This is a genomic window from Lunatimonas sp. (genome assembly GCF_020832325.1).
GTDB lineage: Bacteria > Bacteroidota > Bacteroidia > Cytophagales > Cyclobacteriaceae > Lunatimonas.
On the sequence record NZ_JAFIEU010000051.1, the window covers coordinates 173,014 to 230,684 of the forward strand.

Consider the following 57,671-nt stretch of genomic DNA (forward strand, 5'->3'; position numbering starts at 1 on the left):
TTTTTCCCTTGCCAAACCTTGCCAGTAAGGGTCCCAAGATCATCACAGATCCTCGAAGTGCAGATGCTTTGGCTAGGAAATCTCCCGTCTCCAGGTAATCCAAGTTGATGGATTCTGCATTAAATGTGTAGGATTCTGGGCCATTTTTGGTGATTTTCACTCCCATGTCCCCCAGCAGTTCGATCAATTTGTTGACATCCCTGATGTTGGGGATTTTTTCGATGGTAATATCCTCAGGACTAAGCAAAACCGCACATAATACCTGTAAGGCTTCGTTTTTTGCACCCTGTGGTATGATTTCTCCTCTAAGTTTTTGTCCCCCCGTTACGCGGAATGAAGCCATTAATTTCGTCTCTTTTTAGGGTTCGGGATGTTGTTTCGTCTTTTGTTGTTGCCGGGGTAGGTTTTTCTGCCGGGCACGTTGTTGTTGTCGCTGTCGTTTACGGATGGCGGTTTGAAATCCCGGCGCGTCGCAGTTTCAAAAAGACCGTTTTCTTTCACCTTTTCCAGGTCAATGTGCAGCTTTCCTTTCGATAGGACCTTGATATCATCGATGATGATGCCGTCGTCAAAATTCTCCCTATTCCAGGTGGAATGAAAACTTCTCATCAACTTACCAATATAAATAATTGCCGCTTCCTGTTCTTCATCGTCTTCGATTTGGATGGCGTTTTCAATTAGTTTTTCGATGTTTCTGCCGTAATGCTTAAACTTGACCTCTCCTTCTGGATAGCCAACTATCTGAGGACGTTTGCCAAGAAGCTCCTTTGGAGGCATGGGGAAAGGAGCGTCAATATCTAGCTCAAAATCTGACATAATGTACAGGTCGTCCCATAGTTTTTGGTCGCTCTCTGTTTTTAGCTGGGGATTGAGTTGTTTCATCAATTCCACCAATGCGTACGAATATTCCGTACGTTTCTCTTTGCTGGAAACGGTTTTAATAAAGTCTACCAGCTTTTGGATGTTTTTTCCGTATTCTTTCAAAATAACTGTGTTTTGCGTATTGTCTGAAAGTTGCATGGCCTGCTTAGTTTTGGGTTCCTGAGGAAATCAAATTATAAAAAATTTCTGTTTCAGGAAACCGGAGCCACTGCCACTCAAAATCTTATCCGAATGTTACTCTACGATCCGGAGCTTTGCAAAGCTAAGTAATAAAGTCTTATCACCAAAATTATCGAAATGGATTGACGCTTTTCGGTTGGCCCCTTCGGTTTCTACTTTCAGCACCTTGCCAAAGCCAAACTTGGGGTGCTCGACCTGCATGCCCTCTGCCAAATTGTTGGTGTTTGAGGGCTTGAAATCAGGGCTCGGGGTATGCACTTTGGCGGTTATTCCTTCCCGGATGGCAGGTCGTTTTAGTCCAACAAAGCCGTTATTGCCTTCTCGCCCCGGAAATTGAAAACTCGCCGCCGAACTGCCCAATTTTTTGTTCACCTTGATGTAGGTAGGATCCAGCTCTTCGAGGAAACGGCTAGGCTCGCAGCTTAGAAGTCTGCCATACCGGTATCGCGTCATGGCGTGACTGAGGTAAAGCCTATCCATAGCCCTGGTGGTTGCCACATAAAACAAGCGTCGCTCTTCTTCTAGGTCTTCCCTGCTTTGCATCATCATCTGGGACGGAAAAAGATCCTCCTCCAGACCCACCACGAAGACGTATTTGAATTCCAGTCCTTTTGAGGCATGGATGGTCATGAGGGTAACTACATCCTGATTGTTTTTATTTTGGTCTTCGTCCGTTAGCAGCGCAATTTCCTGAAGGAAGGCACCCAGGGTTTTGATTTCATTCTCAGGACTGTCCACATACTCTTTGATGGCATTGAGCAGTTCCTGCACGTTTTCGTACCGGTTTAGCCCTTCAATAGTTTTGTCTTCGTAAAGTTCACGGAGGATGCCAGACTGCTTGGCCACGGTGGAGGCCACCTCATAGGCATCCTTGCGTTCCATGTCCATGGCAAAACTTCGGATCATCACCGAGAAGTCATCCAATGAGGAGGCTGACCGGCCGCTCAAAAAGCTTGAGGCATGAGTGATCACTTCCCAGATCGAGATATCATGCTCGTAGGCCGCAACCAGTATTTTCTCTACGGAAGTATCGCCTATGCCTCGTTTGGGGTAGTTTACAATACGTTTGAACGCCTCCTCATCAGAGGGATTAACCACAAAGCGCAGGTAAGCCATCAGATCTTTGATTTCCTTGCGCTGGTAAAAGGAAAGTCCACCTACGATGCGGTAAGCGATGTTCATTTTGCGCAGTGCCTCCTCCATGGCCCTGGATTGGGAGTTGGTTCGGTATAGAATGGCAAAGTCGCTGTTTTGCAGTTGAAGGCTATTTTTCTCCTCAAAGATTGTGGTTGCTACGATTCTTCCTTCCTCGTTGTCCGAGGTGGCCTTGATCAGTTCAATCGGAGCTCCGTGATCGTTTGCGGTCCAGATGTTTTTTTTGAGCTGGGCTTTGTTTTTGGCGATGATAGAATTGGCCGTATGGACGATGTTTTTGGTAGAGCGGTAGTTCTGTTCCAGCTTGACGGTTCGAAGGTCTGGGTAATCTTTCTCAAAATTCAGGATATTCTGAATATCTGCCCCCCGGAAGGCATAAATACTTTGAGCATCGTCGCCTACCACGCAGATGTTTTGATGTACGGCTGCCAGCTTTTTGGTTATCAGGTATTGGGACAGGTTAGTATCTTGAAATTCGTCCACCATCACGTATCGAAAGCGTTGCTGGTATTTGTTTAGGATATCCGGATGGTCACGAAAGAGCACATTGGTATTGAATAGAAGGTCGTCAAAATCCATCGCAGATGACTTGAAGAGTCGCTCTTGATAGGTTTTGTAGATTTCACCCATTTTTGGCTTTAGCGCAGCCTCGTCGTCAGCCCGCACGTAGGGGTCGTTTAGGTAGGTTTGCCAGGAGATCAGGCGGTTTTTGGCGCCGGATATACGGGAAAGAACGGTGTTTGGCTTGTAGACCTTATCGTCCAACTTTTTCTCTTTTACGATGGATCGGATCAGGGACTTGCTGTCTTCGGTGTCGTAGATCGTGAAGTTCGAGGGATAGCCCAGCTTGCCAGCTTCTACCCGGAGTATTTTAGCAAACACGGAGTGGAAGGTACCCATCCACGTATTTCGGGCTTCCAACCCGATGAGTTTTTCAATACGCTGCTTCATTTCACTAGCAGCCTTATTGGTAAATGTCAACGAGAGTATCTGAAAAGGATCCACCCCTTTCTGATGTATGAGGTGAGCAATCCGGATAGTCAATACGCGTGTTTTGCCTGAACCTGCACCCGCAATGATCATCAAGGGGCCTTCGGTACACTCCACGGCCTCCCGCTGCTGGGGGTTTAGACTAGACAAATAATCCATAGTTTTTTTGGTTAGCTCTTGCCGACTCGGCTGCCGGCTTTATTCCTATTTTGATTCAAAGGTACTATTTCCGCTGGATTTTTTCTCTTTCCATCGGTTGTGTGACCACAGGTAAAGGGAAGGTTCCTTTCGGATGTTGTCTTCCACCGCAGCCACATAGGCATCGGTGATGCTGTGCGGAGCGTGATTGTCGTAGGGTGGTGCGGAGAGTAACCGGTAGGTATAGGTGTAATGGCCCCGTTTGATTTTTTGTACTTCTCCGTATATCACGGGTAGGTTAAATTTTTTAGCCATTTTTTCTCCGCCTTCAAAGAAAGCCGCCTCCCGGTTCATAAAGGTGGTCCAGTATCGGATTTCCGAAAACTGTGGGCGCTGGTCTGCTGCCAGTCCGATCATCCGAGGGGTGTTTTTATTGGCGATTAGGTGTTTTACAAATGAGTTTCTTTCAACCAAAGTACCTCCGTACCTGCCCCGTATTGTCTGCATGAGGCGTTCAAAAAGGGGGGTGTTTATTTTAAGGTAAACGGTCTCGCAGGCACTGTTTACCACGCGACTAAAGGCAACCACGTGTCCTTCCCAATTAAAAAAGTGAGCCTGCATCCCAATGACTACCTGTTGATTTTCTAACCTGTTGACGACGATCTCCGGGTTCACTAGTCGGTATCTTTTGATAACCTCTTCTTCAGAGATGCTCAGCAACTTGATGGTTTCGGCGAAAGAATCGGTCAAATTCCTAAAAAAAATCTTTTCTATTGCCTTTCTTTGTGTTTCGGATTTTTCCGGAAAGGCAAAGGCCAGATTTTCGCGGACTACCTTTTTTCGATACCCTACCACATAGTAGGCGAAGAGAAAGAAGCAGTCGCTAAAAAGATATAATACGCCGATGGGCAGTAGAGAGAGGGCTTTGAAAAAGAGCATGATGGTAAGTAACGCATGGACAGCGGACCTTCGCCACCGCCTAAACGGCAAAATAACGAAAATCGTCCGACTTTCTTTCTAAATATTAGTTATAAATTACGTCAATTCGTAATTTTAATCCCTATGTCAGAGGTACAACGAAAAAAATATTCCGATAAAGATAAAAACAGCATTTTTGACCAGGAGTTTATGCCCCACATAGACTCCATGTATAACTTTGCCTATAGGCTTACCTTTGATGAGGATGATGCCAAAGACCTGGTGCAGGATACTTATCTGAAAGCCTACAGGTTTATCAATTCCTTTGAACGGGGAACCAACGCAAAAGCATGGCTGTTCCGAATTCTTAAAAACAGTTTTATCAACGAATACCGCAAGAAAAGTAAGCAACCCGCCAAGGTAGATTATCAGGAAGTTGAAACTTATTATAACTCGGATAACGTTGATTACAATATGACATCTGATTTGCGGGTGGATGCCGTCAAGGACATGCTCGGGGACGAGATATCCAATGCGCTAAACAGTTTGGCAGTTGATTTTAGAACCGTCATCATCCTATGTGACCTCGAAGGGTTCACCTACGAAGAGATGGCGAAAATCCTAGATATACCGATAGGTACCGTGCGGTCCAGATTGCACAGGGCGAGAAACCTACTCAAAGATAAGCTGAAAGATTATGCACAGCATATGGGGTATGACACTGAAGGAGAGGAAGAACAATAGATGTTAAGAACCTAAATTTACCAATGGATAATTTCAACCCGTCTAATCAACGTAAACTTAATTGCAGCGACGCCAGTAAGTGTTTTAAGCTTTTGGAGAGCATCTTGGATGGAGAAGCAGAGCTGGAGGACAAGCATATTTTGGATGAGAAATTGGCGAAATGTCAGCCTTGTTTCGAACACTTTCATCTAGAAAAGGCCATCAGGGATGTTCTCAAAACAAAATGCACCAAACATGTGGTCCCCACAGAACTAGTTGATAGCATACGCCAGAAAATCCAAGAGATAAAATAAACGTTAGCGACGCATGTCAACAGGCAAAGCCATTATTTTCTCAGCTCCCTCAGGGTCTGGCAAGACCACTATTGTAAGACACCTCATTGAAAAATTTCCCAATCTGGGCTTTTCCATTTCTGCTTGCACACGGGACAAACGCGGAAGGTCGGAACAAAACGGAAAAGATTATTACTTTTTGACCCCTGAGGACTTCAAACAGAAAATTGATCAGAATGAATTTATCGAATGGGAGGAAGTATATGAAGGCAACTTTTACGGAACACTCAAAGAAGAAATCCATCGAATTTGGGACTCTGGCAAACACGTGATTTTTGATGTTGATGTAAAAGGTGGACTCAATCTGAAAAAATACTTCGGTGACAGCGGGCTTGCCATATTTGTGAAAGTGCCCCATATCGAAGATTTGGCCGATAGGCTCCGGGATAGGGGCACCGAAACGGAAGAGAGTCTTTCCAGACGGTTATACAAAGCCAAATTTGAAATGGGTTTCCAGGATAAGTTTGATGTTATTTTGGTAAACGAGGAACTGGACCGTTCCTTTGCAGAAGCCGAGAAATTAGTAGGTGATTTTATCAACCAAAAGTAGTTTTGAAAATAGGGTTGTTTTTTGGCTCTTTTAACCCCATCCACATTGGGCACCTGATCATCGCAGATATCATGCAGGATCAGACTGATTTGGAGGAGGTATGGTTTGTGGTGAGCCCTCAAAACCCCATGAAATCAAGCAAGTCGCTGCTTCATGAATTCGACCGCCTGCGAATGGTTGAGTTGGCGACAGCGGATAATTTTAAATTCAAAGTACTGGACGTGGAGTTTCACATGCCTAGGCCCAGTTATACCATCGATACCCTTGCGGTACTTTCGGACAAATATCCCCAACACGAATTTAAGCTAGTCGTGGGGAGTGATAACCTGACCCATTTTCACAAGTGGAAAAATAGCGAGCAGCTATTGGATTTTTTTGGCCTTTATGTGTATCCCCGACCAGGCAAGGTGAAAAGCATGGAGCATCCCCGTATTCATTTTATTGATTCGCCCTTAATCGATATTTCTGCTACCTTTATCCGAGATACTTTGCGGAAGGGAGGTAGTGTACGGTACCTGTTGCATCCCCATGTATCGGATTATATTCGCGATAAAAAGTTATATTATTAGTCCGTTAGGCCGATGTTTTTGGTTAGGCGGGTACTGACTTTTTGTGCGATGTACACAGCTACCATCTCGCCTTGTTTTACACCTTCTTCAATAGCCGGTATGTAGTGAATGCCCCCATAAAATCTACTGATGGCAGCCTCTTCGGCAGCTTGGTTGAAGGACTGAAACTCCCTAGTACCCAAGCCGTAATTTACTTCTGTGGTGTCTACGAAACGAAAGGGTTCTCCTAGCAAGCCCGTCAATGCCCGGGAGGCTGCGGTCGAGATGACACTGTGTCCACTGGTATATTCTGGAAAAGGAGGCGTCTGGAGTAGGGGTACCCAGTCTTCATCCATGTACCGGTTGATGTAGGTCTCCGGCCGAATGAGTACGCTCCGGTACTTTTCGTCCCAGCAGGAGATAAATCCGTCAAAGACGTAAATAGCGGTCACTGCCAGTGCCTCAGCGGTACCTATCCATCCTAATTCTGCATTTTTAGATGCAATGCCGGCGATGCCTATCCAATGCCCGCCTGGTGTGATCTTCTTTTCAGCATACATCACGTGCCCCTTCACGTTCATTTTATAGGGATTGCAGTCCCAAAAATAAGCGATTTCCCGCTGTTCGGGCGTGAGGGAGTTACCTGCATCCATGACCTCTTTGGCCTCTATATAGAACTGGCTATCGGGCACATTGCCAAATTCGGTGGCCGGTCTGGGGATAAACTGGTCTGCCGAGTCCAATACAAATGGGCGTATTTTATTCCAATTTGGCTCTATGCCTTCTATATATGCAGGAGGGGTAGGCTTCCACGAGTAGTCTTCATCCCGGCTGGTGTATTTTTCGAATGAACGGCTTTGGTGATAGTTGTCTTTGGAAGCATAGTCCAATACGTGGTTGGCCATCGATTCACCCAAAGTTTTGGACTCCTGTAGAATTGCTTGAGATGCTCCCAAATTCTTTACTTTCTCCAGCAGCTGTTCTTTTTTGGAGGAAATCAGGTGTTCCGAAAATACCAGCCTTGAGGCCACATCGTAATAGGCAATCAGCGCAGCTAGGGGCAAAGAGACATTTTCTGTGACTTGAAAACTTTTTGGTTCAAAGTCATTTAGCTGCCCCATTAAAGATCGATAGGTGCTCGGATCTGCCAGTACACCGATTTCATAGGCTGCAATAGACGGGTAGGCATAGATTCGGCTGGCCACCGGGGGAGAAAAAATATCGTGTACCATCGCATCGGTCAGTGTTCCTCCGGCTTCAATCAACCGCCGGTTGGATTCCAAATAATCAATGTAATCCAGCTTCTCGCCGCATCCCAAAATCAACGTGCCCAGCAGAAGGATCCAGCCAAGTGTGCGTATCATATTTCCTAAACCCATGGTCGATTCAAATCTAATACTTTATTTGCGGGGTTTTGCTGACAAAGGTCATGGGGACAGTGGTTTGGCTATATTTTTCTGTCCGAGTGTCGCGATGACCCATTCACCGACTTTCTTACCCTGTTCTTGCCCCACTTCAATGGCATCGATGTAGTGGATACCTCCGTAAAGCCTAGAGATGCTGGCCTCATTGGCAGCCTCATAGAATGAATTAAAATCCCTGCTTCCCAAGTGGTATTTTTCTTCCACCGTATCCGTATAGGCAAATCCATCTCCAAAGAAGTGTGTAAGTATCTCTGCGGAGGTGGTAGAAATGGTGGAATGCCCACTCAAATATTCCGGAAAGGGAGGTGTTTGCAGAAGGGGAGTATACGTCGGGTCAAGGTACTTCCGGATGGCAGTTTCAGGTCGAATTCGGTTGCTGCGGTACTTTTCATCCCAGCAACTTAAAAAGCCATCCATAAGCCCTATAGAAACGACGGTGGTTATTTCCATCGCCTTGTGAAAGTCTACACCGGCCTGTCGGCAGGCGATATCCGTTATTCCTATCCAATGTCCACCGGGTGATATTTGCTTTAAGCCCACCATTAGGTGCCCGGTTTCTTCCAACGCAAAGGGATTGCAATCCCAAAAGGCGGCGATGGATCTGGTTTCTGGCGTTAAATCCACCTCGTAAACCTGCCGGAGCAGACGGAAAAATTCCGAATCGGTACTTTCCGAGAAGGACACCGGAGGAATCGGCTGAAACTGATCAGGTCGCAAGAGGGTAAAGGGACGGATGGTGTTGAAATAAGGTTCTACGGGAGCAAAATACCCGGGAGGAGTGGGATACCAGGATCCGGGTACTTCACTGGGTGTGTATCTGGGGTAGTTGCTGATTTCTTTGTAGCGGTCTGACTGTGCATAGGCAAGAATTTCCTGGCCTATGCTTTTGGCAAATGCTTCGGAATCCAACAGTGTTTTGCTGTCGATTCCCAACGTCCGGCAGGAGTCTAGAAATACCTGTCTTAGTTTCAGCAGTTCTGGTCCTGATGGCTGCATGGCCGACGCCACTTCAATCATCGCGAGTAACGCACTTACCTGGGTGTGTTGGTTAAGAAAGTCGTTTAGGGTGTGTATTTCCGGATAGTCATTCAATGCCCCAGCCATGGAGTGGTAGGCAGGATCCGCTTGGCTGATCACCTCGTATCCTGCGAGGCTCGCATAGGCATAAAACCTGGCGGCCAATGGGGGGTTGGTAATGTCGTGGACCATCAAGTCCGTCATCGTTTCAGTTATCCATCCGATCATACCGGCATCCAACGAGATTGGCTGATCGTCCCTCGACCCAGCGCATGCGAAGGAGAAATACAGCAAGCTGGTTACTACAAGAATGCGCGCCAACGGGAACGAACCCAAGGCAGGCTGCTGTCTAAGAAAATATTTACAGAGACAAATACGTCTAAAAAGGCGTTTCATGACTTACTTATTTGATCTTTAATTGACGTGGTTGCGTTTGCCGTTGAGTTGAAGATTTGGCATCGGCACAATTTAGTGCTTTGTTATTCGTTTGCCTGCTGCGTAATCTCATAAGCTGTGATGCCTTTTTGATTAATAGCAATTAAGAGTAAATCGTTCAATAATAACATGCTCCGGACATCTCCGATGAGTTGAAGGCCACTTTTAAGTTGTGGGACGTAGCTGAACTCTCCTTTGCCGTTGCCTTTTAGCAAGGTGCCGAAGTTTGCATCGTATTTGCCAAATCTCAGTCTTGCCCGTTCGATATTGCCACCTAGTAGGATATCCTGATGGCCATCCCGGTCGAAATCATCCACTAAAATGGAGAATACGGGAGCAAACTGCGCCTCAATGGGTAGTGGTTGAATTGCCAGTTTGCCGTCAGGCTGGGACAAAAACAGTGAGGTTTTTAGTTGTGTGGCCTTTTCATATCCTGCCCCCTTGAGTTCTTCTTTCGAAAAAATATCCGTCAAGGTGGCATCTGCATAGTCGGCGTAGTTTGTAAATCGAGTCCTCATCATGGATAGCTGGTCCAGCAGTTCATCCCGGGTGAGGTAGGGGTAACTTTTACCTTGGATGTAGAAGGAAAGAATGGGATCGACAGCACCGTTATTGTCAAAATCCTTGTAATGAAGCTCTGCGGGCTCTTCCGTGGAAGCCTGGACTTGGCTGTTAAGGCCTTGGTTACCAACTAAGAGGTCCGGCTTGCCATCCCCATTGATATCTCCCACCCAAAGAGTATTCCACCATCCCTCATGCGCTTCATCCAGAAATTCCTTTCCGACTTCAACCATAGTGTCTTCGGATTTCTTAAATATGCGAATGGGCATCCATTCTCCGACCACGATGAGTTCATCGAGTCCGTCTCCATTCAAATCAGCCCAGGCAGCATCGGTAACCAATCCGGCTTTTTGTAAGTCAGGGGCCCATTGGGCGGTTTGGATCGAATAATTGCCTTGGCCGTCGTTGATCAGGAGGTAGGAGTCTGGCGTTTCAGGGTATCTACCTGGAATTACTCTACTGCCTACGAACAGGTCTGGAAGCCCATTTCCCGTTAGATCTGTAGCCGCCACAGTACCCGTACTGGTAAACATTTCAGGCAATAAGCCACTTGCCTTTTCGAAATTTCCCTTGCCATCGTTTAGGTAGATTCTATCTTGTAATTTTGGATCTTTGGGTAGGAAATTGCCGTATCCGCCACTTCCCACGTACAAATCGATGAAACCATCCCCATTTACGTCCAGAAAGAGGGCATGCGAGTCGGTCTGTGCTGTATCTTCGTCAAATACCGAACTATTGCCTTCACGGAAGTTACCACCCGAAGTTTGAAGGTAAATTTTAGCGGCAGATCCTGCATCGGCGCCTACAAAAACGTCCTCTAGACCGTCTCCGTTAATATCTGCTTTTGCCATCACGGGCCCCACAAACGATAAGGGGTTAATCAGCAGTGGCTGGCGTTTGAAGTCGTTTAGTGTATGTTTGGGCTGCACGTTTTGGAAGGGTGCTTTGCTGGGTTTGAAGACAGGCTCCGGAACGTTGCGGGCCAAGGCGGTTTTTTTGGCTTCGGCTTCCACTAGGACCAAGGTTTGATTAGCGGGTATTTCGGTGAATGATTGAGACTTTCCGCTGGGCCAGTAGATATGGAGGGAGTCTACCATGTCTATACTTCCCAATCCTACATGAAGGACTGGAGACACGCTGGACTGGTATCCTCGGGTAGGCATTTGTTCCAAAAACTGTTTTGTTCCTTTGTGGTAAACAGTCACTTTGGCCCCCAGTCCGTGAGAGTTTTTGTTTTCGCCTTCCAGCTTGAATTTCAAATAATGGTTAGCTGTCCGTTTTTCAGAATCATTGCGGTAAATAAATGCTGGGAGAGAGACATTGTTTACGATCAGGTCCAAATCGCCGTCGTTGTCTAAGTCGGCATAGGCAGCCCCGTTGCTATTGGCTACTTGATCGAGTCCCCAAGAGGAAGTTTGGTTTTCAAACCGAATTCCACCAGTATTTTGAAACATGTAATTGATCACATTGGACGAAGGCATGGAGTAAACCAGCTCAAGCACATTTTCCCGTTTTAGGCCTTGATATTTTTTAATGTAGTCAGCCATGTATTTCAGGAAGTCCTGATTGGTATAGTCTCTGTGATAGCCATTGGTGACGTAAAGGTCTTTCCATCCATCATTGTCAAAATCTGCAAAAAGAGCTGCCCAGCTCCAATCGGTATTGGAGATGCCAGCAAGTTGCCCGATTTCGCTGAACGTACCATTGCCATGGTTCAGGTGAAGCATATTGCGCATGTATTGGTGGTGAAAGCCCACCCGCAAGTTAAACTCAAACTTTTCGTAATTGTCCGGTGCCATGAGTAGCTTCTGTCGGCGGTTGTCTTCGGGTAGCATGTCCAGTGTGAAGATATCTACCAAGCCGTCGTTGTTGATGTCGGCAATATCGCTGCCCATCGAAAAATTGGAAATATGTCCCATGCTTTCTCCTATCAGGTCGGTGAAGGTGCCGTCACCGTTGTTGATGTACAAGTAGTCGGGTACCGTATAGTCGTTGCTGACATAAATATCCAAGTAGCCGTTGCCGTTTATATCCGAAACACCGGCCCCCAATCCATAGGACAGGGCGGAGTTAAATATGCCGGCCTTTTCCGTGACGTCTGTGAATTTCCCGTTGTCGTTTCGAAATAGCTGTGGCCCGGCCAGGTCGGGATGCTTCAATATTTCAGCGGTATTTGACTCGTCCAGAATGGGGAGTGATTTAGGGTTATGGTTTAGCAGGAACAGATCCAAATCCCCATCGTTGTCCATATCAAAAAAGACTGCTTGGGTAGAGGTGGCTTCGCTGTCTAATCCGAAATGTTCTGCCTCTTCCGAAAAAATCGGGATCCCGTCTTCGTCGGGTCCTTGGTTAATAAAAAGCTGGTTTCGTCGCTTATCGGGTGGGAGGCTGCCCGAATAGCAAACATATATATCTAGAAGGCCATCTCCGTTTACATCAGCCATGGTAACCCCTGTAGCCCACGGCCCAGGCCTGCCGGCTACGTTTGCTTTGAGTGTTACGTCTTCGAATTGCATGGATCCTTTGTTTAGATAGAGCTTGTTTGGGACCATGTTTCCGGTGAAGTAAATATCATCTAGGCCGTCACCGTTTAGGTCACCTACTGCTACTCCCCCGCCGTTGTAGAAATATTCATACATCAGTATGTTTGTGTTCAAGCCTTCGGTCAGGGTGTTTTCGAAGCTGATCCCGGTGCTTTCTGCAGGTAAGAGGGTAAATAGGGGAGGGCTGGCAGGCTCCTCTTTTTTGTCCACTTCTTTTGGCGAATCACAGGACGCAACAAGCACTAGCGCAAAAAGGAGGAGGGGATTTCGGCAATTTAATAAGGTCATTTTCATTCATTTGAAACCCAAATATACGTAAATTCGATTAGTAGCCGCATGGTTGATCGCGGAGATGGGGTTTCAGGTGGCGACACTTGGTTTTTGGTACGTACCCCTAACAAAAAAAATGCCCCCGCAGGCTGAACGCAGGGGCATTGGGCGTAATCGTTACCATTGTATGCTAGGTTGATCAACCTAGGTTCCAGCCATTCCGGTATTCTCTCGAAACAAACTGGTTGGCATTGTCGTAATTGGTCACTTTCATGTTGGCAGAGTCCCACAGTAATTTTTTGCGGCCCAGGTAGCGTTCGTCACTTCGGCGTGCCTCTGGATTATCCCGCAGCATCCAGCTTCGAATGGCCACATTGCCGATCAGGATACTTTCGGTAAATGGTCCCGCGTATTCGAACGGGGAGCTCGTTTCTGCATTTCCGTATCCTGCTAGGCAGGCATTTACCCAGTTTAGGTAATGGTCCTGATCCGGTACCCGCTGTATGGTTTCGGGAATATTGAGGATCTCATTGTCTTTTAAAGGTAGTAATCTAGGATTGGCACCGTAGCAATCAGCCATGAGTTTTCCTTTGGATCCAATAAAGAGTACCCCGCCATCCGAGTTGCCAAAGGCCTCGCCTGGCAACAGTTCTTCTGGTTTTTCGGGAAGGATTCCCCCGTCGTACCAACTAACCTTAATATCTCCTTTGGCGTCTTTGCGGGGGTAGTTTAGGTGTATGGAGGTCGAAAATGGGGTCCAATCCGGGTTATGGTCTTGTTCGCGCAGGGTAAACATCCATGTGCCTGAGACGCTACATTCTACCGAGTTCGGGAAATCGATGGGCAAAATCCGGAAGACCGGATCCATGATATGGCAAGCCATATCGCCTAGTGCGCCTGTGCCATAGGGCCACCAACCTCGCCAGTTCCATGGTAAGTAGGCTTCGTTGTAAGGGACCTTTGGAGCAGGTCCCAACCATAGGTCGTAGTCCAGTTCCTTGGGGATTTTAAAGGTTTTATCCGTGGGGACTGCTTGAGGCCAAACTGGACGGTTTGTCCAGCATTGTACTTTTTCCACAGTTCCGATAATTCCGGAGTCGTAGATTTCTTTCATACGGCGCACACCATCGCCCGATCCTCCCTGATTACCCATTTGGGTAACAACTTTGTATTTTTTAGCGGCTTCTGCTAAAACCCTTGCCTCCTGGATATTGTGAGTCAACGGTTTTTGGGTGTATACATGCTTCCCCAATTGCATGGCCGCAATGGTGGCTACGGCATGGGTATGGTCAGGTGTAGAAATCGAGCATGCGTCGATGGTGTCTTTTTCTTTTGATAGCATTTCCCGAAAATCCTTATAAAAAGTTGCCTTCGGAAAATTCTTTTTGGATTCAGCAGTCATCCTGTCGTCCACGTCGCAGAGCGAGACAATATTTACGTGTGGGCTTTTTGCAAAGGAGGAAAGGTCGCTCCGGCCCTTACCGCCAACACCAATCCCGGCAATATTTAGCTTATCGCTAGGCGCGATATAGCCTGCACCCAACACGTGTCTGGGAACGATAAAAAAGGAAGAAGCTGCGGCGAGAGATGTTTTTTTTAAGAAATCTCTCCTAGAGTCTGTGTTTTTTGGGTTGTTGTCCTTCATCGGTTTATTGGTTGTTTTAAAGAGCTCATACCTTTTACCTCACCGGTCTTTCTACAGGCAGGAGGAAACCAGCTATCCCTCGGCTTGAGGCAACCTACCTGATCGCTTTTTTGGGAAATTCCCTTACTGGATAGCTGTCGATATAGAATACTGCTTTTGTACCGAATACGACCATTTACAAGCTGAAAAATATATGAAAATTACAGTTGCTTCTGAATTCTCTCCTTGATAAAGGCGATCAGGAGATCTTGCACAATGGGCTTGGTCAGGTAGTCGTTCATGCCAGCTTCGAGACAGCGTTCCTTTTCTCCCATGACCGTTCCAGCCGTGAGGGCCAATATCGGAATGGAAACGCCGTTTTCAAGGTTTCGGATCGCACGTGAAGTCTCATATCCGTTCATGATGGGCATCTGAACGTCCATCAGTATCAAATCTGGAGTATGTTCTGTGACGTACTCATACGCTTCCAAGCCATTTACTTTTTCGACCACCTCGATGGATGGGCTGATTCGCTGGAGGATTGCCTTGGTCAGCTTCATGTTAACCGGGTTGTCTTCCGCTACCAGCACAGAGAAGGGTTTCTCTTCAAGGTTTTCGGGTTGTTCGATTATCGGTACGGGCGCCTGATGAATTGATTCTCCACGTATTTTTCGGATGGCATCGTCGATTTGGTCGAGTTTGACAGGTTTAACTAGTTTTTGACGGACATTTAGCTCGTTCAGCTTTGCACTATCCAGGTCTTCTTCACTGGAACTTGACAATAACACAATGGGCAATTCCCTATCGGCAAAGGATTTATTTTGCCGGATTTTTTCGGCAGTTTCTATACCGTTGAGGAAGGGCATGCGATAGTCCATCAAAATAAGGTCGATATCCTTTTCCTTCTCAAGAAGTTGCAGGCAGGTTAGTCCGTTGTCGGCCAGACTTACCTGTATCCCTCTTTCCTGTAGCATTTCGCTCATTAAAGACCGATTGGTGGCGTTATCGTCAACGACTAAGATATGCTTTGTCGCTGAGAACTCGTGAGAGACGGCCTTTTCTCCTTCTTCTACGCGGACCAATAAGTCAAAGTAAAAAAGGCTTCCCTTACCTAGGTTGCTTTCCAGGGCCAACTCAGAACCCATCAGCCCCAACAGCTTGTTTGAAATAGCCAATCCCAATCCGGTACCGCCGAATTTCCTAGTCGTACTGGCGTCTTCTTGAGAAAAGGCTTCGAAAATTTTATCCCGTTTATCTTTGGCGATGCCAATGCCAGTATCCCTAACGGAAAACCGATACCTCCGAGTATTTTCATCCAAGGCATCGCATTCACTCACTTTCAATTCTACTTCACCTTTCTGTGTAAACTTCACCGCATTTGTCAGTAGGTTTACTAGGATTTGTCGAAGACGCACATCGTCAACAAAAATGAACCTGGGAAGGCTTCTAGGGATGTTGACCAATAGTTCCAATCCTTTGGCATGGGCTTGGTACTTGGTGATTTCGGCTACCTGTTCACCCAAGTGGAACAAGTCTGTTCGCTCCATCGAGAGCTCCATTTTACCGGCTTCTATCTTGGAAAAATCTAAGATGTCGTTGATGAGGTCAAGCAGTGAATGGGCAGACTGGTGCACGGTTTTCATGTATTGCAGCTGAGTATCCGACAGGGGTGTTTTCATTAACAAGTCGGTGAATCCAATCACACCGTTGAGGGGTGTTCGGATTTCATGGCTCATATTGGCAAGAAATGCAGACTTCGCCTGGTTGGCATTTTCGGCCAACTCCTTTGCTTCTTTAAGCAATGCTTCCTGTCTTTTCTGTTCGGAAATGTCCTGGATCACAGAAAGTACCACCCACCTGTTTTGGTCGTTTTGGTATCGGATTCCCTTCATCAAAACAGGAATACGTGTTCCGTTTTCACTCAAGAAGCCATCTTCAAAAGGTCCGTAAACTCCGTTGTCTCTCAGGCTTTTTCGCCATATCTCGTAAATCTGATCGGAGCCACCTAGACCAATTTGTCTAAAATTCAGTGTCAAAAATGCCGTTTTTTCGTAGCCTGTGGCAGCAAGCAACGCATGGTTTACTTCGAGGAATTGACCTGTTTCAAAATCGGATAATGCGATACCCACAGGAGAAAGATCAAACAGGCGCTTGAATTTTTCTAGGTTTGACTTTAGTCCGTGTTCCAGTTGTTTGCGGTCTGTGATCTCCTGATGGGTGCCGAACATAAGCAAGGGCTTCCCTGTGTTTGTCCAAGAACTGATTTTCCCACGGTCCATCACCCACACCCAATGACCGCTTCGGTGCTTTAGCCTTATTTCACACTGGTAATAATCAGAGATGCCCTGGAAGTGTTCATCAAGCTGTTGTTTGCATTTTAAATGGTCTTCAGGATGGCAAAGTTGGTCAAATGAGGGGATCTTTCCGTTTTCAAGCTCCTGGTTGGAATATCCAATTATCCTAGCCCAACGCTCGTTGTATACTCTTTCTCCTGTCTGTATATTCCATTCCCATGTACCCGCATGGGTTCCCTTGATTATGGAATCCAATCTTTGCGTTTTTTCGGAAAGAAGTAGTTCGGTTTCCTTGCGCGGAGTAATATCGTTGGTAATGCCTACCAGCCCCTCTATTTGCCCAGAGGTATTTATCAACGGAATTTTTGAGATCAGGCAGTATCGTGTGGTACCGTCAGCCTTCACTAACTTGGCTTCTTTGTTGATTATTTTCCCGCCATCTTCCATGACCCACCGGTCTTCTTCCATAGCAGTGTGTGCGATTTCCGCTGGATAGAGTTCATGGTCGGTTTTTCCAACTACGTTACTGTTTTCCGAAAACCCAAGGAATTCGAGTTCGGCCCGGTTAACCAGAACCTTTTGATGGTGGAGGTTTTTGGTATAGATACTGATTGGGATGTTATCAATGATGGTTCGAAGCAGGTTTCTTTCCTTAGAATAATGGGTTTCGCTTTGAAGTATTTCGGTGCTTTCAATCCCATGAATCCGTCCTTTTAGTAGGCCTTTCGCTTCTTCCGTCAATAACTCAAACATTCTTTGTTGGCTAGCATCCAATACCCTGGGTTTATCGTCCAGTAGACATATTGTGCCTATCGGTATATCCTTGTCTCCCGTAATAAGTGCGGTTTGTGAAATAACAGTAGTGACTTCGCCTGTGAGGTGTTGCAGTTGATCAAATTCAGCATCCAGCCATGTTTCCAATACAGCATTCGCTCCATACTTTATAATCATTTGTTGGCAAAACGCACCAACACAGTGGAAATCCACCTGGGACCTTTCTTGCCTTGAATAAGCAAAGACCTCATCTTCATCTACCGATGTGATTATCGCTGCATATGCATCAAAGGCAAGCGTCATTATTTCCGCTAAGCGATGCAAGGATTGGTCCCCTGTAGCATTAGTACGTGTTGGTTTTGACAATGGCACATCGGACCCTGCTTCAAGCAGAGGCTGATGAAAGGCAGAAAATTGGATCATTTTTGGTGATATGAGTATAGACTATCCCGGCCTAATTTTAGGAGAAATAAAAAAATTATCCTAATAATTTGAAGGTTTATTTCGATAATATAAATTTTAATTTTAAAATAATTTTAAATACCGTTTTTTATTGTTTCAGATTCAAAAAGCTGTATTCAAAAATTACTCTTAGACCTTCGACTTCTGCTGGAGGAACGCAGCTTTGCTTGGTTGTACAGATTTGATTGTCAGATATTAGCTGTCTTATGGCAAGAATAGGAAAAAAGCCAATCAGTTTATACCTTTGGGCAGAATTTGAGGAAGTGGGATCGCGTAATAAATTTGACAACATCATGATATTCAGTTTCATCACCCGCATGTCGATTTTGTTTACGGTGGGGTTAGTGGTTTTTTTATGGGTGTTAGGTGGTTCCCCGTTATTTGCGCAGGAAATATCCGTATTGTCCTACAACATACACCACTGTAATCCGCCGTCTAAGCCAGGGTTTATTGATGTGGAGGCTATCGCGAAAGTGATCCGTGAAAGCGGGGCCGACCTGGTCGCCCTACAGGAGGTGGATGTGTATACCGAGAGGTCTGGCAAATCGTTACATCAGGCAGAGAAGTTGGGGGAATTGACTGGGATGTATTGGTATTTTTATAAATCCATCGACCATGCCGGAGGAGAATATGGAAATGCATTATTGTCTAAGTTTCCGATCAGTGCCAAAGGTGGATTTTCACTGCCAAATGATCCCGACACCGAACCTCGGACAGCCGTTTTCATAGATATTGAACTTCCGGGAGGTAAAGAGATTACATTTGCAGGGACTCATTTGGAGTTTAAGCGAGAGGAAGTTACCCTAAGGCAAGCAAAGGCGATCGTTGCTTTTTTTGAAGATAGATCACCGAAGCCAATAATCCTAGCGGGTGATTTTAACGCAGAGGTTACAATGTCGCCGATGGTCTATTTGGACAGCCACTTTCAAAGGCCCTGCACTGAAAACTGTGCCCCGACGATACCTCAGGTTAACCCGCAAAAGGAAATTGATTTTGTCATGGTAAAGCCGAAGGAGGCTTTTGTGGTGACTTCCCATGAGGTGATAAATGAATCCTATGCGTCGGATCATTTACCTGTTTTGGTTAATTTTCAGGTAAATAAGTAAGGGATTTTGTTTTGTTTTCGTGTTTCAACGAGCATATTTGTGTAATGATATTTTCTTTATTTAGGTATTAATAGCTTTATTTTATGTTGGTAGATCTGATAGCGGGTGCGCGTCCTAATTTTATGAAGATTTCTCCTATCATCGATGCAATCGTGGCGGCAAAGGAAGATGGGAAGGATATTGATTTTCGCTTGATCCATACGGGTCAGCATTATGACAAAAATATGTCGGATAGTTTTTTTGAGCAGCTTGGCATTCCGCAGCCTGATGTGAATTTGGGTGCCGGTGGAGGCACGCAGGCCGAACAAACCGCTGCTATCATGGTGGGCTACGAAAAATTACTGCTGGAAAGTGGTAAACCGGATATTTGTCTGGTAGTAGGCGATGTGACCTCTACCATGGCCTGCGCCATCACGGCGCAAAAGCTTCACGTCAAGGTCGCCCACGTGGAGGCTGGAATCCGATCCGGAGATTGGACCATGCCGGAGGAGATCAATCGGCTGGTGACGGATAGTATCACGAATTATTTCTTTACCACTTCTGAGGTGGCAAATACCAACCTTAGAAATTCAGGAGTTGGCGATGAACGCATATTTTTTGTGGGCAACACCATGATCGATACCCTATTGAAGCACAGGCCTAGGTTTCAGAAACCGAAGGTTTGGGATTCTTTATCTCTGACGGAGAAAGGGTACTTGGTGATGACGCTACACCGGCCGGCCAATGTGGACCAAGAAGAAAAATTAAAGTTCCTGATAGATGAAATTGTAGCCCACACACAGGGATTGCCGTTGATCTTTCCGGTACATCCGCGTACAAAGGCCATGCTCAATCGTATTGGAATTTCTCAAGAGCGACTTCATATGGTAGAGCCACTGGGTTACCTAGAGTTTAACTACTTGGTTGAACGCTCTAAGGCCGTCGTTACCGATTCGGGAGGAATTACCGAAGAAACTACCGTGATGGGGGTGCCTTGCATGACGCTTCGGGATAATACCGAACGACCTGAAACAATCACTCAGGGTACCAATGAGCTGCTTGGTACCGACCCTCAGGCAATTGCTCCGGCGATGCAGAAACTCTTTGGTGGCAATTGGAAGGAGGGTAGTACCCCTGAGCTTTGGGATGGTCAGACGGCCAAGCGAATCATTGAGATACTCTTACAAAAAGGCTAATCCTAGAAGAATCCTTCCTGGGTATATACATGCTGGAGAGGAAAATCGGTGGAACGTTTTTTAGAATTCAATTATCACCTGAATACTATGTTTCTTTGTTTTTAAAATAAAATTATGAGTGCACCATTAAAATCATTTTCTGATTCTACAATTGCTGTCATTGGACTGGGCTATGTAGGACTTCCTTTGGCAGTAGAGTTTGCCAAGAAATTCCCGGTTATCGGATTCGATATTTCCTCCAAGCGGGTGAAGGAGCTGAATGAAGGCAAGGACTTCACCTTAGAGGTGGAGGATGAGGACCTGAAGCAGGTGATTGTCTCGGATCGGAGCGAAAAAAATGGACTCTTTTGCACGGATAAAAGCGAGCATTTGAAGGAGGCCAATATTTTTGTGGTTACGGTTCCCACGCCCACAGATAGGTATAATCGACCTGTACTTACTCCCATGATCAAGGCTTCTGAGACCGTAGCAAAGGCTCTCAAAAAGGGAGATGTCGTGATTTATGAATCTACCGTGTACCCCGGTGTGACCGAAGACGAGTGTGTTCCAGTGCTTGAGAAAATATCGGGCATGAAGTATAACACTGATTTTTACGTGGGATATTCCCCAGAACGAATCAATCCCGGTGATAAGGAACATACCGTTGCGAAGATTTTAAAAGTAACCTCAGGAAGTACTCCCGAGGCGGCCGAATACGTCGATTCGCTGTACAAAGCTGTAATAACTGCAGGTACCCACCTGGCACCTTCCATCAAAGTCGCCGAGGCAGCAAAGGTAATTGAGAACTCCCAACGGGATATCAATATTGCATTTGTGAATGAGTTGTCCAAAATATTTAGCCTGATGGGCATAGACACCCAAGAGGTGCTGATCGCTGCGGGCACTAAGTGGAATTTCCTACCATTCCGTCCGGGCTTGGTCGGGGGACATTGTATCGGTGTGGATCCCTACTACTTGGCTCAAAAGGCACAGGAGGTGGGCTATCATCCAGAGATCATTCTGGCTGGCAGAAGACTTAACGATAGCATGGGTAAGCATGTAGCCACGGAAGTGATCAAACTGATGATGCGTAAGGACCTAAAGGTAATCGACTCCAAAGTCCTGATCCTCGGGTTTACCTTTAAGGAGGATTGCCCAGACGTACGAAACACCCGTGTCATAGATATTTACCAAGAGCTAAAGACCTTTGATATGGAAGTGGATGTATACGACCCTTGGGCTAATAAGGACGAAGTGGAGCACGAATACGGAATATCGATCCTGAACGGGGGTGATACCCCTAACTTGGCGGATTATTCTGCCATCGTATTGGCAGTTGCCCATAAGGAATTTAAAGGTTGGCCCATCGCCAAGTCCGATACGCAGGTGGTATTTGACGTGAAGTCCGTTTTGGCGAAGGAATTGGTAGACGCCCGTCTGTAAATCAGTACTATTCACAGGGGTTATTGTTTGGGGCATGGAAGTAATCTTGTCTGAGTTTCAGGCAATGATTACTTCGATGCCCTTTTCTTCCATTTTTTTTATGTAGTGAGAGGATAAACCATTGTCGGAAATGATCACATCCACGTCCTCCAAGGAGGCGATCTTGCCAAACCCCTTTTTTCCAAACTTACTGGAATCGGCCAGCACAATGGTCTTTTGTACGGCTCGGATCATTTGCATGTTTAGGTGGGCTTCCATCATATTCGTAGTCGTCAAACCAAACTCCAAATCCACACCGTCTACACTTAAAAACAAGGTGCTGCACGCAAAATGCCGGATCATTTCCTCGGCATAATGCCCTACCACGGAACTGCTGCTCTTTCGGACTACTCCTCCCAATTGGACTAGTTCCACGTTGGGATTGTCCAGCAGCGCCATGGTGACATTCATGGCACCTGTAAGTATGGTTAGGTTTAGGCCTTTCGGGATCGCTTGGGCAAAGGAAACCACGGTCGTCCCTGACCCGATGATAATGGCATCGTTGTTCTGGAGATATTCTATTGCTTTTTTAGCAATGATCAGTTTTTGGTTAACGTGGACCAGCTTTTTCTCGTCGAGAGGTCGGTCGTTTACATAGGGGGCCACAGGGGTTGCGCTGCCGTGGGTACGAAAGAGCAGCCCTTTGTCTTCCAAGATTTTAAGGTCCTTCCGAACGGTCACCATCGTGACGTTTAATGTTTTGCTAAGTTCAGCAACGCTCACATAGCCTGCTTTTTGCAGATTTTCCAATATGAACTTATGTCTTTCCGCTATTGTCATGCCAAGGTTGAGAATGGTTTGATCGGATGAATACTTCCCCAAATCGGGTTGAAAAGAATTACTGATCCCTAATATTAGCTAAATACATGCCAAAAAGAAAGTGATTTGGTTTAAAAGAGTTTCCTTTTCTTTCTCTTTGTTTCTTTTTGTATTACTTTTGAGTAAATCAAATGAGTAATGGATAGAAATACAAATTTATCAAAGCTGGAGGAAAAGGAAAGGGTCTGGGATCTGGTCATCATAGGAGGAGGCGCCTCGGGGTTGGGGGTTGCTTTGGATGCTCTTTCGCGGGGGCTGAGTGTGGTGCTCTGTGAAAAAGCGGATTTTGCACAGGGGACCTCAAGTCGTAGTACAAAGCTGGTTCATGGAGGCGTCAGGTACTTGGCCCAGGGGGAGATCGGTTTGGTATTTGAGGCATTGAAAGAGCGTGGTAGGCTATTGAATAATGCCCCTCACCTGACCGAAAACCAGCCCTTTATCATTCCTATCTATTCTTTTTTTGATCGGTGGAAGTATTCAATTGGACTCAAGATCTACGATTGGATGGCGGGGCGCTTGCGACTCGGGAAAAGCAGGTTTATCTCCCGCAAGGTGACCATAAACCGATTACCCCAGATCAAGACGGAGGGTCTACGGGGAGGAATCGTCTATCACGACGGGCAATTTGACGATGCCCGACTGGCACTCGCCATTGCCCAGACCTGCGATGCCATGGGCGGCTGTATACTCAACCATGTGCCTGTTTCGGATGTGACAAAAAACAGTCAAGGTAAGGTAGACGGCGTCTCTGTAAAGGATAGCGTGAGCGGTAAGAAGTACCGGATTAAGGCAAAGGCAGTGGTGAATGCCACGGGCGTATTTGCGGATAAGATCCTGCGAATGGATCAGCCGGGTATTGGCAAGACCATTCAGCCAAGTCAAGGAATTCACCTGGTGATGGATCGGTCTTTTTTGGGTGGACAAGACGCTTTGATGATTCCAGCCACCTCAGACGGGAGGGTGTTGTTTGCCGTACCATGGCAGGATAAGCTGGTCGTTGGAACCACTGACACCCTACGGGAAAAGGCCAAAATGGAGCCTCGGCCTTTGGCAAAGGAAATCTCGTTTATCCTAGATACGGCTCGTCTTTACTTGAAAGAGGCCCCTACCCGCGAGGACGTGCTCTCGGTTTTTGCCGGATTGCGTCCATTGGCAGCCCCTAAAGAAGGTAGCATGAAAACCAAGGAGATTTCCCGAAGCCATAAGATTATCGTGTCTGATTCCGGGCTGATTACGCTTACCGGCGGTAAATGGACGACATTTCGGAAAATGGGCGAAGACACAGTGGAAGCAGTTGGAAAAGTAATTGGGGTCAAGTTAAACCCCAGCACGTCGATGGACATACGCTTGCATGGATATAGTGAGTCATTGGAGCTAAGTCACTGGAGAAGTTATGGTTCGGAGGCTGAGAGGTTGCGGGAAATGGTGAAGGAAAATCCCTCCCTAAACAAACGGCTACATGAAAAATACCCCTATACGGAAGCTGAAGTGGTATGGGCGGTGCGTGAAGAGATGGCCATGAAAGTGGAGGATGTATTGTCCCGCAGAATGAGAGTTTTGATACTGGATGCGAAAGCTGCCATCTCTATGGCACCAAGAGTTGCAGAGTTGATGGCAGGGGAATTGGGAAAAGACACCGCTTGGACTGCCGCGGAATTGGAAGATTTTAATAAATTAGCAAATAAATATGTAATCGATAGCCTGTAATTCATGACAAACCAAACCCAATTTATCCTCGCTTTGGACCAAGGCACCACTAGTTCCAGAGCCATACTTTTCGATCATGCCGGACGTTCCGTAGCGGTTGCTCAGAAGGATTTCGAACAGCATTTCCCCAAGCCTGGCTGGGTCGAGCATGATCCCGCCGAAATTTGGACCTCTCAGGCAAGTGTGGCCACAGAAGCCATTACCAAGGCGGGCATTACGGCGGCACAACTAGCGGGAATCGGGATTACCAATCAACGGGAAACTACCATCTTGTGGGACAGAAAGTCGGGTAAGCCACTTTATAATGCCATCGTCTGGCAAGACCGACGGACTTCAGCCTATTGCAACCAATTGAAAGACCAAGGCTACGCGGATCTCATCAGCCGAAAAACCGGACTGATCATTGATGCTTATTTTTCTGCCACGAAGATCAAGTGGATTTTGGACAACGTATCAGGTGCTCGGGAAAAAGCCGAGCGGGGAGAGGTTTGTTTTGGTACAGTGGATACTTGGCTGATTTGGAAACTGACCAGTGGAAAAGAGCACCTGACGGATTTCACAAACGCCAGTAGAACGATGATTTTTAACATCCACGAATTGAAGTGGGATGTGGAGCTGTTGGAGCTGTTTGATATTCCGGCTTCTATTTTACCGGAGGTTCGGCCGAGCAGTGAGCAGTTCTGTACCACGGCGGGTGATGTGTTTTCAGCCAAGATTCCGATCGCAGGAATTGCAGGCGATCAGCAGGCTGCCCTGTTCGGGCAGCTGTGTCTAAAGCCGGGGATGGCTAAAACGACCTACGGGACAGGCTGCTTTTTGGTCATGAATACCGGGGAAAAGCCGGTTGAGTCAAAAAATAAGTTGCTCACAACCATCGCTTGGGGCCTGAATGGGAAAGTGACCTATGCATTGGAGGGGAGTGTCTTTATAGGAGGTGCTGCCATTCAGTGGCTTAGGGATGGAGTGGAGATTATTCGTCAAGCAGGCGATAGCCAAGCACTTGCGGAACGTTTGGACGATAATGACGGAGTATACTTTGTGCCTGCCTTGACAGGATTGGGGGCACCTTACTGGGATCAGGACGCCCGAGGGGCGTTTTTTGGGATAACCCGAGGAACTACCCGGGCACATATGGCCCGGGCTGCACTGGAGGCCATTGCGTATCAGGTATATGATGTGCTAAAGGCTATGGAAAAAGATGCGGGAGAGGAGACGAAGGAAATGCGGGTGGATGGTGGAGCTACGGCAAACGATTTTTTGATGCAATTTCAAGCTGACCTGATTCGGTGTCAGATAAAGCGTCCACAGATGTTGGAAACTACGGCGCTCGGGGCTGCCTATTTGGCAGGACTGGCCGTGGGGTATTGGAAGAGTGTGGAGGATCTTCGGGAATTGTGGGAGACCGATGCGAGTTTTGAACCGAAGATGGATCAAGAGAAGGTTGCGAAAAACCTCCATTTTTGGCATAAAGCCATTGATAGAACTTTAAACTGGATGGAGGAGTAGGCTATGACGACATTTGTTGCTGAGTTTGTAGGTACCTCCCTGTTGATCGCCATGGGATCCGGGGTAGTTGCCAATGTGGTCTTGAACAAGACCAAGGGATTTGACTCCGGCTGGATCGTGATCACCACGGCTTGGGCGTTGGGAGTTTTTATCGGAGTCGTGGTAGCGGGTCCATACAGTGGGGCTCACCTCAACCCTGCCGTAAGTGTGGGACTTGCTTTGACGGGTGATTTTGCTTGGAGTATGGTTCCTCATTACGTGCTGGCGCAGGTACTTGGGGCCATGTTTGGTTCGGGGATTGCGTGGTTGGTATATAAGGACCATTTCGATGCCACACCTGATCCGGGTTTAAAGTTTGCTCCCTTTGGTACGGTACCGGCGATCAGGAATTACGGTTCAAATCTGATTTCTGAAATGGTTGGTACATCGGTGCTGATTATTGTGATTTTATATTCTACGGATCCCGTTATTAACGATGGGAATAATACGCCTATAGGACTTGGGTCTTTGGGTGCGCTGCCTGTGGCCTTTTTGGTTTGGGTGATAGGACTTTCATTGGGAGGCACCACCGGCTATGCCATCAATCCTGCCCGTGACCTGGGGCCGCGGATTATGCATGCCATTTTGCCCATCAAAGGCAAGGGGACAAGCGATTGGGCGTATAGTTGGGTTCCTATTGTAGGACCGATCTTGGGGGCTTCGATAGCGGCTGGGATTTATATGTTGTTGGGTCTTTGGGGGATGGTTTGAGCAACAAGCCAGTTTGTGATCTTTTTTGAGCCTTACCTACCTATTAAAGCTACCATTTTATGAATAACGTATCCAGCTCGTTTGGCAGCTATTCGCTGCTCGTCTTTTCGCTCTATATTTTTTTGTTCATTTTTCCTTTTCCAGCCCAACATATTCCGTTTGGACAAGAATTAACCAATGCCTCCTATGGATGGCTAATCAAATCATTTTCCGATTGGGTGGCCTATAGCCTTCTGAGACTGGATGAGGTAAACTATGAGGGTGGGTATGGAAGTGGGGATACTACCTATGACTATGTGCAGTTGCTGGCCAAATCACTGCTATCCCTGGTAGGTGCGATGGGTCTATTGGCTCTTAGCAAGCGAATTTCTTGGTTAGGCAACCCCTTTGCCCTGGTTCGTGTTTACGCTAGGTATTTTGTTGGGATTACGTTAATTGTGTATGGCGTTGCTAAGTTTTGGGGAGGGCAGTTTCCGGCTGCCAGTCTAGGGTCATTGGAACAGGTACATGGGGACTTTTCACCGATGGGATTAGCATGGCGCTTTTTTGGATACTCCGACCTATACAAGGTATTTATGGGAGTGTCGGAGATTGCGGCGGGTGCGCTATTGCTTTTTCGTCGCACGGTTGTCATTGGAGCCTTGCTATCCGTAGCCGTCACGTTTAATATTTTCATGGTGAATATGTCTTTTGATGTGCCGGTAAAAATCCTTTCCGGTCATCTTTTGCTTTTTTCTATCGTGATTTTATGGCCTTATTTGCGGCAGTTAGTAGTTATCCTGGTGTGTCGTCGGGAGGGACAGATCAAGTACGAGCCAAGGCGGTTTACCTCGAAAAGGCAGAAATGGGTCTACCGAGCGGCAAAGTATTACCTCGTATTCATAATCCCTTTTAGTCTGTTCGTGGGGCAATACCTCAGGCAGGGTAGAGATGGACCCGACAACCCTTGGGACGGAGCCTATAGGGTCACGGGATTTGAGGTAACAGGGGAATCGATAGAGGATCCGGTTGAAATGCTGGTTTTGGAAAAGAATTCACTTTTAGTTCGGCATGTATCTGGAAGCATGCTATATTTAACTACCGGCGAGCTTGGGGATGATGGCTTTATGCTGGTGAATGGGTACGATCAGGATGAAGAACTGGGAAGCTTGCGAATCACACAAGATGGCGGGCTGCATCATATCAGGTGGGAGGCAGGAGAAAGCCAGCTTTCAATGACAGCAACTCGAAAGATAAAATCAGATTATTTTTTGAATAAAAGAGGATTCAATTGGATAAATGAATATCCAGTTAACAGATAGGAGCTATATGGGAAAGAAATTTACATCGCTGAATGCTGACACAAGGGATTTTATCGAAGCACAGAAAATCTTTTTTGTTGGTACTGCAGCCGCAGAGGGTAGAGTTAATGTTTCTCCCAAAGGGATGGACACCCTTCGTGTTTTGGACGATAACCTGCTCGTTTGGCTCAACCTAACCGGAAGTGGCAACGAGACAGCGGCACACCTGCGCCTGCTTCCCCGGATGACAATCCTATTTTGTGCCTTTGAAGGGAAGCCGATGATATTGAGGCTGTATGGCACAGCCAAGATCTTCCATCCCAGGGATGTGTCGTTTGGTGAGTATTTGGGCCTTTTTCCGAATATCTCAGGTGCCAGGCAGGTCGTGGAGTTGTCGATTGACCTCGTACAGACATCCTGTGGGTTTGCTGTGCCACTGATGGAGTTCAAAGAAGAACGACCTACGCTTTCGGCTTGGGCTGATAGAAAGGGAGCAGAGGGAATAGAAGCCTATTGGCTGGAAAAAAACACAAAAAGTATAGACGGTTTAGAGACGGGTATTTTGGAGGACAACGCCTAGGCCTTGGGGGAAATCGTGCTACATGTAAAAAGGGCTGCTCGTCAATGAGCAGCCCTTTTAGGTAATGAGTAGAAAATAAAGGAGTTATACCAGTACTTTCTCTGCCAATACGATGATTTTATTGTCGTTTACTTCAACCACTCCTCCATCAACCTGGACCGTGCGTTTCCCATCAGCCGTAGAAAAGGAAACAGATCCTTTGGCCAGGGCCGACACGATAGGCGCGTGGTTTTTTAATACCTGAAACGATCCATCGGCTCCAGGAAACGAAGCTTCAGAAACTTCTCCTTCGAATATTTTCTTATCGGGAGTAATGATTTCTAGGTGCATAGTTTATCGTTATAATGGGGTGTCGAAAAGGCACCCCACATGGGCATATCAATTTATTTTACTTCAGCCATCATCTTTTCACCTTTGGCAATGGCATCTTCGATGCTGCCCACTAGGTTAAAAGCTGCTTCAGGGAGGTGATCCAATTCCCCGTCCATGATCATATTAAAGCCTCTGATGGTATCCTTGATATCGACCAATACGCCTTTAAGACCGGTGAACTGCTCAGCTACGTGGAAAGGTTGTGAAAGGAAACGCTGCACCCTTCTAGCTCTGTGAACAACGAGCTTGTCATCTTCGGACAATTCTTCCATACCCAAGATGGCAATGATGTCCTGAAGTTCTTTGTAGCGTTGAAGGATTTCCTTCACGCGGGTTGCACAGTTATAGTGTTCATCTCCCAAGATACCTGGCTCCAAGATTCGGGACGTAGAATCCAACGGATCTACCGCTGGATAGATTCCCAGCTCGGCGATCTTTCGGGATAGTACCGTGGTAGCGTCCAAGTGGGCAAAGGTTGTAGCCGGTGCCGGATCAGTCAAGTCATCTGCAGGTACGTATACGGCCTGTACGGAGGTGATGGAACCGTTTTTGGTAGAGGTAATCCGCTCTTGCATGGCACCCATTTCGGTTGCCAGGGTAGGCTGATACCCCACGGCTGATGGCATCCTTCCCAATAGGGCAGATACTTCAGAACCTGCCTGAGTGAATCGGAAGATGTTGTCGATAAAGAAAAGGATGTCTTTTCCAGCACCTTCTCCTTCGCCGTCACGATAGTACTCCGCTAGGGTCAATCCGGTAAGGGCTACCCTTGCACGGGCCCCTGGAGGCTCGTTCATTTGACCGAATACGAAGGTGGCTTTGGAGTCTTCGAGCTTTTTTACGTCTACTTTGGAAAGATCCCATCCACCATGTTCTTCCAGGGAGTGAATAAAGTCATCTCCGTAAGTAACGATGCCGGACTCGATCATTTCCCTAAGAAGGTCATTTCCTTCCCTGGTTCTCTCACCCACACCCGCAAATACGGAAAGGCCTGAATAGGCTTTCGCAATATTGTTAATCAATTCCTGAATCAATACGGTTTTGCCTACACCGGCACCACCGAAAAGTCCGATTTTTCCACCTTTGGCGTATGGTTCGATGAGGTCGATTACTTTGATACCGGTGTAAAGAACCTCTGTAGAAGTAGAAAGATCCTCAAATTTTGGAGCTGACCGGTGGATAGGAAGCCGTTTGCCGCTTTCAGGTTGAGGCAAACCATCGATCGCCTCTCCGATCACATTAAACAACCGACCCTTGATGCCTTCACCGGTAGGGACGGAAATGGGGGCACCTAGATCGGTTACAACCATGCCTCTAACCATTCCTTCCGTAGAGTCCATGGAGATAGTCCTCACACGGTCCTGACCGAGATGCTGCTGTACTTCCAAAACAACTCTTACACCGTTTTCTTTAGTAATCTCAAGTGCGTCTAGGATGTTTGGCAAACTGCCTCCCTCAAAGGAAACATCCACCACAGGCCCAATGACTTGAGTTATCTTACCAGTATTCGCCATTTTTATATATTAAGATGAAAAGGATCTGAACTTTTTTATTCGGATGCAAAATTAGTTAATAAAGATTAATACCAAAGGATGTTTTAAAAATTAATCCACTTTACCTCAATTTTTTATAAGTAATTCCAAAAGGAGGATTTAGTCGTTGAATTCCTTCGTATGGGGCCCCACACGAGGGGTTTAGAAAATTCTCCTGGCCCGAATAAACCTGCCCGACCAATAGTTTGAAAAGACATTGTCCTCGGTAACACCCAACGAGGTGGAAGCATGGATAAACTGTACGTTGCCACGGCCTGTTTGCGTGACTATGCCGGCATGGGTGACTTTTCTTCGCCGGTTGCCTGTAGCGAAGAATACCACATCGCCCTTGGCCAGTTTTCCTTTGGGTACATTCTTGCCAATTTTGCTTTGGTCTTCCGTGGTCCGTGGTAAGGTGACCCCCACACTTCGAAAGGAAAGGTATACCAGTGCGGAGCAGTCCATCCCAGACCGGGTGGTGCCGCCGTAGCGGTAGGGAGTACCCCTGTAAGATTTGGCCGTATCAATCACCTGCTGTATATTCTGGGATCTAATTTTTTTGGAAGGAGAACAAGAGGACAATCCCAGCAAGTAGCCGATTGTCAGAAGTTGGAGAAAAATGGGTACAAAGCGGTGTGATCGTTGCAGCATACGGGTCATCGGTAATTTTAGGCCAATTATAGTGGATAGCCTTTGGTAAAAAAAATCCCCAGCGTTTTTTAGCGTATAAATATTCTGGTTGTGCCAGCTGGTTTTCAGATCAAAGGATGGCTAGGAAGAGTTTGAAAAAAATGGTTAATTTAGCAACACAAAGGCAAGCAAAATTCCGGTTTCATCGTTATCTCCCCGGAGGAATGAGGTGAAATTGGAAACCCAGCAAAGACGGGAATAAACCGCTGAGGCGATTACCATGAGCAAAGAGGACTTCAGAAAACTTTCATTGAATAAAAAGATTCAAAAACTCTATACGGAGGGAACCTTCGTGGTGGCCATTCGCTATTATGCCTACAAGGTAAATCTCTACCTCCTGGGGCAGGAGTATGTGGAGGTGTTTTACAACCACAAGCACGACCGCATCGATAAGATTGAATTTCTAAACCACCGGCATTCACGGATGAAGTTTTACTTAGATCAGATTTCCCTGGAAAAGATTGCCTAATAGGCTTAGCGTTTCGGACCGATTAGTTGCTGATGGATTTTCAATACCTGTGGGATCACCATTTTTTGCTCTGAATTATCGATCACAAAAGCAGACGCTTGCTTTTTTTTGTCATCCGCCCACTGCCGATCGATGATCGCTTTCACCTCCTCTTTGGTTCGCTGTGGATCCCGAAGTAAGACTCTGAAGATCCGTAAGCTTTCCGGAGCGGTAACGGTGATGATACGGTCCAGTTCCTGATAGGATCCGGTTTCGAACAGTAAGGCAGCCTCCTTCAGTACATAGGGTGTATCCTGTCTGTGAGACCAAGTTCGGAAGTCCTCTCCCACAAAGGGGTGTACCAGTCCATTGATAAGCTCGGTATTGTGTTTTTCGGCAAATACTTTTGAGGCTAGATAACTTCTGTTAAGGCTGCCGTCGGATTGGTAGGATTCCCGACCAAATGCCTTTACGATTGCTTCTCGCAGGGGGGCGTGGTTCGTCATGAGCCATTTGGCTCTGTCGTCGGCGTAGTAAATAGGGACTCCGAGGAGGTTGAAGATTTTAGCGACTAGCGTTTTTCCAGCACCTATTCCACCGGTGATACCCACCAGTAATTTTTTGGGCTCACTCATAGATCAATTTGAAGGTGGCGGGTTCAAAGCCAATGACTTCCAGGTAGGAAGGGTCTGCGCTCAAATTCACGGAAACGGTGCTGTCTTCCCGGTTGCGGTTGTTGTAGCTGAGAATTGCTTTCAAATCCAACTTTTCGAAGTCTGCTACTTTTCGCTCGTCAAGAAGGTAGAACATGTTCACGGCTGAAACGTCTGGTTCAATCTTTACATTTGAGGGGAGAAATGTTTTTTGAATCTCCAGTGTTTTTTTGCCCTCGACAAACTCCACTACCTCAAAGGAGACCAATACCGATTCCTCATCCAATGTCAGGTAATCTCTTAGGTTTCTTGGTACGGAGAGGGGCAGGAGTTTGACAAAATCCTGATTGATGTTCTGCTCTCCCAGATCGACTTTCCATTTGCCGTCTAGATCTTGGATTTTGGTAATGGGGCCTCGGACGGTTACCTGACCGGGATCTACGGATATAGGTGAGCCAAAACGAAAATTTTTCGAAAGAAGGTTTTCGGATGTGTCGGGTTCAATGGTGATTTTTCTCGAGATAATTTTGTCAATCCTGAACGAAATGGTGTCTTGAACGATCGTTACCAGTTGTGTAGGGGTAAGTGTTTCGGCAAGCTCACGCTGAAGGCTTCGGGTCAGGACAAAACTGTTTCGGGAGGGATCGTCGAGCTCGATGATAAAGGGGGTTGATTGGAACTTGAAATATTTCCGCAGCAGGTCCCATCCGTTGCCGTTGATCTCAATGGAAATTTGATCAGGAAGTGGTTCTACGGGCATGAACTCCGACTGATCGTAGGAAAAAGCAATGGGCTGTCTCACCACGGTGGTGTAGTCGTCCTTATTCAGGGCGTTCAAAAGCCAAAAAGTGGTAGCCGTGACAACGCACAAAACCACCACTTTTAAGTTTGAAGACGCCTTCGGTTTGAGTTTGTCGAAGAATTGTCGAATGTTGCCCAACGTAGGTCCTTTATTTAGACTCCTTGATCTTTTTGGTATAGTCCAGCGAAAGCGCTGATTTTTCCACTTTTATTTTTAATCCTTTATCCAGTTCAATCAGCACGGTATCCCCCTCTACGGCATAAACCTTTCCATGAATCCCACCTACTGTTACCACCTGATCTCCTTTTTTTACTTCATTGATAAAGAGATTGGTATCTTTTTGCTTCTTTTGCTGGGGTCTGATCATAAAGAAATACATGATCAGGATGATACTTCCGAACAGGAACACTTGCCCCATGATTCCGCCTCCGGCACCGCCGGCCTGCAATAAAATAACGTTTAGCATGTTTATCGTTTAACGGGTCCCAAACTTGGTTTCTCGGCAGAAGCAGTCCGCTGATTAACAGTGCCTTTTAGTCTAAGGCGTGTGACATTCGGAGTAGTATTGGCCTGAATTGTCACTGTAGGGCTTTGAACGCCGGCTTTGCCTGCCGAGTTGAATACCACTTTGACGAAGCCTTCATCTCCAGGCTTAATGGGACTTTTGGTCCAATCAGGGCTGGTGCAGCCACAAGACGCCTGGATATTGGAAATCACCAGCGGGGCTTGACCATTGTTTTTGAATGAAAATACGTGCTCGATTACCTCTCCCTCGGCGATCGTGCCGAAATCATATTCCATGCTCTCGAATTCGAAGGCTCCCACCGTGCTCGGGTCGGCAGGCTGCACGTTTTGTGCATTGGTGGGGGTGACCACCGTGCTTTGCTCCAGTTGGGAGATTTTGTCTTCCAAGGCCTTTATTCGATCGGTTTCTTCCGTGCTCTTGCTATTGCATCCGGCTACTGCCAACGCGCCTGCTAGCAAAATAGCAGATAGATACGTGTTTCTAGTCATGATATAGTTAATTGTTGTTTTCCTGATTTATCTGATCGATCAATTTATTGACGTCGTTTAGGAGGTTTTCTGCCTTGGTCTTGGCTTCCGAAATCACTTTATTTCCCTCCGACTTGGCTTCGCTAGAGGCCAAGGTCTTGCCTTCTACCAATTCGGTGATGAGCTTTTCCAATTCATCCTTGTACTTGGCCAATTGATAGGTCAGCTTGTCTCTCGTGTTATTGCCAGCATCCGGTGCAAACAATACTCCCAATGTTGCGCCTATTCCCGCTCCTAAAAAGAATGCGAAAAATGAATTTCCTTTATTGCTCATGTGTAAGTTATTTATTGTCTAATAAGCCCCTACCACTTTTACGTATTTTTCCCGTGTCGGTTAGTTCTTTTGCCAGCACATCCAAGAGTCCGTTCACAAACTGTTTACTTTTCGGCGTGCTATATGTTTTGGAGATATCAATGAACTCATTGATCGTTACTTTTACCGGTATGCTGGGAAAGTTCACCATTTCGGTGAGGGCCATGGTAATAATTATTTTATCTGTAAGCGCTATTCGGTCTATATCCCAGTTTTTCGCCTTTTGGGCGATCATCTCACTGTAGTCTTTTTCCGATTCCACAGTCAAGTTAAAGATATTCTGAAAGAATTCCTTATCCTCGTCCCAATTAATCGCCAAGTCAGGCAATATCTCGGTAGAATCTTTCTGGTCTATGTCTACATTTTTCAGCACTTTTAGTGCCAAACTTCTCACCACTGCCTTATTCTCCGTCCAGTTTAGATCCAGTTCTTGAAACTGACTAAGGATCGCGTCGTTTTTTAAGATCACTTTTTTGAGCAGGTTTTCTGCGATGGCACGGTCATCCTCTAGGGTGGGATCGGTGAGGTTCATGTAGGCTACATATTCCTCCTGAACCTTTACGTAATCCCGAAACCATTGCTTGATCTCCTCTTTCCAGTCCTCGAGGTTGACATGGTGCCGGATAAACTCACTCTTGATTGGCGAATCTTGTTCCAAATACAGCAGTATCCGGTTTTTCGCCAAATTGTCTTCGCCTGGAGCGATTACCGAAACGCGTTCTTGGGAGAGTTTTCTACGTTTATCTACCTCTTTTTCCACGTGTTTTCGGAAACCCAGCAATATTCCGATCGCATAGAGGTATAAGCCAGGGATGCGTTCGGCCGATGTCACCATGTTATTCCTCAAAAACGATAGGTCTGCCTCGCAAAGCTTGTGGTATTGTTTGAGGGCATGCAGCGCTACGTTTTTTATTTTTATACTCAGGTTGCCATCAGCTACGAGTGTACGCGCGTCCTGGCTGCGGGTGAAAAGGTCAATACAGGTTTCTGCATCCTTTTTAAGCTGCGCCTTATCCTGTACCTCCATGCTGTTGAGGTCAGGCTGGAAGGATTCCCGGATAAAGTCTACCGACAAGTTGAAGTTGGAGGCTTTGCACTGATGATAGGCGTACAAAGATTGAAAAGCCTTTACTCTGAGAATTCTTCTGTTTAGCATTACCGGATGTTAAAGAACGCAAATTTAAACTATTTTCGGATAGAAATCCTCCAAATAGGAATTATTCCCAAAGTTAGGGATTTCGGATATAGAGTCAAACGATCGGCGTGTGGGGTGTTTTTGATCCACTGCGGGCTCGTTTGATGTTCATTGTGTCTGCTGTTGTCAATAGGACAGCTTTACGCCGGCAATTTGGTCAATCCGCTTACGGGCGATTTCATTGGCCACATCTTGGATGGGTAAGGCCTTCTCCTGCGCCTCTAGAAGAACCGAAGTGGTGGTATCGTAGATTGCTTCCGTCTGTTTCATGGCGATCTCCCGTTTGTAGTTGCCAAGGTATTCGGTGTACACGTTGATTAACCCACCAGCATTAATCAAGAAATCAGGAGCATAGAGAATTCCGCGATCTTTGAGCAAATGACCATGCCGGCCTTCCTCCTCCAATTGATTGTTGGCCGCACCAGCGACTATATCACAGGTCAAGTGGGGTATGGTTTGATCGTTAAGCGTGGCCCCTAGGGCACATGGAGCGTAGATGTCCATCGGAAATTCATATACATCTGAGGGCTGAATGACCTGAGCGCCGGTGGTTTTGGCAGCGGACAGCAGTTTGTCTTCAAAGATATCCGTCAAAAAAACGACCGCTCCTTCTCTGTTCAGGTGCGAAACCAAGTGGGTGCCTACTTGGCCGGCGCCTTGAACCAAGATTCGTTTGCCCTGCAAGGAATCCTTTCCGTAGGCGAATTTGGCAGCCGCCTTCATACCCAAATAGGTTCCATAGGCAGTCACTGGAGAGGGATCTCCTCCTCCACCTTTGATTTCCGGCTTACCGGTGACAAAGGGAGTCTCCATCGCGATGTATTCAATGTCTGAGGTGGTGAAATTAACATCTTCTGCGGTAATGTACCGGCCGCCTAGGCTATGGATAAATCTCCCAAAACGCCGAAGAAAGGCTTCTGTTTTCATTTTTGGGTTACCGATAATCACCGCTTTGCCGCCGCCAATGTTCAGTCCCGAGATCGCAGCCTTGAAGGTCATTCCCCTGGACAGACGCAACACGTCGGTGACAGCAGCAGCTTCGTCGGAATAGTGCCACAGACGAGTGCCCCCCAAGGCAGGACCCAAGACGGTGTTGTGAATGGCGATTAGGGCCTTTAGCCCCGTAGGTTCATCGTGGCAAAACACCAATTGTTCGTGTCCCATCTGCATGATTTGACCATAAACGCTGCCGTCTTTCACCTGCTCTATTGTTTTAATTTCCGACATCTGAACTTTGGTTTTGTGATTGTGTTATATTTGGGTCTGCATATGCATAAACCAGTTACAAAATTAAATATTTTTTAGCTGCTTATGAAGCATTGCAATTGATATATTGTGAAAGAATGTGTCTGATTTCTAGATTTTTGTTTTGTGGAGCCTCTTTGGAGATTAAATAAGTATCTGATCAAGTACAAGTGGTACCTCCTGTTGGGAGTTATTTTCACGGTGATATCCAATGTTTTTGTGATTATCCCCGCACAGCTTGTGCGTATTGCGATCGATTATGTGGTTGAAAGCTTTAGTTATTACCAGCTTTTTGACCAGAGCCCCTTATCGGCTGAATCGAGAGGGGTATTTTTAAAATTTATCGTTGTTTTTGGAAGTTTAATCCTGGGAATGGCGCTGTTGCGTGGATTTTTCCTGTTCCTGATTCGACAGACCATCATCGCGATGTCCCGGCTGGTAGAATACGATCTCAAAAACGAGATTTACGAGAAGTATCAAACCCTCCCATTGGCATTTTACCGCATGAACAGCACGGGAGACCTGATGGCGCGCATCACAGAAGATGTCAGCCGGGTAAGAATGTATGTTGGCCCGGCCCTGATGTACGGCATCAACTTAATCGTTCTCTTTCCCATGGTGATTGCTTACATGCTTACCGTGAATGTGCCGCTGACCATTTATTCTTTGCTGCCGCTACCGGTGTTATCCATCAGTATCTACGTGGTCAACAACATGATTAATGAGCGCTCGGAAAAGATACAGCGCAGCCTCTCCAATCTGAGCACCTTTGTGCAGGAGGCTTTTTCCGGTATTCGTGTGATCAAGGCCTTCGTACGGGAAGCAGACAGCGCCAACGACTTTCAGAAGGCGAGCGAAGATTACAAAGAAAAATCCATTCGACTTACCAAGGTGGAGTCTTTGTTTTATCCCCTTATTTTGGGCTTGATTGGGCTGAGTACGATCATCACGGTGTATGTAGGCGGAAAGCAGGTAATCGCAGGAGCCATTGGGTACGGCGTCATTGCAGAGTTTATTTTGTACGTCAACATGCTCACCTGGCCGGTGACTTCTTTGGGATGGGTCACCAGCATCGTGCAGCGGGCGGCAGCCTCTCAGACCCGAATCAATGAATTTTTAGATGAACAAAACCCCATTGTAAGTACCGAACACCTGGATAGGGAGATTGTCGGAACGATCGAGCTGGAAAACGTGTCCTTTGAATACCCGGACTCAGGGATCAAAGCATTGGAAAATGTCAGTTTTCAGATAAAGGAGGGCCAGTCATTGGCGATCATCGGGACTACAGGTTCTGGAAAGTCCACCATAGCAAACCTGCTGATGCGGATGTACGACGCAAGTTCCGGGCAAATTCGGATAGATGGTATGGATATTCGCGCCTACGACATTTCTGCTCTTAGGAGGCAAATCGGGTATGTGCCGCAGGACGTATTTTTGTTTAGCGATACTATCTCTAATAATATTGGTTTTGGACTGGAGCAGCAGCTGGTGACGCCGGAATTGGTCGAAAAGGCAGCAAGGGATGCGGATGTATATCAAAACATTGTAGATTTTCCGCAAGGATTCAATACCCGCCTCGGTGAGCGGGGAATCACGCTTTCCGGGGGACAAAAGCAAAGGGTTAGCATCGCCCGAGCGATCGCCAAGGAGCCGAAGATACTACTACTGGACGATTGTCTCTCCGCAGTGGACACGAAGACCGAAAACGCGATCTTAAACTCCCTGAGTACCATCATGAAGGGAAGGACCTCGATCATCATATCGCACCGGGTGTCTTCGGCCAAGCTGGCCGATGCGATCGTCGTGTTGGATGACGGGCATATGCTGGAAATGGGGACGCACGAGGAGTTGCTGCTGAAAAAGGGGGTGTACGCAGAGCTTTACGAAAAACAGACCCAGTCCGTGCAGGAGGGGGAGGAATAAAAAAATTGTGGAGTGGCGAATGCCATGCAAAAGGATCCCATCTGAATATTCAGGTTTCAACCATCCACTACGATTTTCCAAAGTTTCTGCCCTGAATCTTCTGCATTTAAATTCCTTTTTCTTCTGCAGCTCGATAAAGCAAACTTCAAAATCGCTGGGGAGGATTTTACGATGATAGCCAAGGACTGAGATACCTTCCGCCTGAACTGTTTATAAAGCTCAGAGACTACAAAGGCGGACTGAGATACCTGCGGTGGTTTGGCCGGACATTTCCCGATGATATCGGATACCCGGTATTCCTTTTCGAGTGGACAATTATCCTTTTCAAAACGGGGAATTTAAAAGAAGCGGAAAGGAAAGCCTTGGAGACCTTTTTGGGAAACAGCTACCTTTTTGACAAATTTTGGGGAAAGGAGTTGATAATAGTAGAAAAACATGAAAGCTTAAATTGGGAATCAGCTGACTTGGCTGAGGTGTTAAAGTATTCAACGGGTGACCCCGAATAACGCGGCCGGACCGAAGTTTCGATTTCTCTGCTTTGAATGGACATTTGGAGCGGTTTTATGGTGACTAAAAAGACAGGGGGATTCCTTTCGAAAGAAGATGTAGTCCTAGGACTTCTAATAATTTTTTGAAATCAGGAAGTAGAGAAAAAAAAAGGGGGCTGCCAGTTAACGACAGCCCCGTAGGAAAAGTAGTTCAAAAAATGTCAGCGTACTCGTCAATGGACTCCGGCAGCCCGACGCCATGTGGGGTGGCTATCTGGAGCGGTTTCGGAATTGCCTTTTTTGGGGCTCCGTGTTTTTGTCCTCGGTTTTTTCTTTTTCATCTTATTGATCCAAATCAATGTACCGGTTATGGGCAGGCTGGTCGCGATCAGGCAGGAGATAAAATAGATGATCTTGCTGAATCCTCCATAGACGTCACCCATATGCAGTGCTTTGATGGATGCGGATACCCGTTCGTTAAACGGCTTGTCTGAGAAAAGATCCAGGGATTTTAGGCCAGCATCGCTGGTCTGAAGCGTAATCCGGTCTGCGGCAGCGGGGGCGAAGAATCCCACTTTGGACTTGGTCAGACTGATTTCTGCAGCTCCGGGTCGCGGAAAATTGATGCGGTAGTCTCCCGGATAAGGGAGGTGTTTGTCTGCTTCGGCGAGGTAGGCATTTAGCGATAGCAGGGGTGCCTGTGGGCTGTCGTTGGAGCTTTTCTCGCTTCTTCCGCCCGGGCGTCCGCCGGCAGGGGCTTCCTGATAGGTGCCGAGGGATTTTTGCAGACCCTCCCGGTACCAGGGAAACGACCAAAAGGGTCCGGTGACGCCCATAATAAATAGAACGATTGCGCTGTAGAAGGCGAGGGTATTGTGCAGGTCGTGATTGGTCCGCTTCCAGCTACCGCCAAATTTAACCTTAAGTCCCTGTTTCCAGTTTTTCACCTTTCGGGGCACCCAAATGACGATTCCTGTCAATACACCGAGCGTGAACAGAATAGTCGCCGCACCGGTGATATAGCTTCCCAGGGTCCGGTTGGGGAGTTCGCCAATGATCGGATTTTCGATCCGATCCAGCATCAGCCAACGATGCAGGCTAAACATCGTACGCAGCCACTCATTAGCCCGGTTTGGGTCCTTGGATGTTCCTAGGACCTCCGCCGTATAGGGGTTGACAAAGTAGGTGGTTCCACCCCGGCTATTGTCGTTTTGTTCCCGTATGGAAAGTTGCAGTGTTCGTTTGGGATCGTGGGGAACCTGAACAGCCGTGAGGTCGCCTGGGATTTTCGACTTGAGGGTTTCCAACACCTCGTCTATAGTTAGTCTGGCTTTACCAGGAAGGGCTTTTACGTTATATAGATGAGGAGCACCCATTTCCCGTATTTCGTTGTGGTACACATAGATGGTGCCCGTGAAGCAAACGACTAACAGTATCAAGCCGCTTATCAGTCCCAGCCACAAATGGACGTCGTTGAAAAATTTCCGGGTTTTTGCCCAACTACCCTGATTGGTTTGTTTCGAATTCATCGGTTTGTAATTTTTATCAGTGGTCTTTTATATTTCTTCTACTTTAGGGTTACGCCGAGTTAGGGCGTCCACCAAACCTTGTCTCTGAGGGTGAAATCACTGCCTTGAGCGAGTACCTGATCATAGTTGGTGCCCCGTTCTGTCTCTGGGTACATCAGTCGTAGCGGACGTCCATCCACACCTGAAGCAATGGTTGCCGGAAAATTGGGAAGCCCTAGCCTGCGGTGGTCGTTCCAGGCTTCCACGCTACTGATACTGTTGAGCGAAAGCCATTTTTGAAGGATCAGGTACTCCAGTTTGTTTTCGGCACTGTCAAAGCGTGCTGCTTCTTGGAGCAGGTAGGCTGATTTTTCGACGGCCCCTACCTTCATGTAATCGAGGGATGATGCAGTGGCTGCTTGCAATAGTCCGGGGAGATCACCACTCAACCAACCTCTCAGTACTGCTTCTGCCTGAAGGAATAAACTTTCCGAGTCGGATAGGAGCACGCTGCTTTGGTTGAAGCTATGAAATATTCCCGTGGGGCTACCGCCGTTTTCTGCGGGGCCGCGGAATGCTGACGTGTTGATTCGTGAATAGTCAGGATTCCCCGCATCGGGATTTCCAAACAAGACGCCTCGGTACTCCCCATTCACATCCATGTATAGCCGTTGCAGCCGTGGGTCATTCAGGCCTTTGTATTGGGTAATCAGGTACGTTGTCGGTCGGATATGCTGGTGGTTACTGGTAAAGGCGCCTTGTGCATCTCGGTAATAGCTGACCCAAAAAGGATTCAGTTTACCCGGCGTATTCAGGTAGCCAGGGTTTACGCTGGCCGATTCGCCGGATTGGAGAAACCCGCTGCCCTCCTGCTGAATGGCCTGCAATGCAGCGTTGATGTAATTGGGGTCTCCTTTTTCGCTTTGCCGGATCAGCGCCCGAAGCTTCACCGTGTTGCCAAACTTTGCCCAGAGGTTTTTTTGTCCTCCAAACAGCACGTCGCCATGGGTTTGGGAAGGGATTACGCTCGAGCTTTTTACATCCTGTATGCCCTCAGAGATCAACTGGACAGCCTTTCTATATACCTGCTCCCCCGGTTCGTAGGTAGGGTTGAGGTAGGTATTCCCTCTTCCGGCTTCGTCAAAAGGTATATTGTTGTAAAAGTCTACCAGTCTCAGGAACAGCCATCCCTGCATGATTTTGGAGGAGCCTACGTAGAAAAGATCTCCTTCTGCTTCGGCCTCCTCTTGGATGAGTTTGAAGTAAAGGATGTTGTTGTACCCGTTTTCCCAAATGGGAATCCCATCCCGTTGGTCGCGGATATCTAGGCCATTGTAGGTTTTTAGGTCGAAAAATAGGTTGGCACCCTCGTTGTTCGTGCCCCAGTAACCTCCCCAAAATCCACCGATTTGATTGATTGGGCCTACTTCCTGATTCACAGTTGCGACTAGGGCAGCTGGGAGTTTGGCGCTAAGGGGTAGGTTTTCAGAAATGGGTGCGTTGGGATTTTCGTTTACGTCCAAAAATGAATCGCAGCCCATGTTAAGTACGATAAGGAAAAGGAATACGTATATTTTAGCGTTTATTCGGATAGTTTTCATTATTGACCGGAATTAGAATGTAACATTTGCCGTGAAACCGTAATTTCTCATAGGGGGTATCTGCCGAAAGCTGTAGTAGCCGTCGGTGGCATTGTAGAGGTATTCGGGATCCCCGATGTTGTTGCTGGCATGGGTGATGATAAATAGGTTGGTGGCCACTAGCCCCACCGAAGCGGAGCGGATAAAGGATCCCCTCGAAAACCATCCGGTAGGCAGCTGATAGCTGATGTTCAATTCCCGAAGTTTGAAGAAATCGGCTTTGGCGGCCGTATTGCTTTGCACCGCTCCTTGAGCGGTCCAGAATTCCTTTCCGCCTCCAGAAGTCAACAGGCTCTCATTGGGAATGTAGGTGCCCTGATCGGTTTCGATGACGGAATTGGGCCAGACTAAAGGCTCTCGCCCGTAGGCAGCAGTAATCGGATGTGTGCCAGCGGTGTACATGGGCGGAATCGTTTCCGAGTAGAAGTATGCACCCATTCGCCAGTCAAATTGCAATCCCACAGAAAATCCCCGGTACTCGAACATAGAGTTGATTCCGAACATATGGGGAGGTACCATGGGGCCAAGGAGGACATTTTCTTCTGCTATTTTGGGATCTCCTGTCTGCGCATCTACGATTACGCGGCCTTGCTCATCCCGGGCGTAGTCACTGACCCAGAGGGATGGGAATTGCTCTCCTACGAAGGCATAGGACTGCCGGAAGTTCTGCCGAAATTCCGCTCCACCGTAGAGTTCCCTAACTACATTGTTCGTATAGGTATAGTTAAATCCCAGGTTCCATTTGGTTTCCAAGGTTCGCACCAAGTCGCCGTTTATGCTGAGCTCAATGATGTTGTTGGTCATCCGACCGGCGTTTACGAGCATGGCATTATAGCCGGTAGCTCGGGATACATTGGCGTTTGAGATTTGCCCGTCTGAATCTGAGTACACGTAAGCGGCCTCTAGGTAAACCCGGTGGTTGAAGAGCCCCAGCTGCATGCCCGCCTCGTATGAGGTGACAAACTCAGGCCGAATGGCTGGATTGGGGTTTGTCAGGCTGGGGAGAAACCCGATGGTGCTGCCAAAGGGAAATCCATTTGCCTGGGAATAGGGGTTGTTGAGTTGATAGGGGTTTAGGGTTACGTTGCCGGTTTTGTTCCAAGAGGCATACAGCTTGGCATACGACACTTGCCGGGCCTGCCTCAGGAAGGGTAGTGCTTCGGAGGCGATAAAGGAGCTGCTGATACCGGGGTAGAAGTAGGAGCGGTTTTCCCGACTTAGTGTGGAGTTCCAGTCGTTTCTGCCAGTGATCGTTACAAAAAGGTAGTCGCGGTAACCCGTCATCCATTCAGCATAGACCGCTAGTGAACGTTGTTCCATGATTGTAGTACCGCCAGATAGCTCTCCCGCTCGACTGCCGGGGTTGATGATATCCCGGTAGAGCAGGTTATTGGAGGAGATATTCTGCACCTTGCTGTGATCCATCCGGATGTTTTGACCCAGTAGCAAGCGGCTTTTTACGTCTCCTAGATCTTTTTTCATGCTAAGGATAAAGTCTCCGTTAAATCGCTGAAAATTCACGCTTTGATCGTTTACAGATCCGGGGGTGTTTCTAGTGCCCGGGGCTTCGAATTTGTTGGTGAAATTCCGATTGCTTTCGGTATTTCCGTAATAGCCCGCACGGTACATTACGTCGATCCAGTCCGCTAGGCGGTAGTTTAGTTCGATCTTTCCGTTTAGGATCTGTTGGTTGCTTTGGTTACGCAGGTTGTCTATTAGGAAATAAGGACTTCGAAGCCAGCTACCGTTGGGGATAAAATAGTTCAGGGGATTGCCGGGACTGTTTGGTTGTTCCCAGTTGCGGACCAAGTCGTAGTTGTAGTTGGCTGGCATCCTATAGCTGGCTATCCATGGACCGTCCGGCGTGACATCGCTTTTATTTTGAATAAAGTTGATGTTATAGGATGTGCTCAGTTTCGAAAATTGCCGACTACCGTTGAAGCGCAGATTCATGCGGTTATTTTCGTCCTTTGGAATGATCCCTTTTTGGTTCACGAGCTGTGCGGATAGGAAATACGTACTTACCTCGTCCCCACCGGAAAAAGAAATGTCATGCTGTACATTCACACCGGTTTGAAACAGGTCTAATCGGTTGTCGCGCGATGGAGCGGAGTAGTCAACCATTGGCTGGGTACCATCCGGTAAGGGAAGGCCAAAAGGTTGTTGACTGCCGTCAAACCTCGGTCCCCAGGATTCGTACTCCGTTGGACTGTAAACTCCGTTTTGTCCCTGTCCGTAAAGGGTTTGTGCTTCGGGCAGGAAGTACACGTTGGAAAATGTCGTGGTATTGGATATGCTCACTTCTCCTTGTCCTGCTTTTCCTTGCTTGGTCGTAATCATAATGGCCCCATTGACCCCTTCTGAGCCGTAGAGTGCCGCTGCATTGGCGCCTTTCAGGACGGTGATACTTTCAATGTCGTTCGGATTGAGGCGGTTGATGTTGGGGATGGGTACGCCATCCACCACGTAGATCGGCTCGTTGTTTGAGCGTCCGTCGATGCCTGAACCACGCTGCAAGGAACGCGTGCCCCGCAATACGATCATGGCTGCAGGATCTACTTTGCTATCGTATTGATTTATCCGTAACCCCGCTACTTTGGAAGCCAATCCAAATAGTGGATTTACCGTACGGCCCTGATTGAGGTTCTCCGAGTCTATTACCTGTGCGGAGGAACCCAATTCCTTGGAAGACCTGGAAAATCCCAACGCTCCGGTTACCTGAACTTCGGCGAGTTGGTTGATATCTTCTTCCAAACGGAGCTGTATGAGTTGCTCGTCTGCGGGGGCAGTGAAGTAGGTTTCTTTATACCCCAAGAATCGGACGATCAGCGTATCGCCGGCATGTGCATACATGCGAAAGTATCCATCAGAATCCGTAACCGAAGTGGTAGGGTTGGATTTCAATTGGATGGTTGCCCCTGGCAATGCCTCCCGAGAATAGGCGTCTTTTACTTGACCATTGACGTGCACCCGTTGTGCCTCAGCCGGATCTGCCGTTGCGAAAAGCAAGGTGGCGCATAGGCAGGAAAAAAGGAAGTATGTTTTTGTCATAACAGTAGGTGGATAAAATAACCCGGTGTAGATTATTATTATTTAGATTTAATCTAAAAACGATTAACTTTACGGCTGCAAATCTAGCGAGAGGGAGAAATTGAAAATGACGAGGTGGGATATGAAAATGACGAAAAAGGAAATTTATCTAAACGAGTGAACCGAGCGAATAGAGAAAATAGGCTTCAATTGGTATACGAAGGACACTTTATTGGGGATCAAATAAAAAGCCCAGCGGGAAAGGGACAATTCTCTCTTCATACGGTGTATTGTTCTGAGGGAGTATCTTACGTTTATTTTACGGGTGAATCGGGAAAGTTCCAGCAGATGGATATCCTGATCGGACCGGGATGTTACCAGTTGTGGGTGGTACTTAAAGGAGGGATTTCGCTTCATTTTTCGAAATCCGATCATGCGCTAGAGGTAGTGGAAGATCGCTGTTTATTGGTACGGGCAGGATCGGAGTTTTCGGTAGGTTCGTTGCCGGGAAGTTCGGTAGACGCCATGTTGATTTCCCTTTCTCCAGAGTTGGTCGATAAAGTCTCGAAAGGCTTGGATGATTTTCAAGGCTGGGAATCGCTTCTCAGGCATCAGCAGGGTTACCAGATCTATATAGAGTCCAAGCCAGGAGAGGTGATGCTTCAGATCGTGCGTAACTTGGCATTTAACGAGTACGAAGGATGCTTCAAGCGGCACCTGGTAGAGATGAAAGTACTGGAATTCCTTCTTTTGATGTTGATGCAGCAAAAGGAACGGGGATTGGATATCACCGGGCATCCTCAGGCAATGGAGGACAAGGTGCTACAACAGATGCACCAGGCCAGGGAAATCCTGATGCATCGGCTTTCGGATCCACCTAGCCTAAGAAAGCTGGCCCTGGAAGTGGGTACCAACGAATCACACCTGAAGCGTCATTTTAAAGAAGCTTTTCACCAGACGGTTTATGGTTTTGTCATAGACAAGCGCATGGAAAAGGCGTTGGAGTTGCTGAAAGATAAAGACTTAAAAATTGTAGAAATTGCCGAGCGGCTTGGGTACAAACACGCCACCCATTTTTCGGCGGCATTCAAAAAGTACTTTGGGGGCCATCCGAAGGATTATCGATGATGGTAATCCGGCTGGAAATGGTTTCGTCCATTTCTTTGCATAGGGTGATCAGGCGTTGGATATTGGTGTCGTCGATGTCTTCGAAGTGTGCATACTGAAATTCGAACAAGTGGAAAGGAATACAACAAAAAACAAATCAGTATCAACTTTAAACCATAAACTATTTCATCAACTGCCCAACTTTATTAACCACTCTGTATTCCAGATCTTCAAATTCCTCGAAGTGTGCTTTGCCGCACTTGATTTTAAGTTGCTCATCTGAGGTAAGCTTGTAAAGATCGACATAGGGTGTGCCGGTGTCTTTGGTCTCGGCAACGAATTAAACTTTCTCATTTCCTTCAAATACCAGTGCCCAGTAGGGATAGTAATTCCCTATAGGAGTTGGAATTTTAAACCAGTTGGGCAGCTTGAAATAGAATTTCACCTGTTCGCTGCTTTCACAGTCCTGCGCAAATCGGCTCTCCACACCGGAATCTAGCGGGATATATTCTTCATAGATGGTCTTGCTGGTATCTTTTACCTTGTAGGAGAAGTCGTTCAGGTAGATCTCCAACTACTGTGCCTCAAACAGGGATATTTTATATTCCGTACTACCGATCTTCCGGTATTTAATTCCGTCAATAATCAGTCCATGCAGCACCCGGTTGATGGCCTGAACGGATAAGTCAAGAAATAGTTGGGGATTGACTATAATGTCACTGATCCTATTGGATTGGGTTATAATCTGTTCAATGGTGGACCTAGTCAGTTCAGTTTTGCTTTGGATATAGCTCAATACATCTGGGATTTTCCAGGAATATCCTCCATAGGACTCCAGCTTGTCTCCCTTGTATAGCAGGTTACCATTGGAAAGGGAGATGCATTGGTTTACAGCATCAATTTCCTCAATGATGTAGCCGTCGGAATAGACCTCCTGCTCATTGCAGAGCTTATAAAGGTCATCGCCTACCTTTACGGCGAAGCTTTTCTTTTTTACCCCGTCTTTTTCATTGCTGTTGATGGTAACCTTGGCCGTTACCTTGGTCTAGGTGGCTTGGATGGAATCCAAAGAGGCGAATGCGTCATTGAAGGCATTTTTCTCCATGACGGAATCCACCTCTATTTGATTTACCAAACCTAAATCGTAGGCCTTCACGGGATTGAGGCTATAGGAAAGGTTGTATTGTTTTCGATGAGTAGCAGAATAGCACAGGGTGCAAAGTCCGTTGAGGCAAAACCCCTCAATGTGGAAACCTTGGTGCTATCATAGACCTGGAAATTGATCGAGACGTTGTCGTATAGGTTCTGAAAGTACTCATGGGTGATTTCCAGATTTTTCAACACCCCTTCGCGAATGGAAACGGATGGGACCACGATGACAAATTTCTTGAACCCGTAAAGCTTATTTATTTCGTAGATGGTTCGTAGATACACATAGGTTTTACTTGTTCCGGTTTCCATCTCGATCGAGAAGTGCATTCCATCCAATTTCTTAGAAGCAGGCAACTCATTGTCCAATTGTTTCCCATTGATCCAATAGGCACCGGATTTCATTTCGATCCGACTATTCAGGTCCTTTCCGGTTTTGGACGTAGCTTTTGAACATATTGTAACTCTTTCCAAGATTTTCGGCGAGCCAGGTCTGTTTGATCCCCTTTTCCTCTAATACTTCCTTTATTCGATTCATTCCTAAACTATCCTAAATTCTAAAAATAGGTTTAATATTCTACTATCTCATTTTTCAAGACAAAAAAGGTGCAAAAAATACCATATTTGTTTGTTCTGTTTCCTTCCACCAATTGCTACAACATGTGAAAAAGTTAATCGCTAAGTCCGAGGCCAAGCAATCGACTAAATAGTAACTTTAATTTTACCTCGCAGCTTCTGCACTGAATCGTTTATATGATTACCTTTCGAGGAAAACGTCCGTAATTCTGTTTGTCCCGATGCGATTTCTATGCGGTTATTTGGTTGTTCCTTTCTTTTTGCTAGCCGGGTGCGGCAAGGAGACTCCTTTTGAAAAGGTATCCTCTGCCCACTCAGGTGTTTTTTTCCAAAATACCTTGCTGGAAAGCAGCGATCTCAACGTGTTGACCTTCGAGTATTTTTATAACGGGGCAGGCGTTGGCGCGGGTGACCTCAATAACGATGGATTGGATGATTTGGTGTTTACGTCGAATATGGGGCAGAGTAGCGTATACCTGAATAAGGGTAATTTTCGATTTGAAGATATCACAGGTCAATCGGGAATTGATACCAAAGGGAAGTGGGCCAATGGGGTGTCGATCATTGATATTAATCAGGATGGATTTCAGGACATTTACATCTGTTTCGCCGGGCCCTATGCAGGTGATCGCCGGGCCAACGAGTTATATATTAATAACGGAGATAATACGTTTACGGAGATGGCCGTCGCCTATGGGTTGGCGGATACGGCCCACAGTGTTCAGGCGGCATTTTTTGATTTCGATCGGGATGGGTTGTTGGATATGTACCTGCTGAACAATATTACCGACGAGACTGGACCCAATGTAATCCGAAGGAAGCGGAACGACGGAGAGATGGTCAATACGGATAAGTTGTACCGAAACAATGGTGACAATACCTTCACAGATGTGTCCGCAGCTGCGGGGATTACCATCGAGGGGTATGGTTTGGGGGTCTCTATAGGTGACTTTAACCTAGATGGTTGGCCTGATATCTATGTATCCAATGACTACCTGTCCAATGATCTGTTTTACATCAATCAGCAGGATGGTACCTTCCGAAATCATGCTTCCGACGTGTTTGGGCACACAAGTTATTCGGCGATGGGTAACGATGTGGGAGATTTTGATAACGATGGGCTTTTGGATATTGTGACTTTGGACATGCTCCCGCCGGATAATTTCCGTCAAAAAATGATGTTTGGTATGACACTGCACGAGCGTTTTCGCTCAGAGACGCTGTATGGTTACGAGCCTCAGTTTATGAGAAACACACTCCAATGGAACCGGGGGATTGCTTCTGATGGATTGCCTCGATATAGCGATGTAGGTCAGCTAGCCGGAATTAGCGCGACAGACTGGAGTTGGAGTGCGTTATGGGCAGATCTGGATAACGATGGTTGGAAGGATTTGCTTATCACCAACGGTTACCCAAGAGACATTACCAACCGGGACTTTGTGGACTACAAGTCCAGTGTTTTTGGCGCCGGTTCGGGTGAAAGGGAACGGGATCGCCTGCTATTTGAGGCCATACAGGCGTTGGACGGGGCACATGTCTCCAATTTCCTGTTTAAAAATCAGAGAGATTTAACATTTCAAGATGTAAGCACCACATGGGGCCTTGCAGAAAGCTCGTTTTCCAGCGGGGCAGTATATTCCGATTTGAACAACGATGGATTCTTGGACCTGGTGATTTCTACTACTGGCAAGCCAGCTTTTTTATATAAAAATAACCTTGCAGCGTCGGGACAGTCGAATTACCTCGGCATTCGTTTGCGTGGCCCTAAAAATAACCGAGACGGTATAGGAGCAAAAATTTACTTAGTAACCGGCGACCAACATCAAGTTCATGAGCATTACCTGAGTAGAGGGTACCAGTCTTCCGTTACGGGTAAGATTCACTTCGGCCTTGGAGCGCATTCTATGGTCGATACGTTGATGGTGGTTTGGCCGGACCAACGCAAGCAACTGCTGACGCAGGTCAGCGCAAACCGGGTAGTGGAGATAGCCTATGAACCGGAGGCAGACGATAGCTTACATGTGGGGCAGACCCAGGCTGGTTTTACCTTTGAAATGCTGACGGATAGTTCGTTGGGCATCGGATTTGAACATCGGGAAACCTATTTTTCCGATTTCAACATTCAGCCCCTTTTGCCGCATAAGCTGTCCCAGCTGGGACCGGGTATCTCGGTGGCAGATATCCAGGGAGATGGATTGGAGGATTTTTTTATTGGAGGTGCGTTTAAGCAATCCGGTGAACTATATACACAGCAATTGGACGGGACCTTTCGGCGGATGGTTTTGGATTCGGGAAACGCCTTTGAAGAAGATATGGGGTCCTTGTTTTTCGATGCAGACGGAGATGGAGATTTGGACTTGTACGTGGTGTCCGGCGGCAATGAGTTTGAGTCCGGTTCGCGATACTACCAAGACCGATTGTATATCAATCGGGATGGGGTCTTTTTGCTCGATACTGTGGCGCTTCCCCACCGTCCCGTTAGTGGGTCCTGTGTGATCGCCGCGGATTTTGACCGGGATGGGGATCTGGATTTGTTTGTGGGAGGGAGGCTTTCCCCACAGCGTTATCCGGAACCTGGGGTGAGCATGATTTTGGAAAACCAAGACGGGAAATTTGTCGATGTGACGGAGCAGAAGGCTCCTGGGCTGACGAATATCGGCATGGTTACATCGGCTATTTGGTCCGATTTTGATCGGGACGGTTGGGTGGATCTGATCGTAGTTGGGGAATGGATGCCGGTGACAGTGTATAAGAACGATGAGGGTACACTAAGAAATGTCACCGATGAATGGGGTCTTTCCAACACGCGCGGTTGGTGGAATAGCATCGTGGGTGCAGACCTTGATAGGGATGGATATGTGGACTACGTGTTGGGGAATCTGGGACTGAACAGCCGCTACAAGACTGCCCCGGATGGGCCCCTACAGATTCATGTGGCAGATATTGATGGAAACGGGACCAGGGAAGCCGTAATTTCGCACATGGTCGAGGGGACTCGGTACCCGATTCATCCGCGCGACGATTTATTTGCGCAGATCCCTTCGCTCAAGCGCCGGTTTCCAAGCTACGCGACTTATGCCGAAAGCTCCGTCGAGGATTTGTTTGCTGGTATTGATGCCAAGGAGGTTACCACACTTTCGGTGGATACGTTTTATTCGGGCATTTTGTTGAATCGTACAGGCACGGATTTTTCGTTTCAGGCATTGCCAAACCAAGCGCAGATTTCGCCTGTTTTCGGTACGTTGACCGAGGATTTTGATGGGGACGGTAATTTGGATTTGCTCCTGTCGGGTAATTTCCATGGAGTAGAGGTGCTTACGGGTAGATACGATGCATCGTACGGCTTGGTGCTGACCGGGAATGGATTGGGAGGATTTGAGCCTGTCAGATCAAACCTGTTTTTGGAGGGGGATACGAAAGCTGTGCATTCGCTGTATCATGCCAAAAGTAGCCGGTACATCTACCTGTTTGGCAGTACAGATGGGAAATTGGCGATTCGTGCGGATAGCATGCCTAGCGAGACTCCTACAAGGCCACCCTCCGGTGCTTCGTTTATCAAGCTCCACCACGCAGATGGGAGCATAGCCATTAAAGAGCTCTACGCAGGGTCAGGGTATTTAGGGCAATCATCCAAGTATGTCAGGTGGTCCGGTCAAGTGGTAAAAATGGAAATCTTCGATGCATTTGGCAATGTGCTGATGTCCTCGCAGTGATTTTTTCCCCTTAAGGGACCCGTGAGAAATAGCGGATTTCATACCTAGATTGCTGGTTTCCGGCAAATAGCGGAGTGTTATCCACTTGCAGGACCAACGATTCTCTGTTTAGTTTCAGAATGGAGTAGATCTCTTCTGTTTCCCCGAGCGGATTCAGGTGGTGGATTTCCTTTTTGGATACGATAATGGGTATCCTCATATAAGCATTTACCGCACTGACGACAAGCTCGTCAGTGGGTAAATACTCATAGGTTTCTTCTTGGTACCAGCCGGTACTGCTGTGGGAAAAGTTGTTATAGTAATACTGCACGGAATCCAGTCGCCACTTTCCGATAAGGTTTTCGGTATTTGTCCCGTTACAGGTGACGATCATTCCTAGCATTATCCATGTAACAATCCACCTTTCCATACGCGATTAATATCCCGGATTTTGGGTTAGAACGCCGTTACTCAAATCAATCTCTCGCTGTGGTATGGCGAAGAGGTAGTGTTTGGGTCGTTGAAAGGTACGTCCGGGCTTTAAGGGGCCGAGGTCTTTAGCATACAGGGCGACAATGTCTACAATCCCGGCCCTGTCCCAACGCATCAAGTCTTGGTGACGTTGGTTTTCGCCTGCGAGTTCCATCCTTCGTTCCTTGATCAGGTCTTGCATCGTTGCGTTGGTGAGCGGGGCTCTACCGGCACGCGCCCTCACAGCGTTGATTTCCGCATCCCCGTTTTGTCCCGACCGGATTTTTGCTTCTGCTACCAAGAGGTACACGTCGGCTGTACGTAAGATCGGATTATGGTGGCCTTCATTCAATCCTCCGGTAGGTCGCCAGGAGGAATACTTTCGGAAATGGAAACCGGAGGCAGATAGGTTAGCAGTATACTCGGTTGGTCCTCTGCTGCCACCTAGATCGACCACATCGCCTACCTTGTAGACGGTATAGTCCAATCGGGGATCGTTTTCATCGAAGGTATCTACCAGATCGTCTATAGGCTGGTGAAAATCCCAGCCGCCCCAGGGCCTTGGTGTGGTATAAATGACGTGGTTGTTACCTCTCCATCCATCCAATGCCTGAACAGCAAAGAGCATCTCTGCGTTTCGCTGTAGGTTGATCCGGAAATTGTTGTCGTAGCTTGGTGCCAATCCATAAGGACCATCCAATACTTTTTGGCCAAACTCGATCGTTTTTGGGAAGTCTTCCATGTAGAGGTAAAGCTTCGCTAGCAGTCCATTGGCAGAGCCCCGATGCGCTCTTCCAAATTCCGCTGCCGGGTGAGAAACCGGCAGCAGTTGGGCTGCTTTCAATAGATCAGATTCAATTTGGGTCCTCGTTTCTGCTAGGGTAGCTCTTGGTTTGTTGTAGTTGTTGTTGAGTACGTCGTCTTCTAGTATGAGTGGAACACCCCCGTAAATGACAGACAGCCTCCAAAAGACAAACCCTCTCAGGAAATGAGCTTCACCAAGGATACGATCTTTTAGTGTTTGGTCCATATTTATGCCTGGTACGTTCATTAGAACCGCATTTGCCCGGGAGATCACCTCGTATTTGGGCCGCCAGCCGTAATTCAATTGGGGGTTTCCGGCATCAAAGGTAAAGGATTCGATGGCTTGATCCTCCGCATGGTCTCCCGCTCTCCATTGGTCGTCGGAAGGAATGTCAAAGGTATGCTCCGCGTGACCGTAGAAATCATGTAGAATGAGTGGCTCATACATGGCATTAGCAGCGGCTACGGCATCGTCGGCATTACGCCAAAATTGAGAGGAAGTAGACTGACCATAAGGAATGGTGTCCAAAATGCTGTCATCGCATCCGAATGCTACGGTGGTAATTACCGCACTGAGAATATATTTTGATAGATTATTCATGTCTAGATTCGTTCAGCGTTTAGAAAGTTACGGTAGCGCCCAGGGTCCAGGTTCTCGCTTGAGGATACTGCGCGTAATCCACGTTAAGCTGGAGGTTGTTATTGATATATCCCAGCTCCGGATCCATGCCAGAGTAGTTGGTCAATAATAGAAGGTTTTGCCCGGCGATGTAGAACCTAGCTCTACTGATTCCGGCCCTGCTGCTTAGCGCATTGGGCAAGGTGTACCCAATGACAAGATTCTTGAGCCGCACAAAGTCACCCCTTTCCAGAAACAGGTCTGAAGTCCTGTGGTTTAGATTGTCTCTGCGGGTCGTCATTCTGGGTATGGAGTTACTGGTATTGGGTCCTGTCCAACGGTTTTCTGTTTCCGCATACATGTTAAACGGGTAGGTGGGATCTAGCCCCTGCATGCGGTCGGCGTTGTAGATTTCAAACCCGGCATTTCCCAAAAAGAAAAGTGCTAGGTCAAAATCTTTGTAAGTGAATTCCGCATTCAATCCATAGACAACCTTTGGATGGGGGCTTCCCAGTATTTCACGATCCCGTTCGTCCACGATGCCGTCTCCGTTCAAGTCTCTGAAGCGAACATCTCCCGGTCTAATTAACCCATTGGCTCTTCTGGGGTCGTTTGCAATATTGGGATCGTTCTGGATTTCTTCGTTGGTTTGATATAGACCATCCGCTCTCCAGCCATAGAAGCTGGCAATGGGGAACCCTTCGTAGGTTCTGGATATTTCCTGGCTGGACCTACCGTACAATTGGGATCCCACAAAGTTTCCATCCACGAGCTTGGTAACTTCATTTTGGATGAAAGATGCGTTGCCGCTGAATGAGTAAGAAAAATTCCGATTGGATTGCCGGTAGGTAAGTTCTAATTCTAGTCCCTGATTACGTAGTTCACCCAGGTTTTGATTGGGAATCTGCGCTGTTCCTACCGTTCCGATGGTTGGCGGAGCAATCAACATATCCCTAGTGTCTTTGATGAAATAGTTGACGTTAGCCAATAGTCTGTTTTCCAAGAAGCCTATGTCCATGCCGATGTTGGTCATCACAGCAGATTCCCAGGTTATAAAGCGGTTTGGGATTCTGGACTGAGCGGCTCCTACAGTCTGATTGCCGCCGAATGAATACCTACTACCGGAACTGATCAAAGCCAGATACTGCAGACCAGGCACGTTTTGATTGCCCAACATACCCCAACCTCCGGTAAGTTTCAGGTTGCTGATAAAGTTGACATTTCTGAAAAAGTCCTCCTCGGACATACGCCATCCCAACGAAAATGCAGGGAAGTATCCCCAACGCCTATCTGGAGCAAATTTTGAGGATCCGTCACCACGAAAGGTCATCGTGGCCAAGTACCTATCTGCGTAGTTGTAGGTGGCCCTGCCAAACCATGAAGCGAGTGCATCGTAGGTTTTTACCCCTCCAATGTTATTGAGGGTTTGTCCTACGTTCAGAAAACGTTGATCGAAGGATTCATCCGGGAAATCCAACTTGCTTGCATTGAACCCATCCGAGGTAAACGTTTGGGTAGTGTAGCCACCTACAAATCCCACCGTACTTTTTGGGGTAATCTTCTTATCGTAGCTGACGAAATATTCCGATAATATCGAGTAGTACTCGTTATAGCTTCTGGAGAGACTGTTTCTGGTGTTTGCGCGTATTTGATCAGCCACGATGATGTTAAAGTTGTAGCCGTCGGATATCGCCCCGTCTATACCAATATTCGCCCGTACTTTCAAGCCTTCCAAGATTTCGTATTCTGCGTTGAAGTTCCCCAATATCTTGTGCGTGGTATTCCTCGAATCCATGGTTTCCTGGGTAAAGATGGGGTTGTTGATATCTCCAAATTCTCCAGAAATTTGCGAGGAGCTGAAGGACCCATCGGCGTTTCGGACAGGGAGTCCTGGGTGAAAGCGAATGGCGCTCCACAACACGCCGGTCTGTGCAGACAATGTGTTTGGTGTGATTTCGTTGATCGTGATCAATTGGAGGCTTTGTCCAAGCTTGAAGCGTTCATTTATTTTGTGGTCAGAATTCATACGGAAATTCAATCGTCTAAAGCCTGAATTCTGGATCATGCCTTTTTCCTCAAAATATCCGCCAGACAACATGAATGAAGAATTCCGGTTTCCTCCTGTTAAGGAAATATCCATGTTATTGATCGTTCCCTGTCCCAAAAGTTCACGCTGCCAGTCAGTTAACTGTGTTTGGTAAGCGGGATTTTCCCAAATAGGATTTACAGGTAGTCCGTCGTTGGTGAATCGCTCCCGTTTTAACTGAGCTAACGTCGGGGCATCTAACACGTCGATGGTTTTGATAGCGTTTGAGACACCGGTGTATCCATTGACAGAGAATTGCAATGGTTTTTCGAAATCCCCGCGTTTGGTAGAAACGATGACCACGCCGTTTGCCGCGCGGGTACCGTAAATGGCGGATGCGGAGGCATCTTTAAGGATCTCGATGGATTCAATATCATTTGGGTTGATGTCATTCAAGTTTCCGCCAGGCACTCCATCCACAATGATGAGCGGGTCTGCATTATTCAATGTTCCCGTACCACGGATTCGGATAGAGCCCTGATTTCCGGGAGCACCACCATTTCGGACCACGTTAACTCCTGCTGCTCTTCCTTGCAGTAGTTGAGAAGAGCCTGAAGCCGGGAGGTTTTGGATACTGGCGCCTTTTACCGAAGAAACGGCTCCAGTCACATCTTTTTTCTCCTGTGTACCGTAGCCGACGATCAATACCTCGGAAAGGGCGGATTCGTCCTGCGCCATTTTCACGGTGAATACAGTTTGAGACCCAACTGAGATGACTTGTGTTTTATATCCAATATAGGAAATGACCAAGACAGCATTGTCCGGCACATTCAGGCTAAATCTACCGTCCAAATCAGACACGGTGCCTAAGGAGGTGCCCTGTACCGTCACCGTAGCCCCTGGAAGGGGTTCGTCGTTTTCATTGGTGATAAGTCCGGAGACTTCCGCGAAATCCATTCTTTCGAAAATCATCCCGGTATCAATTTTTCGGGTTTCCGCCGCAAACCCATTCCCCGAGATACTTAGCATCATGCTAAGTGCAAGTAGCCGGTTAAATAGAGCGAGAGGGATAGTTCGTATTTTGTTCATGTGTTTTTATAGTTCTGTTATGGTCACAGGGCCCCTTGTCCAAAGCGAGGCCACCTCGGTTTGACAATTGTTTGCGAGTCCCGTGAGTGCTATGAAGTACGTTAATTTGTTGGGGTAGGAACCGGTTGCGGTATCCTCTAAAGGCAATTCAAATCATCCCGATTCAAATGGCTGAAATTTCAGCTAGATATTTTTAGCATAGGCGAGTGGATTTTAGGTTGGTTGGTGTTTGCTGAAGGGTTCAAAAGGTTACTCCGGTTTTCGAGTATGTTTAATTAATATATTGAATATCAATTTACTAGGTGTGTGTTGAGGTACTATTTGCCTATGTTCGGTATCTGACGAATGATTTGGGTGATAGGTTTTGTAATATTTTGTAAAAGCGTTACTAAATTCTGTAAAAAATAAATTATTAGCAATTCTGTTTTGGAAAAATAACGTAAAAATAATTTATTCTTAATGAGAGTTTAATTTATAAACTTGGATTGAAATTATGTAGGTATACCGCAAGCAACTAGCGAATTGAAAAGGCCAAAATTGCAATTAAAAAGTGCTATTTGTTATTACCTTTTCTTATGCTTACCTTTTCTCCGAAAGAGCAAAACCGGGATGCACTATCATGGACTACATGTAGAAGAAGTAATCGCCTCAAGGCAGCAGTTCGGAGCTAATAGTATACAGGAACAATCGGGTACGTTTTGGAAAGTTTTGCTTGAAGTGGTGAGAGAGCCACTCTTCTTACTTTTGGTAGCGGCGGCGCTGATTTATTTTTCCGTGGGCGAGTATACCGAGGGCATCGTGATGTTGGTTGCCCTGGGCTTGGTATCCGGCATTTCGCTCTTTCAAGAAAACAAAAGCCGAAATGCGGTGGAGGCACTGAAGAGCCTCACATCGTCAGCTGCTCAGGTATATCGAGAGGGTATCTTGGTAGCTTTGGATCCGAAAGAGCTTGTCGTAGGCGATTTTGTGGTACTTGAGGACGGTGACTTGGTGCCTGCTGATGGGGCTCTTGTCGAATCGT

46 protein-coding genes and 1 pseudogene (2 of these 47 only partly in view) are annotated in these 57,671 nt (G+C 47.0%); 18 read left to right on the forward strand and 29 right to left on the reverse strand.

What is annotated here, in order from left to right; translation table 11 throughout:
* The 4 genes from murA to JJU34_RS20840 all read right to left on the reverse strand — a co-directional run.
* Positions 1-343, reverse strand: partial view of a UDP-N-acetylglucosamine 1-carboxyvinyltransferase gene (gene murA, locus JJU34_RS20825; RefSeq protein WP_228694363.1) — the 5' portion only. Its footprint begins 965 nt before the window's first position; the window shows 343 of its 1,308 coding nt (coding positions 1-343); the start codon lies at positions 341-343; its stop codon lies beyond the left edge, outside the window.
* Complete coding sequence (locus JJU34_RS20830) at positions 343-1,020, reverse strand: DUF4290 domain-containing protein (protein ID WP_228694364.1); 678 nt, start codon at positions 1,018-1,020, stop codon at positions 343-345. Before JJU34_RS20830 ends, murA begins: the two co-directional genes overlap by 1 nt.
* Before the next feature lie 96 nt (positions 1,021-1,116).
* Entirely contained in the window at positions 1,117-3,366 is a 2,250-nt protein-coding gene (locus JJU34_RS20835) for a UvrD-helicase domain-containing protein (protein WP_228694365.1), read from the reverse strand.
* A 45-nt stretch (positions 3,367-3,411) separates the two neighbouring features.
* A complete protein-coding gene (locus tag JJU34_RS20840; protein WP_228694366.1) occupies positions 3,412-4,284 on the reverse strand; it encodes a lysophospholipid acyltransferase family protein in 873 nt (290 codons plus the stop codon).
* A gap of 123 nt (positions 4,285-4,407) precedes the next feature.
* Between JJU34_RS20840 and JJU34_RS20845 the strand changes: the two genes are divergently transcribed.
* From JJU34_RS20845 to nadD, 4 genes are read left to right on the forward strand one after another with little or no spacing between them, the layout of a single operon-like run.
* Positions 4,408-5,007: a sigma-70 family RNA polymerase sigma factor gene (locus tag JJU34_RS20845; RefSeq protein WP_228694367.1), complete on the forward strand. Its 600-nt coding sequence runs from the start codon at positions 4,408-4,410 to the stop codon at positions 5,005-5,007.
* Between the two features lie 23 nt (positions 5,008-5,030).
* Positions 5,031-5,300, forward strand: coding sequence for an anti-sigma factor (locus tag JJU34_RS20850; protein ID WP_228694368.1), 270 nt, complete (start codon positions 5,031-5,033; stop codon positions 5,298-5,300).
* A gap of 13 nt (positions 5,301-5,313) precedes the next feature.
* Positions 5,314-5,889: a guanylate kinase gene (gene gmk, locus JJU34_RS20855; protein ID WP_228694369.1), complete on the forward strand. Its 576-nt coding sequence runs from the start codon at positions 5,314-5,316 to the stop codon at positions 5,887-5,889.
* A gap of 2 nt (positions 5,890-5,891) precedes the next feature.
* Positions 5,892-6,458 (forward strand): nicotinate (nicotinamide) nucleotide adenylyltransferase, encoded by a 567-nt coding sequence (gene nadD / locus JJU34_RS20860; RefSeq protein WP_228694370.1) that lies wholly within the window; start codon positions 5,892-5,894, stop codon positions 6,456-6,458.
* On the opposite strand, the gene JJU34_RS20865 is transcribed toward nadD, so the two are convergent.
* The 5 genes from JJU34_RS20865 to JJU34_RS20885 all read right to left on the reverse strand — a co-directional run bounded on the left by JJU34_RS20865 (position 6,455) and on the right by JJU34_RS20885 (position 17,802).
* Positions 6,455-7,801, reverse strand: a complete 1,347-nt coding sequence (locus JJU34_RS20865) for a vanadium-dependent haloperoxidase (RefSeq protein WP_228694371.1) — start codon at positions 7,799-7,801, stop codon at positions 6,455-6,457. The genes nadD and JJU34_RS20865 overlap by 4 nt on opposite strands.
* A gap of 63 nt (positions 7,802-7,864) precedes the next feature.
* On the reverse strand, positions 7,865-9,274 hold the full coding sequence (locus JJU34_RS20870) for a vanadium-dependent haloperoxidase (RefSeq protein WP_228694372.1): 1,410 nt from the start codon (positions 9,272-9,274) through the stop codon (positions 7,865-7,867).
* 83 nt (positions 9,275-9,357) lie between these two features.
* A complete protein-coding gene (locus JJU34_RS20875) occupies positions 9,358-12,705 on the reverse strand; it encodes a VCBS repeat-containing protein (RefSeq protein ID WP_228694373.1) in 3,348 nt (1,115 codons plus the stop codon).
* Positions 12,706-12,886: 181 nt separating this feature from the next.
* Positions 12,887-14,332 carry a Gfo/Idh/MocA family oxidoreductase gene (locus tag JJU34_RS20880; protein WP_228694374.1) on the reverse strand — a complete coding sequence of 482 codons (1,446 nt, stop codon included), beginning with the start codon at positions 14,330-14,332 and terminating at the stop codon, positions 12,887-12,889.
* A gap of 200 nt (positions 14,333-14,532) precedes the next feature.
* Positions 14,533-17,802, reverse strand: a complete 3,270-nt coding sequence (locus JJU34_RS20885) for a PAS domain-containing hybrid sensor histidine kinase/response regulator (protein ID WP_228694375.1) — start codon at positions 17,800-17,802, stop codon at positions 14,533-14,535.
* 245 nt (positions 17,803-18,047) lie between these two features.
* On the opposite strand from JJU34_RS20885, the gene JJU34_RS20890 reads away from it, so the two are divergent.
* The 3 genes from JJU34_RS20890 to JJU34_RS20900 all read left to right on the forward strand — a co-directional run bounded on the left by JJU34_RS20890 (position 18,048) and on the right by JJU34_RS20900 (position 21,544).
* Positions 18,048-18,947, forward strand: a complete 900-nt coding sequence (locus JJU34_RS20890; RefSeq protein ID WP_228694376.1) for an endonuclease/exonuclease/phosphatase family protein — start codon at positions 18,048-18,050, stop codon at positions 18,945-18,947.
* 83 nt (positions 18,948-19,030) lie between these two features.
* Positions 19,031-20,122: a UDP-N-acetylglucosamine 2-epimerase (non-hydrolyzing) gene (wecB, locus tag JJU34_RS20895; RefSeq protein ID WP_228694377.1), complete on the forward strand. Its 1,092-nt coding sequence runs from the start codon at positions 19,031-19,033 to the stop codon at positions 20,120-20,122.
* A gap of 114 nt (positions 20,123-20,236) precedes the next feature.
* On the forward strand, positions 20,237-21,544 hold the full coding sequence (locus JJU34_RS20900; RefSeq protein ID WP_228694378.1) for a nucleotide sugar dehydrogenase: 1,308 nt from the start codon (positions 20,237-20,239) through the stop codon (positions 21,542-21,544).
* Between the two features lie 57 nt (positions 21,545-21,601).
* On the opposite strand, the gene JJU34_RS20905 is transcribed toward JJU34_RS20900, so the two are convergent.
* Positions 21,602-22,363 (reverse strand): DeoR/GlpR family DNA-binding transcription regulator, encoded by a 762-nt coding sequence (locus JJU34_RS20905; RefSeq protein WP_228694379.1) that lies wholly within the window; start codon positions 22,361-22,363, stop codon positions 21,602-21,604.
* 177 nt (positions 22,364-22,540) lie between these two features.
* Between JJU34_RS20905 and JJU34_RS20910 the strand changes: the two genes are divergently transcribed.
* From JJU34_RS20910 to JJU34_RS20930, 5 genes are read left to right on the forward strand one after another with little or no spacing between them, the layout of a single operon-like run.
* Complete coding sequence (locus JJU34_RS20910) at positions 22,541-24,109, forward strand: glycerol-3-phosphate dehydrogenase/oxidase (protein WP_228694380.1); 1,569 nt, start codon at positions 22,541-22,543, stop codon at positions 24,107-24,109.
* Positions 24,110-24,112: 3 nt separating this feature from the next.
* On the forward strand, positions 24,113-25,615 hold the full coding sequence (glpK, locus tag JJU34_RS20915; protein ID WP_228694381.1) for a glycerol kinase GlpK: 1,503 nt from the start codon (positions 24,113-24,115) through the stop codon (positions 25,613-25,615).
* 3 nt (positions 25,616-25,618) lie between these two features.
* Complete coding sequence (locus tag JJU34_RS20920) at positions 25,619-26,365, forward strand: MIP/aquaporin family protein (protein ID WP_228694382.1); 747 nt, start codon at positions 25,619-25,621, stop codon at positions 26,363-26,365.
* Between the two features lie 59 nt (positions 26,366-26,424).
* Complete coding sequence (locus JJU34_RS20925; RefSeq protein WP_228694383.1) at positions 26,425-27,666, forward strand: hypothetical protein; 1,242 nt, start codon at positions 26,425-26,427, stop codon at positions 27,664-27,666.
* Positions 27,667-27,673: 7 nt separating this feature from the next.
* Entirely contained in the window at positions 27,674-28,225 is a 552-nt protein-coding gene (locus tag JJU34_RS20930; RefSeq protein WP_228694384.1) for a pyridoxamine 5'-phosphate oxidase family protein, read from the forward strand.
* 84 nt (positions 28,226-28,309) lie between these two features.
* On the opposite strand, the gene atpC is transcribed toward JJU34_RS20930, so the two are convergent.
* The 3 genes from atpC to JJU34_RS20945 form a co-directional block, all read right to left on the reverse strand.
* Positions 28,310-28,555, reverse strand: a complete 246-nt coding sequence (gene atpC / locus JJU34_RS20935) for an ATP synthase F1 subunit epsilon (protein ID WP_228694385.1) — start codon at positions 28,553-28,555, stop codon at positions 28,310-28,312.
* Positions 28,556-28,608: 53 nt separating this feature from the next.
* Positions 28,609-30,111, reverse strand: a complete 1,503-nt coding sequence (gene atpD, locus JJU34_RS20940; RefSeq protein ID WP_228694386.1) for a F0F1 ATP synthase subunit beta — start codon at positions 30,109-30,111, stop codon at positions 28,609-28,611.
* A 180-nt stretch (positions 30,112-30,291) separates the two neighbouring features.
* Entirely contained in the window at positions 30,292-30,780 is a 489-nt protein-coding gene (locus JJU34_RS20945) for a C40 family peptidase (protein ID WP_228694387.1), read from the reverse strand.
* Between the two features lie 259 nt (positions 30,781-31,039).
* Between JJU34_RS20945 and JJU34_RS20950 the strand changes: the two genes are divergently transcribed.
* Entirely contained in the window at positions 31,040-31,288 is a 249-nt protein-coding gene (locus JJU34_RS20950) for a hypothetical protein (protein ID WP_228694388.1), read from the forward strand.
* A 5-nt stretch (positions 31,289-31,293) separates the two neighbouring features.
* Here JJU34_RS20950 and coaE read toward each other — a convergent pair whose 3' ends face one another.
* The 7 genes from coaE to JJU34_RS20985 all read right to left on the reverse strand — a co-directional run bounded on the left by coaE (position 31,294) and on the right by JJU34_RS20985 (position 36,510).
* Positions 31,294-31,902 carry a dephospho-CoA kinase gene (gene coaE / locus JJU34_RS20955; protein WP_228694389.1) on the reverse strand — a complete coding sequence of 203 codons (609 nt, stop codon included), beginning with the start codon at positions 31,900-31,902 and terminating at the stop codon, positions 31,294-31,296.
* Positions 31,895-32,797 carry a YbbR-like domain-containing protein gene (locus tag JJU34_RS20960; RefSeq protein ID WP_228694390.1) on the reverse strand — a complete coding sequence of 301 codons (903 nt, stop codon included), beginning with the start codon at positions 32,795-32,797 and terminating at the stop codon, positions 31,895-31,897. The genes coaE and JJU34_RS20960 overlap by 8 nt, the downstream gene beginning before the upstream one ends.
* Before the next feature lie 73 nt (positions 32,798-32,870).
* Positions 32,871-33,188 (reverse strand): preprotein translocase subunit YajC, encoded by a 318-nt coding sequence (yajC, locus tag JJU34_RS20965; protein ID WP_228694391.1) that lies wholly within the window; start codon positions 33,186-33,188, stop codon positions 32,871-32,873.
* A 2-nt stretch (positions 33,189-33,190) separates the two neighbouring features.
* A complete protein-coding gene (locus JJU34_RS20970; protein ID WP_228694392.1) occupies positions 33,191-33,736 on the reverse strand; it encodes a DUF1573 domain-containing protein in 546 nt (181 codons plus the stop codon).
* Between the two features lie 7 nt (positions 33,737-33,743).
* Positions 33,744-34,049 (reverse strand): YtxH domain-containing protein, encoded by a 306-nt coding sequence (locus JJU34_RS20975; RefSeq protein WP_228694393.1) that lies wholly within the window; start codon positions 34,047-34,049, stop codon positions 33,744-33,746.
* A gap of 7 nt (positions 34,050-34,056) precedes the next feature.
* Positions 34,057-35,244 carry a transcription antitermination factor NusB gene (gene nusB / locus JJU34_RS20980; protein WP_228694394.1) on the reverse strand — a complete coding sequence of 396 codons (1,188 nt, stop codon included), beginning with the start codon at positions 35,242-35,244 and terminating at the stop codon, positions 34,057-34,059.
* A gap of 165 nt (positions 35,245-35,409) precedes the next feature.
* The gene (locus tag JJU34_RS20985; RefSeq protein WP_301005427.1) at positions 35,410-36,510 is read right to left on the reverse strand and encodes a Glu/Leu/Phe/Val dehydrogenase dimerization domain-containing protein; all 1,101 of its coding nucleotides are present in this window, start codon (positions 36,508-36,510) and stop codon (positions 35,410-35,412) included.
* 144 nt (positions 36,511-36,654) lie between these two features.
* Between JJU34_RS20985 and JJU34_RS20990 the strand changes: the two genes are divergently transcribed.
* Positions 36,655-38,451 (forward strand): ABC transporter transmembrane domain-containing protein, encoded by a 1,797-nt coding sequence (locus JJU34_RS20990; protein WP_228694395.1) that lies wholly within the window; start codon positions 36,655-36,657, stop codon positions 38,449-38,451.
* Positions 38,452-39,172: 721 nt separating this feature from the next.
* Here JJU34_RS20990 and JJU34_RS20995 read toward each other — a convergent pair.
* The 3 genes from JJU34_RS20995 to JJU34_RS21005 are packed head-to-tail and all read right to left on the reverse strand — an operon-like array spanning position 39,173 to position 45,138.
* Positions 39,173-40,468 carry a PepSY-associated TM helix domain-containing protein gene (locus JJU34_RS20995; protein WP_228694396.1) on the reverse strand — a complete coding sequence of 432 codons (1,296 nt, stop codon included), beginning with the start codon at positions 40,466-40,468 and terminating at the stop codon, positions 39,173-39,175.
* A gap of 59 nt (positions 40,469-40,527) precedes the next feature.
* Positions 40,528-42,048, reverse strand: a complete 1,521-nt coding sequence (locus tag JJU34_RS21000; RefSeq protein ID WP_228694397.1) for a SusD/RagB family nutrient-binding outer membrane lipoprotein — start codon at positions 42,046-42,048, stop codon at positions 40,528-40,530.
* 12 nt (positions 42,049-42,060) lie between these two features.
* Positions 42,061-45,138 carry a SusC/RagA family TonB-linked outer membrane protein gene (locus JJU34_RS21005; protein ID WP_228694398.1) on the reverse strand — a complete coding sequence of 1,026 codons (3,078 nt, stop codon included), beginning with the start codon at positions 45,136-45,138 and terminating at the stop codon, positions 42,061-42,063.
* A gap of 156 nt (positions 45,139-45,294) precedes the next feature.
* Between JJU34_RS21005 and JJU34_RS21890 the strand changes: the two genes are divergently transcribed.
* Positions 45,295-46,245, forward strand: a complete 951-nt coding sequence (locus JJU34_RS21890) for a helix-turn-helix domain-containing protein (protein ID WP_228694399.1) — start codon at positions 45,295-45,297, stop codon at positions 46,243-46,245.
* 160 nt (positions 46,246-46,405) lie between these two features.
* Here JJU34_RS21890 and JJU34_RS21015 read toward each other — a convergent pair.
* Together JJU34_RS21015 and JJU34_RS21020 are read right to left on the reverse strand one after the other, a co-directional pair.
* A pseudogene (locus JJU34_RS21015) lies at positions 46,406-46,798 on the reverse strand (hypothetical protein).
* Positions 46,799-47,020: a hypothetical protein gene (locus JJU34_RS21020; RefSeq protein ID WP_228694400.1), complete on the reverse strand. Its 222-nt coding sequence runs from the start codon at positions 47,018-47,020 to the stop codon at positions 46,799-46,801. It abuts the pseudogene before it with no gap.
* 87 nt (positions 47,021-47,107) lie between these two features.
* On the opposite strand from JJU34_RS21020, the gene JJU34_RS21025 reads away from it, so the two are divergent.
* A complete protein-coding gene (locus tag JJU34_RS21025; protein ID WP_228694401.1) occupies positions 47,108-47,365 on the forward strand; it encodes a hypothetical protein in 258 nt (85 codons plus the stop codon).
* An 11-nt stretch (positions 47,366-47,376) separates the two neighbouring features.
* On the opposite strand, the gene JJU34_RS21030 is transcribed toward JJU34_RS21025, so the two are convergent.
* Positions 47,377-47,847 (reverse strand): DEAD/DEAH box helicase family protein, encoded by a 471-nt coding sequence (locus JJU34_RS21030; protein WP_301005428.1) that lies wholly within the window; start codon positions 47,845-47,847, stop codon positions 47,377-47,379.
* A 323-nt stretch (positions 47,848-48,170) separates the two neighbouring features.
* On the opposite strand from JJU34_RS21030, the gene JJU34_RS21040 reads away from it, so the two are divergent.
* Entirely contained in the window at positions 48,171-51,662 is a 3,492-nt protein-coding gene (locus tag JJU34_RS21040) for a VCBS repeat-containing protein (protein WP_228694402.1), read from the forward strand.
* A gap of 10 nt (positions 51,663-51,672) precedes the next feature.
* Here the strand turns inward: JJU34_RS21040 and JJU34_RS21045 are convergent, their stop codons facing one another.
* The 3 genes from JJU34_RS21045 to JJU34_RS21055 are packed head-to-tail and all read right to left on the reverse strand — an operon-like array spanning position 51,673 to position 56,650.
* Positions 51,673-52,071 carry a hypothetical protein gene (locus JJU34_RS21045; protein ID WP_228694403.1) on the reverse strand — a complete coding sequence of 133 codons (399 nt, stop codon included), beginning with the start codon at positions 52,069-52,071 and terminating at the stop codon, positions 51,673-51,675.
* Between the two features lie 6 nt (positions 52,072-52,077).
* Positions 52,078-53,517, reverse strand: a complete 1,440-nt coding sequence (locus tag JJU34_RS21050) for a RagB/SusD family nutrient uptake outer membrane protein (RefSeq protein WP_228694404.1) — start codon at positions 53,515-53,517, stop codon at positions 52,078-52,080.
* Between the two features lie 19 nt (positions 53,518-53,536).
* Positions 53,537-56,650 (reverse strand): TonB-dependent receptor, encoded by a 3,114-nt coding sequence (locus JJU34_RS21055; RefSeq protein WP_228694405.1) that lies wholly within the window; start codon positions 56,648-56,650, stop codon positions 53,537-53,539.
* A gap of 609 nt (positions 56,651-57,259) precedes the next feature.
* Between JJU34_RS21055 and JJU34_RS21060 the strand changes: the two genes are divergently transcribed.
* Positions 57,260-57,671: the 5' portion of a cation-translocating P-type ATPase gene (locus JJU34_RS21060; RefSeq protein ID WP_228694406.1), read on the forward strand. It continues 2,108 nt past the right edge of the window; the window shows 412 of its 2,520 coding nt (coding positions 1-412); the start codon lies at positions 57,260-57,262; its stop codon lies beyond the right edge, outside the window.

Bases quoted from the DNA above. Each gene is read 5' to 3' on its own strand.
- JJU34_RS20830 (WP_228694364.1), bottom strand. From the start codon at position 1,020: ATGCAACTTTCAGACAATACGCAAAACACAGTTATTTTGAAAGAATAC.
- JJU34_RS20835 (WP_228694365.1), bottom strand. From the start codon at position 3,366: ATGGATTATTTGTCTAGTCTAAACCCCCAGCAGCGGGAGGCCGTGGAG.
- JJU34_RS20840 (WP_228694366.1), bottom strand. From the start codon at position 4,284: ATGCTCTTTTTCAAAGCCCTCTCTCTACTGCCCATCGGCGTATTATAT.
- JJU34_RS20845 (WP_228694367.1), top strand. From the start codon at position 4,408: ATGTCAGAGGTACAACGAAAAAAATATTCCGATAAAGATAAAAACAGC.
- JJU34_RS20850 (WP_228694368.1), top strand. From the start codon at position 5,031: ATGGATAATTTCAACCCGTCTAATCAACGTAAACTTAATTGCAGCGAC.
- gmk (WP_228694369.1), top strand. From the start codon at position 5,314: ATGTCAACAGGCAAAGCCATTATTTTCTCAGCTCCCTCAGGGTCTGGC.
- JJU34_RS20865 (WP_228694371.1), bottom strand. From the start codon at position 7,801: ATGATACGCACACTTGGCTGGATCCTTCTGCTGGGCACGTTGATTTTG.
- JJU34_RS20870 (WP_228694372.1), bottom strand. From the start codon at position 9,274: ATGAAACGCCTTTTTAGACGTATTTGTCTCTGTAAATATTTTCTTAGA.
- JJU34_RS20875 (WP_228694373.1), bottom strand. From the start codon at position 12,705: ATGACCTTATTAAATTGCCGAAATCCCCTCCTCCTTTTTGCGCTAGTG.
- JJU34_RS20880 (WP_228694374.1), bottom strand. From the start codon at position 14,332: ATGAAGGACAACAACCCAAAAAACACAGACTCTAGGAGAGATTTCTTA.
- JJU34_RS20885 (WP_228694375.1), bottom strand. From the start codon at position 17,802: ATGATCCAATTTTCTGCCTTTCATCAGCCTCTGCTTGAAGCAGGGTCC.
- JJU34_RS20890 (WP_228694376.1), top strand. From the start codon at position 18,048: ATGGCAAGAATAGGAAAAAAGCCAATCAGTTTATACCTTTGGGCAGAA.
- wecB (WP_228694377.1), top strand. From the start codon at position 19,031: ATGTTGGTAGATCTGATAGCGGGTGCGCGTCCTAATTTTATGAAGATT.
- JJU34_RS20900 (WP_228694378.1), top strand. From the start codon at position 20,237: ATGAGTGCACCATTAAAATCATTTTCTGATTCTACAATTGCTGTCATT.
- JJU34_RS20905 (WP_228694379.1), bottom strand. From the start codon at position 22,363: ATGACAATAGCGGAAAGACATAAGTTCATATTGGAAAATCTGCAAAAA.
- JJU34_RS20910 (WP_228694380.1), top strand. From the start codon at position 22,541: ATGGATAGAAATACAAATTTATCAAAGCTGGAGGAAAAGGAAAGGGTC.
- glpK (WP_228694381.1), top strand. From the start codon at position 24,113: ATGACAAACCAAACCCAATTTATCCTCGCTTTGGACCAAGGCACCACT.
- JJU34_RS20920 (WP_228694382.1), top strand. From the start codon at position 25,619: ATGACGACATTTGTTGCTGAGTTTGTAGGTACCTCCCTGTTGATCGCC.
- JJU34_RS20925 (WP_228694383.1), top strand. From the start codon at position 26,425: ATGAATAACGTATCCAGCTCGTTTGGCAGCTATTCGCTGCTCGTCTTT.
- JJU34_RS20930 (WP_228694384.1), top strand. From the start codon at position 27,674: ATGGGAAAGAAATTTACATCGCTGAATGCTGACACAAGGGATTTTATC.
- atpC (WP_228694385.1), bottom strand. From the start codon at position 28,555: ATGCACCTAGAAATCATTACTCCCGATAAGAAAATATTCGAAGGAGAA.
- atpD (WP_228694386.1), bottom strand. From the start codon at position 30,111: ATGGCGAATACTGGTAAGATAACTCAAGTCATTGGGCCTGTGGTGGAT.
- JJU34_RS20945 (WP_228694387.1), bottom strand. From the start codon at position 30,780: ATGCTGCAACGATCACACCGCTTTGTACCCATTTTTCTCCAACTTCTG.
- JJU34_RS20950 (WP_228694388.1), top strand. From the start codon at position 31,040: ATGAGCAAAGAGGACTTCAGAAAACTTTCATTGAATAAAAAGATTCAA.
- coaE (WP_228694389.1), bottom strand. From the start codon at position 31,902: ATGAGTGAGCCCAAAAAATTACTGGTGGGTATCACCGGTGGAATAGGT.
- yajC (WP_228694391.1), bottom strand. From the start codon at position 33,188: ATGCTAAACGTTATTTTATTGCAGGCCGGCGGTGCCGGAGGCGGAATC.
- JJU34_RS20970 (WP_228694392.1), bottom strand. From the start codon at position 33,736: ATGACTAGAAACACGTATCTATCTGCTATTTTGCTAGCAGGCGCGTTG.
- JJU34_RS20975 (WP_228694393.1), bottom strand. From the start codon at position 34,049: ATGAGCAATAAAGGAAATTCATTTTTCGCATTCTTTTTAGGAGCGGGA.
- nusB (WP_228694394.1), bottom strand. From the start codon at position 35,244: ATGCTAAACAGAAGAATTCTCAGAGTAAAGGCTTTTCAATCTTTGTAC.
- JJU34_RS20985 (WP_301005427.1), bottom strand. From the start codon at position 36,510: ATGTCGGAAATTAAAACAATAGAGCAGGTGAAAGACGGCAGCGTTTAT.
- JJU34_RS20995 (WP_228694396.1), bottom strand. From the start codon at position 40,468: ATGAATTCGAAACAAACCAATCAGGGTAGTTGGGCAAAAACCCGGAAA.
- JJU34_RS21000 (WP_228694397.1), bottom strand. From the start codon at position 42,048: ATGAAAACTATCCGAATAAACGCTAAAATATACGTATTCCTTTTCCTT.
- JJU34_RS21005 (WP_228694398.1), bottom strand. From the start codon at position 45,138: ATGACAAAAACATACTTCCTTTTTTCCTGCCTATGCGCCACCTTGCTT.
- JJU34_RS21040 (WP_228694402.1), top strand. From the start codon at position 48,171: ATGCGATTTCTATGCGGTTATTTGGTTGTTCCTTTCTTTTTGCTAGCC.
- JJU34_RS21045 (WP_228694403.1), bottom strand. From the start codon at position 52,071: ATGGAAAGGTGGATTGTTACATGGATAATGCTAGGAATGATCGTCACC.
- JJU34_RS21050 (WP_228694404.1), bottom strand. From the start codon at position 53,517: ATGAATAATCTATCAAAATATATTCTCAGTGCGGTAATTACCACCGTA.
- JJU34_RS21055 (WP_228694405.1), bottom strand. From the start codon at position 56,650: ATGAACAAAATACGAACTATCCCTCTCGCTCTATTTAACCGGCTACTT.